Origin of the sequence: Streptomyces tardus (genome assembly GCF_018101125.2) — a bacterium.
In the GTDB taxonomy this organism is placed as follows: Bacteria; Actinomycetota; Actinomycetes; order Streptomycetales; family Streptomycetaceae; genus Streptomyces; species Streptomyces tardus.
In genome coordinates this window covers 4009629-4066084 of record NZ_JAELVF020000001.1, presented here as the reverse complement: position 1 = coordinate 4066084, position 56456 = coordinate 4009629, and the positions used below count along the sequence as shown (strand labels likewise).

At 73.0% G+C, this 56456-nt stretch carries 52 protein-coding genes and 1 other RNA gene (1 of these 53 only partly in view); 25 read left to right on the top strand and 28 right to left on the bottom strand.

Translation table 11 applies throughout. From position 1 onward, the window contains the following. A protein-coding gene (locus JGS22_RS17420; protein ID WP_211038271.1) for an SCO2278 family lipoprotein crosses the window boundary here: on the top strand, positions 1 to 479 show its final stretch. It extends 511 nt beyond the left edge of the window; 479 of the gene's 990 nt are visible here — the last part of the coding sequence; its start codon lies off the left edge, out of view; its stop codon occupies positions 477 to 479. A 276-nt stretch (positions 480 to 755) separates the two neighbouring features. Here the strand turns inward: JGS22_RS17420 and JGS22_RS17415 are convergent, their stop codons facing one another. Beyond that, positions 756 to 1487, bottom strand: coding sequence for a bifunctional DNA primase/polymerase (locus tag JGS22_RS17415; RefSeq protein ID WP_211038273.1), 732 nt, complete (start codon positions 1485 to 1487; stop codon positions 756 to 758). Positions 1488 to 2007: 520 nt separating this feature from the next. On the opposite strand from JGS22_RS17415, the gene ddaH reads away from it, so the two are divergent. Next, positions 2008 to 2817, top strand: coding sequence for a dimethylargininase (ddaH, locus tag JGS22_RS17410; protein ID WP_372454273.1), 810 nt, complete (start codon positions 2008 to 2010; stop codon positions 2815 to 2817). Positions 2818 to 3081: 264 nt separating this feature from the next. On the opposite strand, the gene JGS22_RS17405 is transcribed toward ddaH, so the two are convergent. From JGS22_RS17405 to JGS22_RS17390, 4 genes are all read right to left on the bottom strand, one after another. Next, a complete protein-coding gene (locus JGS22_RS17405) occupies positions 3082 to 4194 on the bottom strand; it encodes a small ribosomal subunit Rsm22 family protein (RefSeq protein WP_211038275.1) in 1113 nt (370 codons plus the stop codon). A 4-nt stretch (positions 4195 to 4198) separates the two neighbouring features. Next, entirely contained in the window at positions 4199 to 5311 is a 1113-nt protein-coding gene (locus tag JGS22_RS17400) for a serine hydrolase domain-containing protein (protein WP_308405724.1), read from the bottom strand. Next, on the bottom strand, positions 5293 to 6630 hold the full coding sequence (locus JGS22_RS17395) for a multidrug effflux MFS transporter (RefSeq protein ID WP_211038277.1): 1338 nt from the start codon (positions 6628 to 6630) through the stop codon (positions 5293 to 5295). The genes JGS22_RS17400 and JGS22_RS17395 overlap by 19 nt, the downstream gene beginning before the upstream one ends. Before the next feature lie 198 nt (positions 6631 to 6828). Further along, on the bottom strand, positions 6829 to 8511 hold the full coding sequence (locus JGS22_RS17390) for an alkaline phosphatase D family protein (protein ID WP_211038279.1): 1683 nt from the start codon (positions 8509 to 8511) through the stop codon (positions 6829 to 6831). Between the two features lie 139 nt (positions 8512 to 8650). Here JGS22_RS17390 and JGS22_RS17385 point away from each other — a divergent pair, with 139 nt between their 5' ends. Together JGS22_RS17385 and JGS22_RS17380 are read left to right on the top strand one after the other, a co-directional pair. Further along, entirely contained in the window at positions 8651 to 9451 is an 801-nt protein-coding gene (locus tag JGS22_RS17385) for an SDR family oxidoreductase (RefSeq protein ID WP_211038281.1), read from the top strand. 332 nt (positions 9452 to 9783) lie between these two features. Further along, complete coding sequence (locus tag JGS22_RS17380; protein WP_211038283.1) at positions 9784 to 10662, top strand: PhzF family phenazine biosynthesis protein; 879 nt, start codon at positions 9784 to 9786, stop codon at positions 10660 to 10662. Between the two features lie 23 nt (positions 10663 to 10685). Here the strand turns inward: JGS22_RS17380 and JGS22_RS17375 are convergent, their stop codons facing one another. The 3 genes from JGS22_RS17375 to JGS22_RS17365 all read right to left on the bottom strand — a co-directional run bounded on the left by JGS22_RS17375 (position 10686) and on the right by JGS22_RS17365 (position 12631). Next, entirely contained in the window at positions 10686 to 11588 is a 903-nt protein-coding gene (locus JGS22_RS17375; RefSeq protein WP_211038285.1) for a bile acid:sodium symporter family protein, read from the bottom strand. 127 nt (positions 11589 to 11715) lie between these two features. Beyond that, a complete protein-coding gene (locus JGS22_RS17370) occupies positions 11716 to 11952 on the bottom strand; it encodes a hypothetical protein (protein ID WP_211038287.1) in 237 nt (78 codons plus the stop codon). Between the two features lie 301 nt (positions 11953 to 12253). Further along, entirely contained in the window at positions 12254 to 12631 is a 378-nt protein-coding gene (locus tag JGS22_RS17365) for an RNA-binding S4 domain-containing protein (protein ID WP_211038289.1), read from the bottom strand. A 146-nt stretch (positions 12632 to 12777) separates the two neighbouring features. Between JGS22_RS17365 and JGS22_RS17360 the strand changes: the two genes are divergently transcribed. Both JGS22_RS17360 and JGS22_RS17355 read left to right on the top strand, forming a co-directional pair. Further along, positions 12778 to 13770: a MerR family DNA-binding transcriptional regulator gene (locus tag JGS22_RS17360; RefSeq protein ID WP_211038290.1), complete on the top strand. Its 993-nt coding sequence runs from the start codon at positions 12778 to 12780 to the stop codon at positions 13768 to 13770. A 195-nt stretch (positions 13771 to 13965) separates the two neighbouring features. After that, entirely contained in the window at positions 13966 to 14754 is a 789-nt protein-coding gene (locus JGS22_RS17355) for a S1 family peptidase (protein ID WP_211038291.1), read from the top strand. 173 nt (positions 14755 to 14927) lie between these two features. Here JGS22_RS17355 and JGS22_RS17350 read toward each other — a convergent pair whose 3' ends face one another. Together JGS22_RS17350 and rnpB are read right to left on the bottom strand one after the other, a co-directional pair. Then, positions 14928 to 15395 (bottom strand): peptidoglycan-binding domain-containing protein, encoded by a 468-nt coding sequence (locus JGS22_RS17350; RefSeq protein ID WP_236073190.1) that lies wholly within the window; start codon positions 15393 to 15395, stop codon positions 14928 to 14930. A 401-nt stretch (positions 15396 to 15796) separates the two neighbouring features. Next, positions 15797 to 16216: RNase P RNA component class A (gene rnpB, locus JGS22_RS17345), an RNA gene on the bottom strand. Positions 16217 to 16356: 140 nt separating this feature from the next. Between rnpB and yaaA the strand changes: the two genes are divergently transcribed. Beyond that, entirely contained in the window at positions 16357 to 17163 is an 807-nt protein-coding gene (gene yaaA, locus JGS22_RS17340) for a peroxide stress protein YaaA (RefSeq protein WP_211038292.1), read from the top strand. A gap of 123 nt (positions 17164 to 17286) precedes the next feature. Here the strand turns inward: yaaA and JGS22_RS17335 are convergent, their stop codons facing one another. The 3 genes from JGS22_RS17335 to JGS22_RS17325 form a co-directional block, all read right to left on the bottom strand. Beyond that, complete coding sequence (locus JGS22_RS17335; RefSeq protein WP_211038293.1) at positions 17287 to 17721, bottom strand: SRPBCC domain-containing protein; 435 nt, start codon at positions 17719 to 17721, stop codon at positions 17287 to 17289. Between the two features lie 74 nt (positions 17722 to 17795). Next, positions 17796 to 18185, bottom strand: a complete 390-nt coding sequence (locus JGS22_RS17330) for an ArsR/SmtB family transcription factor (RefSeq protein ID WP_211038294.1) — start codon at positions 18183 to 18185, stop codon at positions 17796 to 17798. Positions 18186 to 18288: 103 nt separating this feature from the next. Next, positions 18289 to 19296, bottom strand: a complete 1008-nt coding sequence (locus JGS22_RS17325) for an EamA family transporter (protein WP_308405723.1) — start codon at positions 19294 to 19296, stop codon at positions 18289 to 18291. Positions 19297 to 19451: 155 nt separating this feature from the next. Here JGS22_RS17325 and JGS22_RS17320 point away from each other — a divergent pair, with 155 nt between their 5' ends. Then, positions 19452 to 20480: a LysR substrate-binding domain-containing protein gene (locus tag JGS22_RS17320; protein ID WP_211038295.1), complete on the top strand. Its 1029-nt coding sequence runs from the start codon at positions 19452 to 19454 to the stop codon at positions 20478 to 20480. A gap of 165 nt (positions 20481 to 20645) precedes the next feature. Here JGS22_RS17320 and JGS22_RS17315 read toward each other — a convergent pair whose 3' ends face one another. The 3 genes from JGS22_RS17315 to JGS22_RS17305 form a co-directional block, all read right to left on the bottom strand. After that, positions 20646 to 21890: an epoxide hydrolase family protein gene (locus tag JGS22_RS17315; RefSeq protein WP_211038296.1), complete on the bottom strand. Its 1245-nt coding sequence runs from the start codon at positions 21888 to 21890 to the stop codon at positions 20646 to 20648. A gap of 424 nt (positions 21891 to 22314) precedes the next feature. Beyond that, positions 22315 to 22527, bottom strand: a complete 213-nt coding sequence (locus JGS22_RS17310; protein WP_211038297.1) for a DUF397 domain-containing protein — start codon at positions 22525 to 22527, stop codon at positions 22315 to 22317. After that, positions 22524 to 23357: a helix-turn-helix domain-containing protein gene (locus JGS22_RS17305; RefSeq protein ID WP_211038299.1), complete on the bottom strand. Its 834-nt coding sequence runs from the start codon at positions 23355 to 23357 to the stop codon at positions 22524 to 22526. Before JGS22_RS17305 ends, JGS22_RS17310 begins: the two co-directional genes overlap by 4 nt. Positions 23358 to 23530: 173 nt before the next feature. Between JGS22_RS17305 and JGS22_RS17300 the strand changes: the two genes are divergently transcribed. The 3 genes from JGS22_RS17300 (at position 23531) to JGS22_RS17290 (ending at position 25285) form a co-directional block, all read left to right on the top strand. Then, the gene (locus JGS22_RS17300) at positions 23531 to 23755 is read left to right on the top strand and encodes a hypothetical protein (RefSeq protein WP_211038301.1); all 225 of its coding nucleotides are present in this window, start codon (positions 23531 to 23533) and stop codon (positions 23753 to 23755) included. Next, positions 23752 to 24165, top strand: coding sequence for a hypothetical protein (locus tag JGS22_RS17295; protein ID WP_211038303.1), 414 nt, complete (start codon positions 23752 to 23754; stop codon positions 24163 to 24165). The genes JGS22_RS17300 and JGS22_RS17295 overlap by 4 nt, the downstream gene beginning before the upstream one ends. A gap of 571 nt (positions 24166 to 24736) precedes the next feature. Further along, positions 24737 to 25285, top strand: a complete 549-nt coding sequence (locus tag JGS22_RS17290) for a hypothetical protein (protein WP_211038305.1) — start codon at positions 24737 to 24739, stop codon at positions 25283 to 25285. 51 nt (positions 25286 to 25336) lie between these two features. On the opposite strand, the gene JGS22_RS17285 is transcribed toward JGS22_RS17290, so the two are convergent. The 3 genes from JGS22_RS17285 to JGS22_RS17275 form a co-directional block, all read right to left on the bottom strand. Beyond that, positions 25337 to 26536, bottom strand: a complete 1200-nt coding sequence (locus JGS22_RS17285) for a bifunctional RNase H/acid phosphatase (RefSeq protein ID WP_211038307.1) — start codon at positions 26534 to 26536, stop codon at positions 25337 to 25339. Between the two features lie 94 nt (positions 26537 to 26630). Then, positions 26631 to 27374: a zinc ribbon domain-containing protein gene (locus JGS22_RS17280; protein ID WP_211038355.1), complete on the bottom strand. Its 744-nt coding sequence runs from the start codon at positions 27372 to 27374 to the stop codon at positions 26631 to 26633. Further along, the gene (locus JGS22_RS17275; protein ID WP_211038309.1) at positions 27371 to 28234 is read right to left on the bottom strand and encodes a Nif3-like dinuclear metal center hexameric protein; all 864 of its coding nucleotides are present in this window, start codon (positions 28232 to 28234) and stop codon (positions 27371 to 27373) included. Before JGS22_RS17275 ends, JGS22_RS17280 begins: the two co-directional genes overlap by 4 nt. Before the next feature lie 172 nt (positions 28235 to 28406). Between JGS22_RS17275 and JGS22_RS17270 the strand changes: the two genes are divergently transcribed. Next, a complete protein-coding gene (locus JGS22_RS17270) occupies positions 28407 to 30041 on the top strand; it encodes a hypothetical protein (protein WP_216815025.1) in 1635 nt (544 codons plus the stop codon). Between the two features lie 188 nt (positions 30042 to 30229). On the opposite strand, the gene JGS22_RS17265 is transcribed toward JGS22_RS17270, so the two are convergent. Further along, positions 30230 to 31699 (bottom strand): MFS transporter, encoded by a 1470-nt coding sequence (locus JGS22_RS17265; protein ID WP_211038356.1) that lies wholly within the window; start codon positions 31697 to 31699, stop codon positions 30230 to 30232. A gap of 177 nt (positions 31700 to 31876) precedes the next feature. Between JGS22_RS17265 and JGS22_RS17260 the strand changes: the two genes are divergently transcribed. The 3 genes from JGS22_RS17260 to JGS22_RS17250 all read left to right on the top strand — a co-directional run bounded on the left by JGS22_RS17260 (position 31877) and on the right by JGS22_RS17250 (position 34677). Then, positions 31877 to 32518 carry a class I SAM-dependent methyltransferase gene (locus JGS22_RS17260; protein WP_211038312.1) on the top strand — a complete coding sequence of 214 codons (642 nt, stop codon included), beginning with the start codon at positions 31877 to 31879 and terminating at the stop codon, positions 32516 to 32518. Then, on the top strand, positions 32515 to 33606 hold the full coding sequence (locus tag JGS22_RS17255; RefSeq protein WP_211038314.1) for an N-acetylmuramoyl-L-alanine amidase: 1092 nt from the start codon (positions 32515 to 32517) through the stop codon (positions 33604 to 33606). Before JGS22_RS17260 ends, JGS22_RS17255 begins: the two co-directional genes overlap by 4 nt. Positions 33607 to 33792: 186 nt before the next feature. Further along, on the top strand, positions 33793 to 34677 hold the full coding sequence (locus JGS22_RS17250) for a DUF5336 domain-containing protein (protein ID WP_211038316.1): 885 nt from the start codon (positions 33793 to 33795) through the stop codon (positions 34675 to 34677). A 238-nt stretch (positions 34678 to 34915) separates the two neighbouring features. On the opposite strand, the gene JGS22_RS17245 is transcribed toward JGS22_RS17250, so the two are convergent. The 3 genes from JGS22_RS17245 to JGS22_RS17235 form a co-directional block, all read right to left on the bottom strand. Beyond that, a complete protein-coding gene (locus JGS22_RS17245; protein ID WP_211038318.1) occupies positions 34916 to 35986 on the bottom strand; it encodes a prenyltransferase in 1071 nt (356 codons plus the stop codon). Continuing rightward, positions 35983 to 36723, bottom strand: coding sequence for a class I SAM-dependent methyltransferase (locus JGS22_RS17240; protein WP_211038320.1), 741 nt, complete (start codon positions 36721 to 36723; stop codon positions 35983 to 35985). Before JGS22_RS17240 ends, JGS22_RS17245 begins: the two co-directional genes overlap by 4 nt. A 115-nt stretch (positions 36724 to 36838) precedes the next feature. Beyond that, on the bottom strand, positions 36839 to 38167 hold the full coding sequence (locus JGS22_RS17235; RefSeq protein ID WP_211038322.1) for a glycosyltransferase family 4 protein: 1329 nt from the start codon (positions 38165 to 38167) through the stop codon (positions 36839 to 36841). 292 nt (positions 38168 to 38459) lie between these two features. Between JGS22_RS17235 and JGS22_RS17230 the strand changes: the two genes are divergently transcribed. The 6 genes from JGS22_RS17230 (at position 38460) to JGS22_RS17205 (ending at position 45325) form a co-directional block, all read left to right on the top strand. Then, complete coding sequence (locus tag JGS22_RS17230) at positions 38460 to 39089, top strand: TetR family transcriptional regulator (protein WP_211038323.1); 630 nt, start codon at positions 38460 to 38462, stop codon at positions 39087 to 39089. A 411-nt stretch (positions 39090 to 39500) separates the two neighbouring features. Continuing rightward, the gene (locus JGS22_RS17225; protein WP_211038324.1) at positions 39501 to 40790 is read left to right on the top strand and encodes an SCO2321 family membrane protein; all 1290 of its coding nucleotides are present in this window, start codon (positions 39501 to 39503) and stop codon (positions 40788 to 40790) included. Positions 40791 to 40933: 143 nt separating this feature from the next. Continuing rightward, complete coding sequence (locus tag JGS22_RS17220; protein ID WP_308405721.1) at positions 40934 to 41656, top strand: SCO2322 family protein; 723 nt, start codon at positions 40934 to 40936, stop codon at positions 41654 to 41656. Beyond that, the gene (locus tag JGS22_RS17215; RefSeq protein WP_211038326.1) at positions 41653 to 42810 is read left to right on the top strand and encodes an energy-coupling factor transporter transmembrane component T; all 1158 of its coding nucleotides are present in this window, start codon (positions 41653 to 41655) and stop codon (positions 42808 to 42810) included. The genes JGS22_RS17220 and JGS22_RS17215 overlap by 4 nt, the downstream gene beginning before the upstream one ends. Next, positions 42807 to 44417: an ABC transporter ATP-binding protein gene (locus tag JGS22_RS17210; RefSeq protein ID WP_211038327.1), complete on the top strand. Its 1611-nt coding sequence runs from the start codon at positions 42807 to 42809 to the stop codon at positions 44415 to 44417. Before JGS22_RS17215 ends, JGS22_RS17210 begins: the two co-directional genes overlap by 4 nt. Continuing rightward, the gene (locus JGS22_RS17205; protein WP_211038328.1) at positions 44414 to 45325 is read left to right on the top strand and encodes an ECF transporter S component; all 912 of its coding nucleotides are present in this window, start codon (positions 44414 to 44416) and stop codon (positions 45323 to 45325) included. The genes JGS22_RS17210 and JGS22_RS17205 overlap by 4 nt, the downstream gene beginning before the upstream one ends. A gap of 103 nt (positions 45326 to 45428) precedes the next feature. On the opposite strand, the gene JGS22_RS17200 is transcribed toward JGS22_RS17205, so the two are convergent. Continuing rightward, positions 45429 to 47624 (bottom strand): bifunctional glycosyltransferase 87/phosphatase PAP2 family protein, encoded by a 2196-nt coding sequence (locus JGS22_RS17200; protein ID WP_211038329.1) that lies wholly within the window; start codon positions 47622 to 47624, stop codon positions 45429 to 45431. Between the two features lie 382 nt (positions 47625 to 48006). On the opposite strand from JGS22_RS17200, the gene JGS22_RS17195 reads away from it, so the two are divergent. Next, on the top strand, positions 48007 to 48360 hold the full coding sequence (locus tag JGS22_RS17195; protein ID WP_211038331.1) for an antibiotic biosynthesis monooxygenase family protein: 354 nt from the start codon (positions 48007 to 48009) through the stop codon (positions 48358 to 48360). An 86-nt stretch (positions 48361 to 48446) separates the two neighbouring features. On the opposite strand, the gene JGS22_RS17190 is transcribed toward JGS22_RS17195, so the two are convergent. After that, positions 48447 to 50390: an MFS transporter gene (locus JGS22_RS17190; RefSeq protein WP_216815094.1), complete on the bottom strand. Its 1944-nt coding sequence runs from the start codon at positions 50388 to 50390 to the stop codon at positions 48447 to 48449. A gap of 422 nt (positions 50391 to 50812) precedes the next feature. On the opposite strand from JGS22_RS17190, the gene JGS22_RS17185 reads away from it, so the two are divergent. Further along, positions 50813 to 51484, top strand: a complete 672-nt coding sequence (locus JGS22_RS17185) for an HAD-IA family hydrolase (protein WP_211043357.1) — start codon at positions 50813 to 50815, stop codon at positions 51482 to 51484. Positions 51485 to 51604: 120 nt separating this feature from the next. On the opposite strand, the gene JGS22_RS17180 is transcribed toward JGS22_RS17185, so the two are convergent. Next, positions 51605 to 52186: a TMEM165/GDT1 family protein gene (locus tag JGS22_RS17180; protein WP_211043359.1), complete on the bottom strand. Its 582-nt coding sequence runs from the start codon at positions 52184 to 52186 to the stop codon at positions 51605 to 51607. Positions 52187 to 53012: 826 nt separating this feature from the next. Between JGS22_RS17180 and JGS22_RS17175 the strand changes: the two genes are divergently transcribed. Next, positions 53013 to 53690 carry an HNH endonuclease family protein gene (locus JGS22_RS17175; RefSeq protein ID WP_211043362.1) on the top strand — a complete coding sequence of 226 codons (678 nt, stop codon included), beginning with the start codon at positions 53013 to 53015 and terminating at the stop codon, positions 53688 to 53690. A gap of 464 nt (positions 53691 to 54154) precedes the next feature. Here JGS22_RS17175 and JGS22_RS17170 read toward each other — a convergent pair whose 3' ends face one another. Next, complete coding sequence (locus tag JGS22_RS17170; RefSeq protein ID WP_236073187.1) at positions 54155 to 54838, bottom strand: superoxide dismutase family protein; 684 nt, start codon at positions 54836 to 54838, stop codon at positions 54155 to 54157. Between the two features lie 205 nt (positions 54839 to 55043). On the opposite strand from JGS22_RS17170, the gene JGS22_RS17165 reads away from it, so the two are divergent. Then, positions 55044 to 55688 (top strand): DedA family protein, encoded by a 645-nt coding sequence (locus tag JGS22_RS17165; protein WP_216815024.1) that lies wholly within the window; start codon positions 55044 to 55046, stop codon positions 55686 to 55688. Positions 55689 to 55870: 182 nt separating this feature from the next. Here the strand turns inward: JGS22_RS17165 and JGS22_RS17160 are convergent. Continuing rightward, on the bottom strand, positions 55871 to 56456 hold a 586-nt coding region (locus JGS22_RS17160), incomplete at its 5' end, for a flavoprotein (protein WP_308405719.1).

Here is a 56456-nt window from a genome sequence, read left to right as displayed (position 1 = left end):
CCGACGACGTCCCGATGAACGAGGACGGCGGGCTGATCACCGCGCCCGGCGATCTGAGCAAGGCGTACACGTCGTATCTCGGCAGCGGCGAGGGCGACTTCGCGGACGGGCCGCAGACCACCGGCAAGCGCGAGAAGCGGGCGAAGGTCAAGCCGCGCAAGGGAGCCCGGACCGAGTTCGCGGACCTCGCGGCGAACAACAAGATCTACGCGCCGTTCGCGCTGCGCACCAGGAGCGGGGACGCGCTGGCGTTCTTCACGATGCACCAGCACACCAAGCAGACCGTGGCCCCGAACATCGGCATCAGGCCGCCGGTGCGCCCCGGCGCGAAGGCACTGCTGGAGGGCGAGGCCAAGCTCTCGCTGACGGAGGTCTTCGTGCTGCAACAGCTGGTCCGGGTGCCGACGGTGGAGAACAGGTCGAACGGCATCGTCTTCCTGTCCCAGACCGCCCAACGCACCGCTGCCAAGGGCGAGTAGCCGGCCCGGCCCCGCGCACGCGACGCGGCACCCGTCGGTGGTGCCGCACCCTCGGCGCGCCACCGCCGGGACCACCGCACCCGCGTCCGTCGGGCGACGCAGCAGCAAGTCCCGGGCAACGAGGCCCGGGGCAGCAAGTCCCGGACGGCGCCGGACGGAGTGCCCGCGCCGAAGCCGCGAGCCCGGGAGCCGCAAGCCCGGGAGCCGCAAGCTCCGGAGCAGCAAGTCCCGGGTCTGCGGACGGAGTTCGGTCCCGGATGCCCGGCGGCGGACGGCTCAGCGCACCGGCCAGGAGGCGCGCCCGTACTCGGGGAACTCGTCGGGCTGGGCGGCTACGTACACCGCGCAGGCGTCGGTCAGCGCCTCCAGCAGCGTCAGCGGGTCGGGCAGCTCGCGCTCCGGGGCGCGCACCCAGCTCAGGCCGGCGCCGCTGTCGGCCTCCAGCCGCGAGGGCGGCAGGAGTACGTAGCTCCCGCGGCAGTGCCAGCGCATCCCGGGATGCTCGTCCATCGTCTCGGGGTGGCAGTCCAGCTCGCACGGCCACCACTCGTCCTCGTCGTCCGGGGTGCCGCGGGTGGTGGTGTAGAAGTGCATCCGGCCGTCGGAGGTGGCGGCCACCGGGCCGACCTCCACCTCTTCGCGCTCCAGGCGTTCCAGCGCCGACTCACCGGCACTGAGGGGCACGTCCAGTACGTCGTGGGCGAGGCCGGTGGCGGTGATGAAGTTCGCCAGCGGGCGACTGCGGGCCCAGCGCAGGATCTGCTCCGGGTCCGAGGATGCCTGGGTCTGCCAGGCGAACGAGACGGGGTGGCGTCCGGGAGTGGGGCAGCCGATGCGCTCGCAGGAGCAGCCGTAGCCCTCCGGACAGGCAGCGGGAGCGAGCGGGAACCCCGCCGCCGCGGAGGCGAGCAGCAGATCCTCCCGGGCCCGTGCGGCCTCGGCCGCCGTGTCGTCCGCGCTCTTGGAACGGCGGCGCAGCCACTGGGAAAACCTGCCTTCGCGTTCCATCTACCGCCTCACTCCAGACCGGGCCGTGGACCTGCCTCGAGGGTACGGAACACGGGTGCCGTATCCGGCCGGAATCCACGGAACACTGTCCATCACTGACCCCATCCTGCGCCCTGCCGGGCCGAAACGGGAAACCGGGGTGGTCACCGTGCGTTCCGGGACCCTCGGAAAAGCATCCTGTTATGGAGTTTTCCGCGGATACTCCCGATAGATCCGCTCTCCCGGAGTGAGGAAGTGCCGAGCGGGCGTTCCCAACGCCGCCGCGGGCGCGGGAAGTTGGACCCGGACGGTGAATCCCGTCACACTCGGGGCGGTCGCCCGAGGTCCCGGACGCGCACCGGCGGCCCGGCACACTCCGCGTTACCACACCAAAACAACCGGATCCCGCTGTGCGCGGGCCTTCCGGCCCGCAGGACGGTTGGCGGCTGCAGCCGGAACCAGCCGCAAGAACTACTGCGTTTTCCCGGCGATCGGTGGACCATGTCCGCAGCAGACACGGCGATCCCGTGAGGAGCTTTCGTTGTTCGCAGTACGTCGCTTCCTGATGTGCCCACCGGAGCACTTCCGCGTCACCTATTCCATCAACCCCTGGATGGATCCGAGCAAACCCGTCGACCTGCCGCTGGCCGTTGCCCAGTGGGAGGCCCTGCGCGACCGCTACCGGTCGCTCGGCCACACAGTCGAGGAGCTGGAACCGGACCCCGACCTGCCGGACATGGTGTACGCGGCCAACGGTGCCGTCGTCGTCGACGGGAAGGTCCTCGGCGCGCGGTTCGCGCATCCGCAGCGCGAGGCCGAGGCGCTCGCGCACCGTGCGTGGTACGCGGCGCGGGGCTACACCGCCTTCCACGAACCCGAGCACGTGAACGAGGGAGAGGGCGACTTCGCCGTCACCGCCTCCTGGCTGCTCGCCGGCCGCGGCTTCCGCAGCAGCCCGCTCTCCCATCCGGAGGCACAGGAGTTCCTGGGACGGCCGGTGATCGGACTCGACCTGGTCGACCCGCGCTTCTACCACCTGGACACCGCGCTGTGCGTGCTGGACGACTCCGGCGACAGCGAGGTCATGTACTACCCGCCGGCCTTCTCGCCGGGCAGCCGGGCAGTGCTCGCCAAGCTCTTCCCCGACGCGATCATCGCCGAGGAGCAGGACGCGCTGGTGCTGGGTCTGAACTCGGTCAGCGACGGCCACCACGTACTGCTTCCGCAGGCCGCGATCGGCCTCTTCGAGCCGCTGCGCGAACGCGGCTACGAGCCCATCCCGATCGACCTCTCCGAGCTGCTGAAGGGCGGCGGCAGCGTGAAGTGCTGCACCGCCGAGCTGCGCGGCTGACTCGGCCGCGCACCGGACGCGTCGCGGCCGGTCGCACTCTCGGCGATCCCGGGAGGCGATCGGCCGCCGTCACGTCCGGCCCGCGTCACGTCCGGCCCGCGTCACCTCCGGCCGCCGTCACCTCCGGCCGGCGCGACGCCGTACCCCCGTACTTGTACGCCCGGCCCCGCACGCCCGTGCTGCACCTTCGTGCCCGGGCCGGACCCGTACGCCGTACGCCCGTGCGCGACTGCACCGCCGTACGCGGCGAACCCGGATCGGTGGTCAGTCCGCCCGCGGAGGTGTCCCGGTCGGCGGCCAGGGGTCGCCCCATTCGACGCTGCGGGCCGCGCGGTAACGGGGCTTGTCGCGCTTGGTGACGGTCAGGCGGCTCAGCCCGCCGCCTTCCTCGCACAGGTCGAGCAGCACCTGCCCCTTGCGCAGTTGGGGATGGCGCACGACGCGCGCGGGCGCGGGCCGGCCGTCCGGCGCCGACCCGCCGTCCCCCTCGGGCTCGTCCACCGGCACAGGCCCGCCCACCGGCACAGGCCCGGCGGAGGACCCGCGCTCGCCGGCCGCCGCGGGCGCTCCCCCGGCGGGCGGTGCGAGGTCTTCCCTGCGCACCGCGGCGACATAGGAGAACTTCTCGTCCTCGTGTCCCAGGGAGCCGCCCTTGATCTGCCGGTGCAACGAGGAACGGGCGACCCGTACGGAGAAGTGGCACCAGTCCTGGCCGGGAACGATCGGGCAGCGACCGCTGTGCGGGCAGGGCGCGAGGACCGTTCGGCCCGCGTCGACCAGCGCTTGGCGGGCGGCGAGGACCCGGGCGTACCCCTCCGGGGTCCCCGGCTCGACCACGACCACGACGGACGCGGCCTCGGCGGCGGCCCGGACGGCCGCGGCGCGGTCGTCCTCCGTCAGCTCGCCGAGCACGTACGAGAGCGTCACCAGGTCGCTCGCCGCCAGATCGAGGTCCTGGCCGATACGGGCGCGCTGCCAGCCGGTGGCCGGCAGGGTGCGGCCGGCGAGCTCGCGGCCCAGGGCGAGCGCGGGCTCGGCCCAGTCGAGCACGGTGCTCCGTGCGCTCCCCCGCCAGGTGTCGGCAACGGCCCACACCGCGGCGCCGGTGCCGCCGCCGAGGTCGGTGTGGGTGGCCGGCGACCAGTGCGGCACCCGGTCCGCCAGCTCGGCGAGCGCGGCGCCGACGGCGGCGAAGGTGGCCGGCATCCGGTACGCGGCGTACGCCGTCGCATCGGCACGGTCGCGCAGCACCGGGGCGCCGGTGGGGGTGCGGCCCCGGTAGTTGGTGATCAGCCGGTCGACCGCGACGGTCGCCTGTCGCGGTGGCAGACCGGCCAGTTGGGCGGCGAGCGCCGCACGGAGTTCTTCGTCGTACACCGGTTCAGTCTAGGGAGGCGCGGGCGGGCGCCGGACCGCGCACGGCGCGGGCGAGGCGGGTGGCGGCGCGGGCGCGCGGCCCGCTCTCCGGCGGGGTGGGACGCACCGGGTGCACGGTGGTGGCGAGCAGGACCAGAAAGGTGTCGGTGGCCCGGTCCAGGACCAGGCTGGTGCCGGTGAATCCGGTGTGCCCGGCGGCTCCCCGTCCGGCCAACTCCCCCATGAACCACGGCTGGTCGACGGCGAAGCCCAGGCCGGGCGGGTCGAGCAGCAGCGCCGCGCTCTCCTCCCGGAGCACCCGGGCCGCGCCGTGCCGGCCGCCGTTCAGCAGGGTGCGGCAGAACACGGCGAGGTCGGCGGCGGTGCTGAAGAGCCCGGCGTGGCCGGCCACCCCGCCGAGCGCGTGGGCGTTCTCGTCGTGGACGACTCCGCGCAGCATTCCGCGGTCGGCCTTGGCCCAGGGGCGGCGCTGGTCCTCGGTGGCCGCGGCGCCGGGTGCGGGCCCGTAGCCGGTGGCGGTCATACCCAGCGGCCCGGTCAGCTCGGTGTGCAGCCAGGCGTCCAGCGCGGTGCCGGTGACCCGCTCGACCACCTGTTGCAGCGCGATCAGGTTGAGGTCGGAGTAGCGGTGGCCGCGGTCGGGCAACGGCGCCTGGGACCACAGCAGTTCCAGCCCGTGGCCGTCGTGGAAGGGCAGCTCGGGCCGGAGCCCGGAGGTGTGGGTGAGCAGCTGCCGCACGGTGACGGCCGCCTTGCCGGCAGCGCCGAACTCTGGCACGTACCGGCTCGCCGGGGCGTCCAGTTCGAGCAGCCCGCACTCCCGGGCCCGCAGCGCCGCCACGGCGGTGAAGAGCTTGGTCAGCGAGGCGAGGTCGAACCGGGTGCCGGTGCGCATCGGCTCGGGCCGGGCCAGCGGAGTGCGGGCGTCCGCCCAGCGCTGTGCCCAGCCGGTGGCACGGTGCACCACGAGGTACGGGCCGCGACCGGCCGCGAGGACCGCGCCGCCGCACCAGTGCACGGCGGGCAGCGTGTCCAACTCCGCGGCCATCGCGGCCAGTTCGCCGGCGTCCAGCCCTGCCTCCTCGGCGCTGCCCGGTCTCAGCTCCCGCTGCGCCACGGGCGGCACATCCCCAGGTAGCAGAGCGCGGCCAGGCCGACCGTGCAGACCTGGACCACGGCCATCGGTACCGCTGTGTGCTCCCCCGCAACGCCGACCAGCGGCGAGGCGATGGCGCCGATCAGGAACTGCGAGGTGCCCAGCAGCGCCGAGGCCGAGCCGGCGGCGTGGCCGGCCCGCATCAGGCCGAGCGAGTTGGAGTTGGGCAGCACCAGCGCCATGCCGGACATGAGCACGAACAGGCCGGCGCTGGTGGGCAGCAAACCCACCTCGCCGAAGACTCCGGAGGTCATCAGCAGCAGGGCGACGGCGGCGCTGCCGATGACCGCGAGACCGACCATCAGCACCCGGTCCAGCGAGACCCGGCCGACCAGCACCTTTCCGTTGAGCTGGCCGACAGCGACCATGCCGATCGAGTTCGCCATGAAGAGCAGGCTGAAGGTCTGCGCGGAGGCTCCGTGAATCTCCTGGATGACGAACGGCGAGGCGGCGACGTAGGCGAAAAGGGCCGCGAACCCCAGCGAGCCGACCAGCAGATAGCCGCTGAACGCACGGTCCCGCAGCAGGGCGCGCATGGTGCGCAGCGCGGAGGGAACCCCGCCGCTGTGCCGCCGCTCCGGGGGCAGGGTCTCGGGCAGCCTGCGCCAGGCGACGATCGCCAGCAGTACCCCGATGACGGCGAGGATGACGAAGATGCCGCGCCAGTTGGTGACCCGCAGCACCTGGCCGCCGAGCACCGGCGCGAGGATCGGGGCGATGCCGGAGATCAGCAGCAGGGTGGAGAAGAAGCGGGCCATCGCCAGACCGTCGAACAGGTCGCGGACGACGGCGCGGGCTATGACGATGCCGGCGGCGCCCGCGAGGCCCTGGAGGAGCCGTACCGCGGTGAAGGTCTCGATGGTCGGGGCGAGGGCGCAGCCGACGCTGGCGACGACGTAGCAGACCATGCCGACCATCAGCGGACGCCGGCGGCCGAACTGGTCGCTCATCGGACCGACGATGATCTGGCCGACGGCCAGGCCGAGCAGGCAGGTGGTGAGGGTCAGCTGCACCTGTGCGGCCGGGCTGCTGAGCTCGCCGGAGACCTCCGGGAGCGCCGGGAGGTACATGTCCATGGACAGCGCGGGCAGCGCGGTGAGGCTGCCGAGTATCAGGGTGATCAGCAGACCCGCGCGCTGAGGAGCGGTCAGCCGGGCCAGGGGCGCGGCTTCGACGGGGGCACCGGACTCGGCGGCGATGCGGGAGTCGGTGCGACCGGCTGCGTCGAAGGAGCCTTCGGGGGAGGTCGTGGCCAGGGGTGTGGGACCGGAGTCGGTCATGTACCTCTCTCCAGGGAAAAGTAAGCGGTATGGACCATTCTCCCAGCCAGGACGCCCGGCGACCCAACGAGTATTCCCCGCCGGTCCGTTGACCAGCGACGACACAAGACCCTGTGGCAACTGTCACAGCGCGCGGCCCTGCCGGCCGCGCGGCGGCGACGGGTGTTCCCGGGGCGGCGGCCCCGGGAACACCCGGTCTCACAGCGCCTTGAGGCCCGGGGCGCCCGCCGCCGATTCGAAGGACGCGGCGGTGCTGATCGCCCCGCCGGGGGCGGTGATCCGCTCCAGCGTCCGGTAGTCGGCGCGCAGTCGGTCCGCGGTGAGGGTCAGCAGCAGATAGCCGCGCCGCCCGTCGAAGTAGTGCAGGTGCGGATTGGCCGCCATCAGCGCCTCCCAGTTGTCCGGTCGACGTACGCCGTCGCCGCCGCTGGAGATGGACGTGGTGACGAGTTCCACACCGACGGGAGGGGCCGCGGTGTCGTCGAAGTCGCGGTGGATGTCGAAGGCGTAGTGGACGTGGACGTCGCCGGTGAGGACGACCAGGTTGTCCACGCCCGCCGCCTCCGCGCCGGCGAGCACCCGCTCCCGCGAGGCCGGGTAGCCGTCCCAGGCGTCCATGGAGAGCGGGAACGGGCCCTGCACCCGGTCGCGGCGCCGGGAGAAGACGGTCTGTTGCGGCACCAGGTTCCACACCGCGCCCGAGCCCCGCCAGCCGTCCAGCAGCCAGCGCTCCTGGCCGGCGCCGGTGATCGTGCGGCCGGGGTCCTCGGACTGCTCGTTCGGGACCTTCCAGCCGTCGCCGTTGGCCTGGTCGTCGCGGTACTGGCGGGTGTCGAGCACATCGAGCTGGGCGAGCCTGCCGTAGCGCAGTCTGCGGTAGAGCAACAGCTCGGCGCCCTCGGGGCGTTGGGGCCGGCGCAGCGGCATGTTCTCCCAGTACGCGCGGTACGCCGCCGCACGCCGTACCAGGAACTCCTCCGGGGGAACGTTGTTCTCGGGCTTCTCCGGGACCCCGCCGGCGTAGTTGTTGTCCGTCTCGTGGTCGTCCCAGGTGACGATCCAGGCGTGGGCGGCGTGCGCGGCCTGCAGGTCGGGGTCGGTGCGGTAGAGGGAGTAGCGCAGCCGGTAGTCCTCCAGCGTGACGGTCTCGCGGTTGTAGACCGGCGGGATCCGGCGGTCGGTGTAGTTGCGGGCGCCGCCCTTCGCGTCGACCGGGTACTCGTAGAGGTAGTCGCCGAGGTGCAGCACCGCGTCGAGGTCCTCCTCGGCGAGGTGGCGGAAGGCGGTCCAGTACCCCTGGTCGTAGCGCTGGCAGGAGACCACGCCGAACCGCAGGCTGCCGGGGTCGGCGTCCGGCCCGGGCGCGGTACGGGTGTGGCCGACGGGGCTGGTCCAACTCCCGGTGCTGAAGCGGTAGTAGTAGTCCGTCGCCGGTTCCAGCCCGTCCGGCTCGACGTGGACGGCCCAGTGGTACTCGGGGTGCGCGGTGGCCTCGCCGCTGCGGACGGTGCGGCGGAAGCCGCGGTCGCGGGCGAGTTCCCAGGCGACGTTCACCGGCTTGCCGCTCAGACCGCTGCCGGCCTCGTACGGTTCGGGTGCCAGCCGGGTCCAGAGCACGACGGAGTCCGGCAGCGGATCGCCGGAGGCGACGCCGAGGGTGAACGGCTCGGCGGCCAGCCGGGTTTCACGGGCCGGGGCCGCGGTGGCGGTGGGCGCGGGCAGGTTGGTGGAGAACGCCAGCGCCGCGGCGGCGCCGGTCACGGTGAGGAACCGGCGGCGGTTCAGGTGGCGGGCGTGGGAGAGGAGTTCGGCGTCCGCCGCCGCGTGCGCGGACCGGCCGGCGGGCAGGCCTGTGGAGGTGCTCGCTGGATGCGTCGTCATGGTGGTGAGTGCAGCGGCCGTGGATGGCGTCGCGTTGGCACGTACGCGTCATGCTCCTTGCGGATCGGTGGCCTGCCGGTTGCGTCCCGGCAGTTGGGCCCTCGACGGCGAGGGAGCCGATGTCTCGTACCCTGCCGCCATGACGACGGAAATCAACGGGCCGCTGAACGAGCGGGGCGAGACCGCCGCGAACGCCACCCGGACGGCCGTGGTGACAGGCGCCGGGTCGGGCATCGGCCGCGCCGTCGCGGTCGCCCTCGCCCGTGCCGGCTGGTCGGTCGCACTCGCCGGACGCCGGCCCGAGGCGCTGCGGGCCACCGCCCAACTCGTCACCGCCGACGACCGGTTGGCCGTGCTGCCGACCGACGTCACCGACGAGTCGGCCGTCACCGCGCTCTTCGAGGACACCGCCGCCCGCTTCGGCCGGGTCGATCTGCTCTTCAACAACGCCGGCTCCTTCGGCCCCGCCGCCCCTCCCGACGAACTGGACTACGCCGACTGGCGCTCGGTCGTCGAGGTCAATCTGAACGGCGCCTTTCTCTGCGCACGCGCCGCCTTCGCCGCGATGCGCGCCCAGGACCCCCGCGGCGGCCGGATCATCAACAACGGCTCGCTCTCCGCCCACACGCCCCGGCCCCACTCGATCGCGTACACCACCACCAAGCACGCCGTCACCGGACTGACCAAGTCCCTGTCCCTGGACGGCCGCCCGTACGGCATCGCCTGCGGCCAGATCGACATCGGCAACGCCGCGACCGAGATGACCGCGCGGATGCGCACCGGCATCCGGCAGGCCGACGGCAGCACGGCGGTCGAGCCGGTGATGAACGCCGACGACGTGGCCCGCACGGTGCTGCACATGGCGGACCTGCCACTGGAGGCGAACGTCCAGTTCGCGACCGTGATGGCGACGACCATGCCGTACGTGGGCCGCGGCTGAGACACGCGGGACGCGGACGGGACGCGGACGGGACGCGGACGGGACGCGGGCGGGCGCGGATGGCAGGACGCAACCGAACCCGGGCGCGAGGACCGGGCGGCAGGGCGTACGCCGAACCCGGGTCCGGGTCCGGGTCCGACGCGCGCAGGCGGGCGGGCGCGGGACGCGAGTGGGCCGCAGGCGGGGCGCAAAAGGCCGGACGCGCGCGGGCCGGCGTGCGCGGGGCGCGGTGACACGCCTTCCGGCCGGCGAGTGCGCGGGCCGGGAACCAACCGGAGGCCGGCGGTTGTTGGAGGTGACAAGAGCGTCCCGAACAGCTGTGAGGAGCCCCCGTGTCCAGTCCGGAAGTCCTGCGCTACACCGCCTTCTCCGAGCACCCCGAGGGTGGCAACCCCGCCGGCGTGGTGCTGGACGCGGAAGGGCTGGGCGACGCCCGGCTCCAGGAGATCGCCGCCGCGGTGGGGTACTCCGAGACGGCTTTCCTCACCCCGGCCCCGCCCCGCCCCGCCGGCGGCGGGGAAGACGGCTCGGTCGCGGCCGGACGCGGCTTCACCGTGCGGTACTTCAGCCCGCTGGCGGAAGTGGCCTTCTGTGGCCACGCCACCGTCGCGGCGGCGGTCGCGCTGGCCGAGCGCCACGGGCCCGGCGGTCTGGTCTTCACCACAGCGGCGGGCACCGTCCCGGTCGAGGTGGACGAGGAGTTGCGCGCCACGCTGACCAGCGTGGAGACCCGCGTCGCTCCGATCGGCGAAGGGGATCTGTCGGAGGCGTTGGGGGCGCTCGGCTGGGAGCCGTCGGAGCTGGACCCGGCGCTGCCCGCCCGGATCGCCTTCGCGGGCAACGACCACCTGGTGCTCGCCGCCGCCTCCCGCGCCCGACTCGCCGATCTGCGCTACGACTTCGAGCGGCTGCGCGCACTGATGACCCGGCTGGAGCTGACGACGCTCCAGCTGGTGTGGCGGGAGTCGGGCACGGTCTTCCACGTCCGCGACCCGTTCCCGGTCGGCGGCGTCGTCGAGGACCCGGCGACCGGTGCGGCAGCCGCCGCGTTCGGCGGCTATCTCCGGGAGCTGAATCTCGCCGAGCCCGGCGCGGTGCTCACTCTCCACCAGGGCGAGGACATGGGCAGACCCGGCACCCTGACGGTCACGCTGCCGGCCGCAGGCAATTCCCGGGTGCGCGTCGCGGGCCGCGCCGTGCGGATCGACTGAGCACGGCCCGTGGCCCGGCTCGGCTACCGCGCCGTGGTTCCGGCGTCCTCGACCGACGCCGTGCGGGGTGCCAGCGCGCGGAGGGCGAAGCCCGCGCCTGCGGCGGTGAAGAACATCAGCACGCTGTATACGGCCGCCGGAATGGCCATCTCCGAGTTGCCGAGCAGGCTCGGGCTGAGCGCGATGGTCATGGCGAGAGTGGTGTTGTGGATACCGATCTCCATGCAGGATGCGACCGACTGCCCGTGGCCGACGCGGGCGAGCCGCGCGACGCCGTACCCGATCCCCAGCGAGATCACGCTGAACAGCAGGGTGATCAGGCCGACATCGGCGACGTACTCCCCGATCCGTTCGCGCTCCTGGAGGAGTGCGCCGACGATCGCGCCCAGCAGGATCAGCACCGAGGCGATCTTTACCGGCCGCTCGGCACGTTCGGCGAACGCCAGCGCGCGTGCCCGCACGAACATGCCCAGCACCACCGGGATCAGCACGATGGCGAAGACCTGGAGGGTCTTGTCGAAGCGCAGGCCCACCCCGTCGGCGCCGTCGAGGAAGTGCGCCACCGACAGGTTGACCACGACAGGCAGTGTGAAGACGGCGAGCACCGAGTTGATGGCGGTGAGCGAGATGTTCAGCGCCACATCGCCGCCGAAGAGGTGCGAGTAGAGGTTGGCGGTGGTGCCGCCGGGCGAAGCGGCGAGCAGCATCATGCCGACCGCGAGCGCGGGCGGCAGGTCGAAGCCGACGACCAGTCCGAAGCAGATCGCGGGCAGCAGGAGCAACTGGCAGAAGAGGGCGACGAGCACAGCACGCGGAAAGCGCGCCACCCGGCGGAAGTCGGCGACCGTGAGGCCGAGACCGAGGCCGAACATGATGATGCCCAGCGCGGCCGGCAGCAGTACGGAGAATATCGAGGAGTCTTCCACGGGCACAGAGTGCGGTCGGGACGACGTCCAGTCCACTGCCCGGAGTGCGGCCTTTGCCTCCGACCGGGCGTCGCGTTTGTCATCCGGGTGCTAGCCGGGGGCGAAGGCGGCCCTGCGCGCGTTCCTCTCAGGGGTCCTCGGGTCGCCCGGCCGGCCACTCCTCGGCCTCGTCGATCCAGTGGACCTGCTCGGGGTCCTCGAAGTCGATGTCCGGGAAGACCTCCCGCACCCGGCTCTCGACCTCCTCCTGCGCCAACGGCTCCCAGCCCACTCCTCGCAACCACACCAGCCGGTAGCGGTTGTTGTCGCCGAACGACCCCACCACCACGGGATACTCGGGCTCCGCCGGACGCTTCTTCTCCATACCCAAGCGTGGGCACGTGCGGCGCGCTCGCGCGAGCGGAGCGCCGCCACCCGTGCGACACCGCCGACGCCCCACGCCCACCGGTTTCCCGACCGGCGCAACGAACGACCCCGGCGGACACGCCTGCACCGGCGGCGATGTCCCGTCCGCGGGCGCGCAGGTCCGGGGCGCAGCGGTGCGACGGTACCGCTGCGGGAGGTGCACGGCGCCGGGGTGGGTAGGCGCGCGTGCTGCGCTCGGGCACCCGGCGCGGGTGCGCCGACTCCGTGCTGCCGGTCCGGCGTCCGGCGTCCGGGGGAGCTCAGGGCTGGAGGCGCTGGAGGCGGTCGGTCTCGCGCCGGTCCCGCTTGGTCGGCCGACCCGCGCCGCGGTCCCGGCGGCCGGCGGGAGCGACCGCCTCGCGCGGTGGCGGCGGCGGGCTGTGGTCGACGTACGCAGTGGCCGCGACCGGTGCGCCGACCCGTTTGCGCAGCGGGGTCACCACCTTCACGACCCACTCGCGGCCGGCCTGCTTCAGCCGGACCTCGTCGCCCGCCTTCACCGGCTGGGCGGGCTTGGCCCGATCGCCGTTCACCCGTACGTGCCCGGCCTTGCAGGCAGCTGCGGCCAGCGACCGCGTCTTCACCAGCCGCACCGACCAGACCCATACGTCCACGCGGACACTGCCTTCTCCAGCCATGCCCCGAGCCTAAGGGAGGAACGGCCGCGGCTTCCGGCCTCCCGAGGATCTTCCCCGCCGACCGGGCTGGACCCTGCCCGAGGGGCAGCGCCCATGCTGGTGGCGCACCGCGCGTTCCCGCGGTCGACCGGCAGCCCAGGAGAACGATGAGCAACGATCTGACCACCGGCGAGTTCGCGACGCTGACCGGGCTGTCGCACAAGGCGCTGCGGCTCTACGCCGAGCGCGGCATCCTGGCGCCCGCGGCCGTCGACGCGGAGTCCGGATACCGCCGTTACGCCCGCTCACAGCTGCGCCACGGGCTCGGCGTGGACCTGCTGCGCAGAGCGCAGGTGCCGCTCTCCGGACTTCTCGGAGCAGAGAGCTTCGATTTCGCGAACTGGCGCCAAGCAGTGAATCTCAGAAGGCAGTTCGAGGACTTCTACCTGGCGGTCGCCGAGCACGTGGCCGACTTCGACCCGGCCGACTTCACCGCGCACAGTGAACCGGCGGACGCACTGGACTGGGTCGGCGTGGTCGTCGACCTGAGCATTCCGGAGGATGCCGAGGGCCGGATCGAGATGTTCTCCGCACTGGCCGTCGACACCCCCGCCGTCGAGAAGGCGTTCCACGACGCGCTGGCGGAGCTGGGTCGCGCGCCCGCCGAGGTGTCCTGGACCGCGGTTCCGGAGACCGCGACCCGCAGCGGCGCCGGACCGATGGTGCTGGCCCGCCCCGGGCCCCCGCTGGACCGCGCAGAGCGCGCACTCGTGGAGGAGCGGGTGCGCGCCCGTGCCGGCCGGACGGTCGGCGCGGTGAACGGCACGCTGCCGCAGCGCGTGGAGATCACCTTCACCACGACCGCCGCCGCCGAGCCGACCGGCGTGCAGGAGGCCGCGGACGGCTACCTCCAACTGCTCGTCTTCGAGGACCACATCCGCCGCAACGGGCTCGACCCGGTGGCCCTCCTGGGCCGTCAGGTCGTTCGGGGCCCGTCGGTCTTCGACGGAATGCGCCCGTCGGAGGCGGAGCCCGGCGGACGCGGGGCGGGCGGCGGCGAAGAGGTGGGCAGCAGCACTGGACCGAGCGGCGAAGAGGCGAGCGGCGGCCCGATCACCGTCTTCGACGTACGTGTCGCCCCGCCGTCGAACCGCCACTGAGCCGGCCCAGGTGGGCACAGCCGGGCGCGCGGTGCACAGCGGCCCGGTCGCCGGTCGCCGGTCGCCGGTCGCCGGTCGCCGCGGGTGATGATTGCACTGCGCAGGGTTCCCGAGGTCTTGTGGACGGGATGCGGTGGTCCGACACTGGCGACGCCCGTACGGGCTCCCGTCCCCGCACCCCTCCTGGAGGGTGAAATGACCCCGGTCACCACGCAGTTGAGGCACAGACCCGACCGCCGCGGCATCCGCGCACGAGTGGCGGCGCTCGTCGGGGCGCTGTGCGCGGCGCTCGCGCTCACGCTCGCGGCCCCGCACCCGGCCGCCGCCGCTCCGGGCCCCGACACCGCGGCAGCTCCCCCGCCGCAGATCGCGGACCGGGCGCAGAGCGCGCGTACGCCGGCCGCGGTGGACGCCGTACGCGGCGGGCAGACGCTGTTCACCAGCGGCGGTCGCTGCGTCGTCGCCTACAACGCCACCGACGGCAGCGACTACTTCGGCCTGATGGCCGGTCACTGCGGCACCGCGGGCACCCAGTGGTACGCGGACGCGGGGCTCAGCGTGCCGGTCGGCACGACGCACGCGGCGCAGTTCCCCGGCGCGTCCTGGTCGGTGGTGCGCTACACCAACCCGAACCTCGACTACCCGAGCGAGGTGGTCGGCGGCACCACCCCGGTTCGCGTGACCGGCGCGGGCAACCCGTCGGTCGGCCAGTCGGTCTGCCGGTTCGGGTCGACCACCGGGCACCACTGCGGCACCGTGCTCGCGCTCAACCAGACGATCAACTACCCCGAGGGCACCGTCACCGGCCTCTTCCGCACCAACCTCTGCGCCGAGCCCGGCGACACCGGCGGTCCCGTGCTCGCGGGAGGCACCGCACTCGGCATCCTCGTCGGCGGCAGCGGCAACTGCGCCGTGGGCGGGCAGACCTACTACCAGCCGGTGATACCGGTCCTCTCCGCGCTCGGACTGACCATCGGCTACTGAGCCGAACGCCCGGCGGGCCCACCGGAGGTGAACGCCGCACCGGTCGGGCCGGTGCCCGCGACGAACGGCCGGCGCCCACGGGCGAGAGCGGCGCGCCCGGCTGGGGCACGCCGCTCTCCGGTGGCCTGCGCGCGGTCGCCGCTCAGCGACGCCGGGCCGGGCTCACCGGGGGGTCAGACGGCGTTGGCCATCCGCTTGAAGGCGGCCTTGGTGCCGGGCCCCGCGATCCCGTCGATCGCGCCGGTGTATCCCCGGTGCGCCTTCAGGTAGCGCTGGAGCGCCTTGATGGTGTTCGGCCCGACGATCCCGTCGATCTTGTCGTTGTAGTTCCAGTACTTCTTCAGAAAGCGCTGCATGGCCTTCCAGCTGTTGGTCCCCAACTGGCCGTCGATGGCACCCGTGTAGCCGTGGAACTTCTTCAGCCAGCGCTGGAGCTTCTTCGCCTCCGCGACGGTCAGGCCCAGGTTGTTCACCGCCAGCGTGGTGACGTCGCCGTCGAAGACGCTCGCCGTCGCCGGCTGGGTCTGCTGGGCCGGCGCGGCCTGTGCGGCGGCGACACCTGCGCCCGCCAGGGTTCCCGCCGCGATTCCGGCGACAGCGGTGAGGCTGACGACGGTCCTGGCCATGAATCGATTGCGCATCTGTCTTCTCCCGTGGGTGGTTGTGAGCGGCACCGGGCGCGGTCAACGCACCGATGGTGAACTGCCCCTGCCGACGAGCCCCGGGCCCCTGCGGGAGGGGCCGATCGTCCGTACGGCGGCGGCAGTTGAAGAGTGGCGGACCGGCGGGGATGCGCACCAGCATGAACGGATCAATGACACCAAAACGGGACGTGTACCTCATTGAGCTGCTGGGACGGATCCGTCCCTGAGCGCACGCCGGGACGCCGACCGCGCGAGGCAGCGTCACATCGACCGGAGGGCAGGGAAATTGAGGGATTTCAAGCCGAACAGGCCGTCCGCGGGGCTGCGGGAGAAGTCGCGCCGCCGAAGCACCGGCAGGCGGGCGCCGGAGCCGTCAGTCGGGCAGGGCGCGGCAAGGGCAGACGAGCCGTGCTGTACGCCGGATTCTGTCTCCGGCGGGCCTCGCGGCCCGCCGGGAGGCGGTCATCCATCTGGGACCGATGTCGCCATCGGCCTCGTGCGGTCCACCCGCGAACTCGGGCGAGCAGCCCTCGAACATCCGCGCAGGCCGGCCTCTCGCGAGGACGGCCGTTCTTGACCTTGCTCCGGGTGGGGTTTACCGAGCCGCCCAGGTCACCCTGGGCGCTGGTGGTCTCTTACACCACCGTTTCACCCTTACCGGGTGCCGTACGGATACGGCCCCGGCGGTCTGCTTTCTGTGGCACTTTCCCGTGGGTCGCCCCAGGTAGGCGTTACCTACCACCCTGCTCTTCGGAGTCCGGACGTTCCTCGGCGGGCCCGGCTCTCACCGGTCCCGACGCGACCGCCCGCACGACTCGTCTGCCGACCGCCATCCTACGCGGCAGCCGGGGGTGCGATTCCCGCCACCGGGATCGAGCGCCACCCGGGAACGCGTAACCTGACAGGCTGCCGTGCCCGCCCCGCACGGACCCGTTGAACGCACCGAGGAGAGTGACCCGTGCTCGTACTGCTGCCGCCGTCCGAGGGCAAGGCCAAGGTCGAGAGCGGTCCCGCACTCGACCTGGAGGCGCTGCGGCTGCCCGCGCTGACGGCGGCGCGACGGGCAGTCCTGGACGAGTTGGTGGGGCTGTGCTCGGACGACGAGGAGAAGGCCCGCGAGGTGCTGGGCCTCAGCCACGGCCTGCGCGCCGAGGTCGCGGTGAACGCGGCGCTCCGCACGGCTGCCACCCGCCCGGCCGGCGAGATCTACACCGGTGTCCTCTACGACTCGCTCGATCTGGCGACGCTGGACGCGGATGCACGGGCACGCGCGCGGGAGTCACTGCTGATCTTCTCCGGACTCTGGGGCGCGGTCGCCATCGACGACCCGATCCCCGCCTACCGCTGCTCCGGCAACGTCAAGCTGCCGGGCGTCGGCGGCCTCGGCCCCTACTGGCGCGAGCCGCTGGAGGAGGTGCTGCCGGACGCGGCGGGCGAGGGCCTGGTGCTCGACCTGCGGTCGGCCGCGTACGGGGCGATGTGGAAGCCCGGCGGTGCGCTCGCCGAACGCACCGCGACCGTACGGGTGTTGCACTCCCGTCTCGTGTCGGGCGTGGAGAAGCGCACGGTGGTCAGCCACTTCAACAAGGCCACCAAGGGCCGGCTGGTGCGCGCACTGCTCCACACCGACGCGTCCCGAGCGCCGCGCACGCCCGAGGAGTTGGCGACGCAGCTCGGAGAGCTCGGCTTCAGGGTGGAGACCGCTCCCCCGACACGTGCGGGCCGCACCTGGCAGCTGGACGTCGTCGTCACGGACGTGCACTGATCCCGTCGTCGCCCACGTGCACTGAGTTGACGCACGACCGACCCGCACGACCGACCGCCCGCTCCGACCGCCCGCTCCGACCCGGACTCCCGGGCGCGTACTCCCGGCGCGAAGGCGCCGCCGTCACGCGTCGAGCGCCGCAGGCAGTGCGTCCAGGCAGGCTCGCCAGCCGGTGGTGACGCCGTCGGCGATCGAGGGGTCGGCCATGACGTGGGTGAAGACCAGCAGGCAGCCGGCCGGGTCCTCGTGCAGCTCGACCCTCAGGTGGTCGTCGTACTCGCGCTCCGAGTCCGCCGGGTCGTGCTCGTCGAAGGCGAAGAGCAGCGGCGGTTCGAAATCGGTGACGGTGGCCGGGTAGATCGTCCCTTCGCCGTCGTCGAAGGAGATGCGTCCGCCGACGCGGGGCTCCAGCCCCACCACGCGCAACGGGTACCACCTGCTCAGCTCGGCGGGTTCGGTGACCGCCTGCCACACCTTCTCCCGGGCGTGGGCGAGCCGGCGCTCGAAGCGCAGGGCCGGCCTGCCGTCGTACGTGGCGAGGACACCGTTCTCGCTCATCGTGCTCACTGCTCCTTCGCCACACAGAGCGGCTTCCGTGCGGACAGGTTCGCCCGCTGCTCCTGCTCCCCGGCTCATTCGCCCCGCTCCGAACCACCGCCGCCGCCCGGGCACTTCGGGCCCCAGGAGCCGTCCGCGCGGCCCGGCTCCCCCGGCTGCTCGGGCCGGGCGTCCAGGTGGCGCTCCAGCGCGTCGAGGCTTTCGCACCACAGCCGACGGTAGGGCTCCAGCCAGGCGTCCAGCTCGGCCAGCGGCTGCGGTCGCAGCTCGTACCACCGGCGCTGGGCATCGACGCGCACGGTGACGAGCCCGGCCTCGCGCAGCACCCGCAGATGCTTGGACACCCGGGGCTGGCTCATCTCCAGCTCGTCGACCAACTCCCCCACCGGCCGGGGACGCTCGCGCAACAGCTCAAGGAGTCGCCGCCGGGTGGGGTCGGCCAGTACGTCGAAAGGCAGGCTCACCCCGCGAACATAACCGAGACGGCATATAACGTCAATGACATACAGGGACGACGAGGCAGGGCCAGCGGAAACCCGACCTCTTCAGAAGCGACGACCGTCCGACTCAGAGCGGTCGACCGCAGCCCTCGCCCTCGGCGTCCCGGGGCTCCGGCCCGTGCACGGCCGACTCGGGCTGGACCGCCGCCGGACTGTGCGCGGCGACCAACCCGCGCTCCCCTCCGCGCGCCCGCGCGTCCGCACGCGCCGCGCCGACACCGGCGAGCACCACCAGCAACGTCCCCAACGCCTGTACCGGCGTGGGGCTCTGGGAGATCAGCACCAGCGCCGCGACGGTGCTGACCGCGGGCTCCAGCGCCGCCAGCGTCCCGTAGGCGGTCTTGCCCATGCGCTGCAACGCCTGCATCTCCAGCACAAAGGGAATCAGCGGCATCAGCACCGCGATCCCGGCGATGGCCGCGGTGTACTCCCAGGTCAGTCCGGCCAGCGCCGCCGGAGCCCCGACCGGGGCCGCCACCAGGGCGGCGACGGAGAGGGAGACCGCGAGTCCGTGCCGAGCAGGCAGCCTGCTCCCGACGTGCGCGGTGCCGATGACGTACAGCGCCCAGCACAGGGCCGAACCGAGCCCGAAGAGCACCCCCGTCAGACTCGTCGAGCCCGACCACGGCTCGGTCAGGAGCAGCACCCCGCCCGCCGCGAGCGCCAGCCAGCCCAGCTCCAGCACCCGCCGCGAGGAGGCGACCGCCACCGCGAGCGGGCCGAGCAGTTCGATCGCCACCGCCGTACCCAGCGGCAGCCGGGCGGCGGCCTCGGAGAAGAGCAGCATCATCCCGGCGCTCACCGTGCCCAGCAGCGCCATGTTCAGCAGATCCGCACGGGTCGTACGGGCCTCGCGCAGTACGCGCAGCAGTGAACGCCCGGTGAGCAGAAGCAGGAAGAGCGCGGCGAAGCTCAGCCGCAGCCACGTCGTGCCGCCCGGTGTCAGGGCGGGGAACAGCTTGGTCGCGAGCGCGCTGCCGGTGTGCAGCAGCGCGATGGCGACCAGCACGAGCACGGCGCCCGACATCTGCGGCAGCTGCGGGCGGGCGGAGGAGGAGGTCCGGGCATCGATCACCGGAACATTGGAGCCGACCTGCGTTCTTTCTGTCCACGGGCCAGTTGTGGACGCGCTGTCCACCATCGGTGGACGGTTGCCCAAGGTGCCACCCATCCCTTTCCCCGGCGGAACCGGCCGTGGCAGATCGTCCACCACAGGAGGACGATGGAGTGATGGATCACCACCCCCTCCCCTCCGACGCGAGGCCGCCCTTCGACCCGGAGTCCCCTGAGGTCCCGGGAGGCGAGCGGGCCGCACTGTACGGCGCCTTCCCTCACGGGCGCCGGGGGCTTCCCGACCTGGGGCGGCTGCGGCTGCTGGTGGAGCTGAGGCGGCTGGGCACCATGGCGGAGGTGGCGGCGGCCACCGGCTACGGCACCTCGGCGGTCTCGAAGCATCTGGCCGTGCTGGAGCAGGAGGTCGGCGCGAAGCTGCTCGCCCCTGTGGGCAGGCGGGTGCGGTTGACGCCCGCCGGGGAGCGGCTGGTGGAGCATGCGGTGACGATCCTGGCGGCCGTCGAGGAGGCCCGTGCGGAGCTGCGCGGCGAGAGCGAACCGGTGGGGCGGGTACGGGTCGCCGGTTTCGTCACGGCGGTGGAGCCCCTGCTGCTCCCCGCGATCCGGCGGCTGCGCGAACGTCATCCGGGCGTCCGGGTGGAGGTGCACGAGCACGAGCCTGAGCAGTCGGTGGCACTGCTGCGCGCGGGCGAGGTGGAGCTGGCGCTGATCTACGACTACAGCCTCGTACCGCGCACCGTGCCGGCCGATCTGAGCGTACGGCGGCTGGAGGAGCAGCCGCTGTATCTGGTGGTGCCGGCCGGCGACAGCGCCGCGCCGGCTCCCTTCGAGGAGCTGAACGCGTACGCCGAGGCCGGCTGGATCACCAACTCGCGCGGTTCGGACGACGACGAACTGGTGCGCAGAGCCTGCGCGTTGGCCGGTTTCGAACCGCACATCGCCCACCGGGTGGACAGCCTCCGGCTGGTCAACCGCCTGGCCGGCGCCGGTCTGGGCGTCGCCGTTCTGGCCGAGGCCGGCCGTCTCCCCGACCAGGAGGACGTCCGCTACCGTCGGCTGGACCCGTTGGCCGGCAGCCGCCGCAGCTTCCTCGTCGTGCGCACCGGACAGTGGAGCTGGCCGCCGATCGCCGCACTCGCCACCGCGCTTCAGGACGTGCTCGCCGCAGCGGCCGAAAGCGCCTGACCCGGCGTCAACCACCCTTGTATTGCAGGGACTTCAGGTGGGCGCCGGCCGGTGTCCACCGGGCTGCCCGGAGGGCCGCTCGTTCGGCGGGCTCCGGCGGGCGGACCCGTCGGACGGCTCGGCGGCGGGCTCCGGCAGCCGGCCCCGACGGCGGCGCGGGAGCGCTCAGGGGCGTCGGCCTCGGAAGGTGCGGCGCAGGTCGTCCACCCAGGCGTCCGGGTTCTCCCAGGGGATGAAGTGGCCGCCGTGGTCATGGGCGTTGACGTTGACGTGGTGGAACCAGGCGCCCTGCGGGCCGTTCTCGAACGCACGGACGCGTTCCGCCGCGCTGTGGACGCCGGGCGGATTCTCGTAGCCGACGAACGTCAGGCCGACCGGCGCCTGCACCACGGGGGTGCGGTCGTGGGAGGGGGCCCAGGGGAACCGGTTGGCGTTGGCGTAGTAACGCATGGACGTGGCAATGGAGTTGTTCACCCAGTAGATGGTGGCGTGAGTGAGGAGGTCGTCCTTGCTGAAGACGTTCTCGACGTCTCCGCCGTTGTCGCTCCAGGCGTTCCAGCGCTCCAGCAGCCAGGCGAGGAGCCCGGCGGGCGAGTCGCTGAGGCCGTGGGCGAGCGAGGCGCCGTCGAGCATGTGCACCGCGAGATGGGAGGCGGAGCGGCGATCCATCTCGACGATGCGGGCACGCACCTCGGCGGGCTGGTCGTCGGTGAGAGGACGGTTGCGTGCGAAGTCCCAGGCGCGCGGCCCGTTGAAGAAGTCGAGCGGCAGACCGGAACCGATGTGGACGCCGTACAGCTCGTCGGCGTACTTGTGGCCGAGCTGACTGGTGACGATCCCGCCGATGTCGCAGCCCCCGGCCGCGTACCTCGTGTACCCCAGGGTCTCGGTCATCAGGGTGTGCCAGAGATCGGCGACCTTCCAGAAGTTGACGTCCGGAAAGCCGGTGAGCGGGCCGGGGAAGCCGAAGCCCGGCAGGGAGGGCACGATCACGTCGAAGGCGTCGGCCGGATCGCCCCCGTACGCGGCCGGGTCGGCGAGCGGATCGACCACCTTCGACCAGTGCCAGAACGTCCACGGCCAGCCGTGCGTGAGGATCAGCGGGATCGGACGCGGGCCGCGTCCCGCCCTGCGCATGAAGTGCAGCGGGACTCCGTCGACCCCCACCCGGTAGTGCGCGTACGCGTTGATGGCCGCCTCGGCCGCGCGCCAGTCGTAGCCGTCGCGCCAGTGGGCGACCAACTCGCCCAGGTACGAGGCCGGTACGCCGTACGACCAGTCCTCGTTGCCCTCGTCCAGCGGCGGCCGGGTCAGCGCGAGACGGGCGCGCAGATCCTCGAGAGCCTCGTCGGGCACGTGAATCGGAGTGGGCTCCAGCGGAAACGGGTGCAGTGCGGCCGGGACGGTCATGGCGTGATCCCTTTACCGGAGTGGGTGAACCGGCGGACGCGACCACAGCGGGTCGGCGGCGCCGGCAGCTCGGACGGCCGGCGCCCTTGCCGGTCAGCACGCCCCAAATACTGCGCCTGCGCACGCCGGTTGCCACCGCGACGCACACGAATCCGGCCACTCGCCGCCGTGGGCGTGCCGTCCCGTCCCGGGCGGGTGCGCGCCGGGGCAACGGGCCGGCCCAGCCAGCAGGTCAAGAGCGGAAGGTCACTCACGGACGCCAGGTCCGGGGCACACGTGGCACAAGCGGCACACCTCGCGGGCCCGACGGGTCACGAGACGGAACGCGACGCTGCCCGATCCGGTGACGCGCCCGCCTCGTCGAGCAGTTGGCAACGCCCCACCACTCAAAAGGAGTTGGTGGTGCCGGGCAACAATGACGGTGTCAGAGCGCGTCGTTCTTCAACGCGGAGACGAACCCGACCCATTCGCGCTGCGGAATCCTCAACACCGGACCATCGACATGCTTGCTGTCACGGACAGCAACAGGCCAGGCCCCACAAGCACGCGCCGGAGCCCACTCGAGGCACTGCCCGCCGGCCGAAGTGCTGTGGGAGGACTTCCGCCACTCGGAAACCGGGCCTCGATTGGCACTCATAGGTACTCCTTCAGGATCGCGCCCACAAAACTGCGAGAACGTTCGGTCGACAAGGCGTTCGCCCGCAATCGATCGTAGCCGCGCTGAGCATTGCTGACACCTGCCGGGTGGTCGAACAGCCGCCCCCCGCGCGGGTCTTCGGAGTACAGGACAGCGGGAAGATCAGCGAACCTCAGGAGCGTGAACGCCATACTGTGAGCACCGTCTGCCCCGGCCTCGAAGGGCATGACTTGGATATCGACGCCCGGTCGGTCCGCGAGAGACAACAGATGCTGGAGCTGGGCCGTCATCACGGATCGCCCACCCACGAGCGTGCGCAGACACGCCTCATGCAGCACCACCCAGAGGTGCGGCGGCCGAGCGCCATCGAGGATCCTGCGCCGATCCATTCGAGAGACGGTCTTGCCCTGGATCACTTCCTCAGGCTCACTCGGATGACCGGCTCGAAAGATCGCGTTCGCGTACGCCTCGGTCTGACACAGCCCCATGAGTACGGTGGTGGACCAGTCCAGAATCTCGCTCGCTCTGGGTTCGAGTGCGAGGTAGGGCGTGAAGTTGAGCGGGTGATCGCTCTCCGTCAGACGGTCAAGCAGCCCGCCGAACAGGCCGTTCGTACCGAAGACCCGGTCGCATCCGACCGCGAACTTCGTGCTGGGCGGCAGCTTTCCGCTTTCGACCTGACTGACGTAGGACTCCGAGTAGCCGATGGCGGCGCCGAGTTGCTTCTGCTTGAGCTTCCGACCCAGCCGCACCCGCCTGACGTCGGCTCCGAACCGTTGAAGCGGGGTGAGACGAGGACTGAAGTCCTCGGTTGCGGAGTCGTCCTCCATCGACTTGACCTCCCACTCTGTCTCCACAGGTCGATTTCGACCACATGTCACTCTTGAGCAAAACAACTGAAGTGTCGCCATTCTAGAGGCAGTTGCGTTCTCTTGGTAGCGGTTCGAGCACAGAGGGTGCCGAACCCGGCTCCGGTGCGAGCCGAGAACGAGAGGACGGCGCCATGGGCGAACCGGACGCGGCAGAGATCGGCGGCGCGCGGGAGCGGCCCGGCCCGGGCGGGCACGGAGGCGAGGACCCGGGGGCGAGCGAACGTGCGGAGGACCGGGCGCGGTGGCAGATCGGGGAGGTCGGCGGGGTGGAGCCGTTGAGCCTGGAGGAGCTGCGTCACCGCTGCGCACTGCTGTCTGCCGAGATCCGGGCCCATCTGCGCGGACGGTCGCGATGACTCCCGCGCACCGACGCGACCGGCGCCACCCCCGTACGTACGGCTACCACTGCGAACTCGCAGCCTGCGCAGCCGAGTTGGGTCACTCCTGGCTGCTCGCCCGTACGATCCGACCGACGCCGAGACTCGCCGTGCGCTGGCTGCGCGATCAGGCCGCGCATGTGTCCCGCTCGCTCGGTCGGCCCGACGGGGCGTTCACACCGGCGCTCGCCGCCGTCGCGCGGGAATCGCGCACCGCCCTGCCGCACGGGGTCGAACTCCACGTCGATCAGGGGCTGTTGACGACGCTGACCGCCGGTGCGTCGATCGCTCTCTGTGCGACGGCCGGCGACTCGCTCTCCCATCCACTGGGCGGCCGGCGCGAGGTGCGGGTGGGGTACGTGCTGTCGGTGCTGCCGGTTTCGATCTAGTCCGTCCTTCGGGGTCTGCCGGGTCGGCGGTGCGCGGTGCGTACGGCCGCAGGGCGGAGGGCGGTGAACCCCGCGGAGCTGCGGGGCAGCGAAACTTCGGGGCCGTACGCCCGGGTGTGGGGTCGCCCCCGGGCGGCCCGAATCCGTAGGCTCCGGTGGTCACTTGTGTGTCGGGGAAGGGCGTCCGATGACCGTGTACGAATCCGCGCCGGTGCGCCGGGCCCGCGGCCACCTCGTGGCTCCCGCGGCGCGCTCAGCCGCGGGAGTGCTGCTGAGCGTCCTCGCTCTCGGCGCGAGCGCGTCTCCCGCGGACGCGTCTCCCGCGGACGCGTCTCCCGCGGACGCGTCTCCCGCGAGCGCGTCTCCCGCGGACGCGTCTCCCGCCGGAGCGGTGTCGCTCGGAACGGGGTCGGCAGGTGTGGTGCCCGCGACTGCGATGCCCGCGGGCCCGGCGTCCGCGACCACCGCGGCGCGGCTGAACTCCGCAGCGGCGCCGGCCCGGACGGGGCGGACGGCGGACGCCGGGGACGGGCCCACGGCGGCGGAGCTCACCAAGCGGCAGCGGGAGGCCATGAGTGAAGTGGCGGAGCCGCGCGCCGAGTTCTTCGCGCTGAAGCTAATCGTCGAGGGCCGCGACGACGCCGCGCTGACCTCCGAGGTGCTGGGCGGCGTACGGAACAAGGGCGAGCGTCCCGTCCTCGTCGACGCGAGGGGGGAGGTCTACCGGGACGGCATCGACGACTTCCGGCGCAACAACGAAATCTTCGCCACCGACGACAAGTTCGTCTACAACCGCAACTGGGAGGACGAGTCGGCGAAGCTCGATCTCGTCACGGTGTCGGCCCGGATCGAGCCGGACCGCACCCCCTGGTACCTGGCCGGCGGAGCGGTCGTGGTGCTGACCGTCGGCGGGCTGCTGCTGTGGCGGCTGCGCGCACGGCGTCGGTTGGAGGCCCATTTCGACGCCCAGCGCCGTCAGAACCCGGGCACCGACCCCATGGACCGGACCCCGACGGACCGGGAACCCGCCGACCGGAACCTCACGGACCAAGACGGCGCGGAGGGCGGACCGCGGCAGGACGGGACGGACGACGACGGCCGTGGGACCGGGGCTCGTTGAGCCCGCCGCTCCCCTGCGGCAAGCGGCTTCAGCAGGTCGGCTGCCGACCTGTCAGCGCAGGTGGGCGGTGTCGTTGAGCAGACGCAGCGAGGCGTTGCCGTCGGAGTAGTAGGCGACGGCGGACAGGGAGGCCGCCGACAGCTCCATCCGGAACAGGGCCTCGGGCGGTGCACCGAGAGCGAGCCGGGCCAGGGTCTTGATCGGGGTGACGTGCGTGACCAGCAGCACCGTTCGGCCCGCGTATCTGGCGAGCACCTTGTCGCGGGCGACGGCCGTACGGGCGGCGACCTCGGCGAAGGACTCACCGCCCCCGGTGGGTGCGGCCTTCGGGTCGGCGAGCCAGGCATCGAGATCGTCCGGGTAACGGTCCTTCACCTCGGCGAAGGTGAGGCCCTCCCAGGCGCCGAAGTCCGTTTCCCGCAGGTCGTGTTCGGTGCGCACCGAGAGTCCCAGGCGCTCCGCCACGGCCTCGGCGGTCTGCGCGCAACGGCGCAGCGGCGAGCTGACGATCGCCTGGACGGTGCCGCGGGCGGCGAGCGAGGCGGCGACGGAACGGGCCTGGCGCAGTCCCGCCTCCGACAGCTCGGGGTCGCTGCCGCCGCTGCCGGAGAAGCGCTTCTGCGGCGTCAGGGCGGTCTCGCCGTGCCGGAGCAGGACAAAGGTGGTCGGGGTTCCGAGGTCGGCGCCCCAACCGGCCGACGGCTGCGCGAGGACGGCGGACGCGCCGTTCGCGTCCTCGGCTGCCCCGGCTGCTTCGGCTGCCTCCACCGAGGCGCGCGCCGCCTTCGCGTCGGCGGCCTTCAACTCGGCGGTGGAGCTGGAGGGTTGCCACTGCTCGCCGCGCTTGCCGGCGTCCATGGCCTCGTTGGCGAGCTGGTCCGCGTGCTTGTTCTCCGCGCGCGGGATCCACTGGTACGTCACCGTGCCGGACGGGTGGATCCGCTGGGCCTCGGCGGCGAGCGGTCGCATGTCGGGGTGCTTGATCTTCCAGCGCCCCGACATCTGCTCGACGACCAGCTTGGAGTCCATGCGGACTCGTACGTCCGCCTCCGGGTCGAGCTCGTGGGCGGCGCCGAGACCGGCGATCAGGCCGCGGTACTCCGCCACGTTGTTCGTGGCACGGCCGATGAACTCCGCCCGCTCGGCGAGGACTTGGCCCGTCTCTGCGTCCATGACGACCGCGCCGTAACCGGCCGGTCCCGGGTTGCCCCGGGAGCCGCCGTCCGCCTCCACGATGAACTGCTGTGCCATGGCTGTGTGTTCTCCCCGCCCGTCACCGTCGTGTGCATCCCCGGCTCTTCAACTCCTCTTCCTCGGAGATGTGTTGAAGAGCCGGCTCCCGCGTCTAGAGCCCCGAGTCGGAGGTGCGGACCAGGATGCGGCGGCAGTTCTCGCAGCGCAGCACCTCGTCGCGCGCGGCGGCACGGATCTCGTTCAGCTCGGTGATGTTCAGCTCCAGCCGGCAGCCCTCGCAGCGGCGCTGGAAGAGCTTCGCGGCACCGACTCCGCCCTGCTGGGCGCGGAGCTTGTCGTAGAGCTTCAGCAGGTCGTCGGGGACCGAACCCGCCACGACCTCCCGCTCCTTGGTGACACGGGTGGTCTCGGCATCCAGCTCACCGGTGGCCGAGGTGCGGCGTGCGGAGGCGTCGTCCGCCTTCGTCCGCACCGAGGCGACGCGGTCCTGGAGCTCGGAGACCCGGGCGGTGGCCGCCTCGTTGCGCTCCATGATCTCCAACACCACGTCCTCCAGGTCCTGTTGGCGCTTGGCGAGCGAGGCGATCTCGCGCTGAAGGCTCTCCAGGTCCTTGGGGCTGGTGACGGCGCCGGAGTCCAGGCGCTGCTGGTCGCGGACCGAGCGCTGGCGCACCTGGTCGACGTCCTTCTCGGCCTTGCTCTGCTCGCGGGCGGTGTCGCCCTCCTCGGTCTGAGCGGCGACCAGGAGGTCGCGCAGCTGGGTGAGGTCCGCTTCGAGCGCGTCGATCTCCGCGTGTTCGGGAAGGTTCTCGCGCTTGTGGGCGAGCTGCGACAGCTTGGTGTCCAGGTCCTGCAGATCGAGGAGGCGGATCTGGTCAGCGGGCTCGGAGTTCAGTTGGGGGCTCCTGGGTACTCGTAGTCGTGGTGAAGTCCGGAGGCCGCGTGGGCGGTCCAGGGATCGGTGACAAGCCGGGAGACGTGCGTGCGCAGTCCCCAGCCGTGGCGCTCGGAGAGCGCGTCGAGCTGCGCGGCGGCCTGCTCGCACCACGGCCATTCGGTGGCCCAGTGCGCCGCGTCCACCAGGGCGAGCGGTGAGCGCTCCTGCGCCTCGGAAGCGGGGTGGTGGCGCAGGTCGGCGGTGAGGTAGGCGTCCACGTCGGCGGCGCGCACCTGCTCGAAGAGACTGTCGCCGGAGCCGCCGCAGACCGCGACCCGGCGGATCATCGCGTCCGGGTCGCCCGCGGCGCGTACGCCCTGTGCGGTGGCGGGCAGATGGGCGGCGGCGTGCTGGGCGAACGCGGCGAGCGAGAGCGGGGTGTCGAGCTCGCAGATGCGTCCGAGCCCCCGGCGGCCCTGCGGGTCGTCCGGGTCGGGCACCAGCGGCGCCAGCACCCGCAGGTCGAGTGCGCCGGCGAGTGCGTCGGAGACACCGGGATCGGCGCGGTCGGCGTTGGTGTGGGCGACGTGCAGCGCGGTGTCGGCCTTGATCAGGGTGTGGACGACCCGGCCCTTGAAGGTGTGCGCCCCCACCGTCGTCGTACCGCGCAGATAGAGCGGGTGGTGGGTCAGCAGCAGATCCGCGCCCAGCCGGACGGCCTCGTCGGCGACGGCCTGCACCGGATCGACCGCGACCAGCACGGTGCCCACCTCGGCGTCCGGGTCCCCGCAGACGGTGCCGACGGCGTCCCACGACTCGGCCCGCCCGGCGGGCCAGAGCGCGTCCAGAGCGGTGGTGAGTTCGGAGAGTGTCGGCACGGGGGAAAGGCTACCTGCCGCGGCGGGAGCCGTCCGACCGGTGGTTCACGCACATATCCGGGTGGTCGCACAGCGGTTTGACGCAGCCACCACGCGTAAGGATGAAGTCGCGTCGCGCCTTCCTGCACAGCGGTGCGCCGGCCCTAGCGTCGTCGCCGGAGGTGTTCGCCCGATGACAGCGTGTGCAAGCGAGATCACGGTACTTGGCGGCGGCAACGACAGTTCGACTCGTGTTTCGCCCGGCCGGTCCGAGGTCGGGAAGGGCCGGGAGGACGGCCGAGGCAGCCCGGAGGACGGCCGCAGGGGCTGGGAGTTGGCCGCCGACGGCTCGTACGCGGCCCGGCTGGCCGGCACGGCGGAGCGCGGACTGTACGTGGAACGCTGGGCGTTGGGCGACAGCGACGCCTACACCGTGGAACTCCCCGTCGACCGCCCGGAGACGCCCGGCAGTGCGCTGCTGGCGCTGGCCGACGGCCGGGTGCTCGTCGCCCGGCCCGGCGACGGCTCGCACGAGTTCTCGCTGCTCTACCCGACCGGCCCCGGCACCGGCCAGCTCCCGCTGGGCGCGGTGGAATCGGACCGTCTGACGCTGCTGCCGCCGTGCCCGGACGGAAACACCGCCCATGCGCTGGTGCCCGGTTTCGAGACCACGGCGATCTGGCTGGTGACCGGTGCCGACGCGCCGCGTCCGGTGGCGGACGTTCCCGGTCACTGCCTGGACGGGCAGTGGCTGGACCCCGCCGGCCGTCTGCTGGCGCTGAACCGGCGCGACACCGCCGGCCGTACGAGCACGGTCGTGGTCGACCTGGCGCGCGGCGGCGAGGTCAGCCCGCTGCTGGAGCTGGGCGAGCGCAGCAACGACCGTCTGCTGCTGGCCGATCCGCACAGCGGGCTGCTCCTGGTCTGCTCCGACGCTCCCGGCCGGATGCGGATGGGCTGGGGCGTACTGGGCAGCCACCGACCCGTGCGGTTCCCGCAGGCGCTGCACCAGGAGGAGCTGCGACTGGCGCCCTTCACCGTGCAGCACGGCCAGCAACTCATGCCGGAACGCTCGGCGGTGGCGCTGCGCGCCCAGGGCCCGAACGGGACCTGGGTCGCCCTGTGGCGTCCCGGTCAGCGCGGACTGCAGCACCTCACGGCGCCTCCCGGCTGGCTGCCCGGCGCGGGCTCGTTCGGCTCCGACGGCGAGCTGCGCCTGCCGTACGCACAGGGCGGCGTGCGCGGGGTGGCGCGCATCGGGCGCAAACCGGCCGCACGCGCCACCGAAGGCAGCTGGCCGGGGACCGGGCACGGGCACGGCGGCGGAAGCGGCCTCCGAGTCGGGGTCGGCCGCGGCCACGAGGGCGCCCACGGGTACGGCCAGGGATACGGGCCCGGCGCTTCCGGTGACGCCCGCCCGTCCGGCGACGCCCGCCCGTCCGGCGACGCCCGCCCGTCCGGCGACGCCCGCCCGTCCGGCACGAGCGGCACGCGCGGTGGCAGAGCCGGGGGCGGTGAACCGGGGGCGGCGGAACGGCCGTTCGTACCCCAGCCGGTGAGCGGGCCGGTGAGCGCCCCGACGGCGCTCCCGGCACGGGCGGCGCGCGGCGGGCCACCGGCAGGACCGGGCGCGCCGACGGCCGGGGCGGCGGCAGAAGCAGACGGTACGGGGCACGGATCGACGGAGCCGTTCCCCGTGCCGTCACCAACCGGGGGCGCCGGTACGACGGTTCGCGGCAGTGGCTGCGCGCGCCTGTTCACGCCGATGCCGCTCCAGCAGGCACCGCTCGCCGCCTCGACGTCCGGGAGTGCCGGCGCCGGGGGCTGAACCCACCGCGGGAGAACGGTCGTTCCGACCGCGGACCGGCACACGCGACGTACACCCATGGCGGCCGGCGCACCTCGGCAGTCGGCGCCACCGTGGCGGCCGGTACGCCCGCGATGCCCCTGCGCCCGAGACGGTCGGTGCGCCCGTGACGCCCTGCCCCTGAGGCGGCCGAGCAGCGGCAGGGCGTCTCAACGGTGGACGCGGCGGAGTCGGTGTGCCAGTCCTCGCCTGCCGCAGCGCCCCGGCAGGAAGCCGAGCATCACCAGTACCGCCACGCCCAGCAGCCCCGCGCTGGCGGCGAAGGCGTACGCGAAACCGGCGGCCAGCTCGCCGGGGTCCTCGCTGCCCGCCGTCCGCGAGGCGGCGATGGTGGAGAGCACCGCGAGGCCGAGTGCGCCGCCCATCGTGCGGGAGGTGTTGATCAGCCCCGACATCAGCCCCGCGTTCTCCGGCGGAGCCCCGGTCGTCGCGAGGGTCGCCAGCGGCGTACCGGCGAGGCCCGCGCCGAGTGCGATCAGCATGCTGGGGACGAGCACGGTGAACGGATAGCTGCCGCCCTCGTGCATCCGGGTCTGCCACAGACAGCCGACGAGCGAGACGAACGAACCGGCCATCGCGAGATTCCGGGCGCCCGCGATCGCCATCAGCCGCGGGGCGACCTTGGAGCCGACGACGATGGCGAAGGAGGCGGGCACCAGACCGAGACCGGCCTGAACGGGGCTGTAGTGGAGCACGTTCTGCATATAGAGGGTCAGAAAGAACCACATGCTGAACATCGCGGCGCCGTTCACCAGCATCGCGACGTTCGAGGCCGACACCGAGCCGCTGCGGAAGACTCCGAGCGGGACCAGCGGCGCCCGCACCTTCGACTCCACCAGCACGAAGAGACCGAGCAGCAACAGGCCGAGCGCCAGCGGACCGAGCGCCTGCGGGGCGCCCCAGCCGACCGTCTCGGTCTCCACCACGCCGTAGGCGGTCGCGCCCAGCCCGACGGTCACCAGCAGCGCGCCGGGGAAGTCGAGGCGGCGCCCGGTGCGCACCCTGCGCTCGGAGAGCCACAGCGCCGCGGCCAGCAGTACGACCGCACCGACGGGGACGTTGATCAGCAGCACCCAGCGCCAGGAGAGCGTCTCGGTCAGCACCCCGCCGACAAGTCCGCCCGCGGCTCCGCCGCCCGCGCCCACCGCCGTCCAGGTGCCGATCGCCCGCGCTCTGGCGGGCCCGTCGGGGAAGGAGGAGGTGAGGATGGTCAGCGTGGCGGGCGAGAGGATCGCCGCACCCACGCCCTGGGCGCCCCTGGCGGCGATCAGCTGCCATCCCTCCTGGGCGAGCCCGCCCGCCAGACTGGCGAGGGTGAACAGGCCGAGCCCGGCGAGGAAGGTGCCCTTGCGCCCGAAGAGGTCGGCCGCTCTGCCGCCGAGCAGCATCAGCCCGGCGAAGGTGATGGTGTAGGCGTTCAGCACCCACTGGAGTCCGGCCGCGGAGAGACCGAGATCGGCACGCATCGACGGCAGCGCCACATTGACCACGGACACGTCGAGCACCACCAGGAACTGCCCCGCGCAGGCTGCCAGCAGCACCGCCCAGCGCCGGGGTGTGGAGGGCTGCGCGATCTTGGTCAGCGAGATGTCAGCGGTCGACTGCGGCATGCTGCACATCGTCCCACCTGTCATGCACCCTGCACCCCTGCGAGGTGTTCCTGCAAGTGGTGCGCCGGGGCGGACGGCCGACCGGCGCACTCCCGCCGAGCCCTCCCGGCGCCCGCCGTCCGGGGCGCGCGGCGGCCCGTACCCCGGGCTGGGCCGATGCGCCGGGATGCGGCAGCATGGGCGCCCATGACCACTCCCCCGGCAGAGATCCTGACGGCCTTCGAAGCGGCGAAGGGCTTCATGCCCCGCGACGAGGGCCTCGCCCTGTACGAAGCGGCGGCGCAGGCCGCCGGGTTGGGGCTGCCGCTGCTCGAAGTCGGCACCTACTGCGGGCGTTCGACGATCCTGATCGCCGAGGCCGCCCGCGCGGCCGGCGTACCGGCGATCACCGTCGACCACCACCGGGGCAGCGAGGAGCAGCAGCCGGGCTGGGAGTACCACGATCCGGAGGTCGTGGACCCGCAGGTGGGGCGGATGGACACGCTGCCGACCTTCCGACGGACGCTGCACGCGGCCGGCCTGGAGGAGCACGTCGTCGCACTCGTCGGGCGTTCGCCGCAGATCGCCGCCTTCTGGACGACGCCGCTGGGCCTGGTCTTCATCGACGGAGGGCACACCGAGGAGCACGCGAACGCCGACTACGAGGGGTGGGCGCCCCAGGTGGCCGCGGGCGGGCTGCTGGTGATCCACGACGTGTTCCCGGACCCCGCCGACGGAGGCAGGGCCCCGTACCTGATCTGGCGCAGAGCACTCGACTCCGGGGCGTTCACCGAGGTTTCGGCCACCGCCTCCCTGCGGGTGCTGCGGCGGGTGGCGGCAGGCGCATGAGGTGGCGCAGGGGCTCGGGGCCCGACGACGGGAGCGGCGAGCCCGCCGACACCTTCGGCTCCGGACCCGGGAGCAGGACCGGCTCCGGGGGCGGGAACGCCAGTGGTTCCGGGCCCGGGCGTTCGTCCACGGCACGCCGGGTGTTCACCGCCCTCGCCGTGCTGCTGCCGCTGGGGCTGATTGCCGGGCTGCTGTGGCTCGGCGGCGAGCGCGCCGACGACGGGAACGACCGGGCCGGCGGCGAGAGCGGAACGAGCGCCGAGTCGCCGGAGGCGGCCGGTGGTTCGGCCTCGGAGGGCAAGGGCGGTTCGCCCGGCCCGAAGGAGTCGGACGGCTCGGACGCCGATGCCTCCGAGCAGCCGTCCCGAGGGGCGAGCGGCTCCCCCGAGGGGCGAAAGCCCCTGCGCGGCACCACTGTTGTGCTCGACCCCGGCCACAACCCCGGTAACCGCAACCACGCCTCGGAGATCAACCGGACGGTCGACATCGGCACCACCCGCAAGGAGTGCGACACCACCGGTACGGCGAGCAACGACGGCTATCCGGAGGCCACGTTCACGCTCCAGGTGGCGCGCAAGACCCGCGCCCTGCTCGAACAGCGGGGCGCCACCGTGGAGTTGACCCAGGACGACGACCGACCGTACGGGCCCTGCATCGACGAGCGGGCCCGCATCGGCAACGAGGCGAAGGCCGACGCCGTGGTCTCCGTGCACGCCGACGGCTCGACAGCGCCGGACAACCGCGGCTTCCACGTGATCGCACCGCACCGGGTGCGCGGCGGGGAGGCCGACACCTCGCGAATCACGGGTCCTTCGGCCAGGCTCGCGGGCCGGCTCGCGGACAGCTTCCGCAGGACGACCGGGATGCCGGCCTCGAACTACCTCGGCAGCGACGTCGCGGCCACCGGTGTGACCGTCCGCGACGACCTCGGCGGACTGAATCTGTCCAAGGTGCCCAAGGTGTTCCTGGAATGCGGCAATATGCGACACAGCAAGGACGTTGCCTTGCTCACAGACAACCATTGGCAGGGGAAAGCAGCCCGGGGAATTGCTGACGGCATCACTTCCTACCTGGTAGGAAAACGTTAGCGAGCGGTGGAACGCAGCGGTGTGTGCGAGATCCCCAGGTGCCACCGGTTCGCTCGACCTCCACCGGTCGGTGCCCACAGGCAGCCGTCTCCGGGGGGAGGCAGTCGCCCGCTCCGCGCTTCCGTACGATGGTGGCCGCCCCCGTACTGACCAGACCATGACGAGACGATCAATGAAGGATCTGACGTGAACAACCGCTCGCTCACACGAGGCGACCTCATCGTAATCGGAGCAGCGGTACTGCTCTTGGTCGCCTCGTTCCTGGACTTCTACGAATTCAAGGGTGTCGTGGGGGGAGAGTCCGACAGCCGCAACGCCTGGTCGAACTTCTGGTTCCCCGCGCTCTTCTCGATCTACCTGGCCGGTGTCATCGCGGCGGGCCTGACGGCCGGTTCGCGTTTCGTACCCGCGCATCTGAAGGTGCTCGGTCTGACGCTCGACCAGTGGGGCCTCACGCTGGCGATCTTCACCGCGTGGACCGCGATCTGGACTCTGTTCGCCAACCCGCTGGGCGCCGAGGAGGCGCTCGACATGGGGGTCGGTCAGATCCTCGGAGCGATCTTCGCCGTGGGTCTTGCCGTGGCCGCGGTGCTGAACCAGCTGCTGGCCCCGCTCAAGCTGCCGATCAGCGGCGGTCCGTCCGCTCCCGCCAGCCCGTACGGCCAGCAGCCGCAGGCCGGTTACGGCTACCCGGGCGCCCAGCAGCAGCCGGGTATGCAGCAGCCCGGCGCGCAGCAGCCGCAGGGCGGCTACGGCTACCCCGGCGCCCAGCAGCAGCCCGCCGCGCAGCAGCCCTACGGTCAGCAGCCGCAGCAGCAGGCCCCCCAGCCGGCCGCGCAGCAGCAGCCGCCTCAGGCCGCGGCGCCGGACCCGAACTTCCAGCCCTTCTGGTTCGCGGTGCCGGTCGCCCGTCCGCTGTTCGCCGAGGACGGTTCGCAGACTCCGGTCGCCGAACTCGCCCCGGGCACCTGGTACCTGGCGGTGGAACAGCGCGGTCAGGCGCTCGTCGCGCAGACCCAGGACAACCGCCGCGGCATCCTTCAGGACACATCCGGCATCCAGCGCGGCTGAGTTCCGCCCCGTACGACGAGACGGCCCCGCCACTCCTTGGGTGCGGCGGGGCCGTCGCGCTGTCGCGGCAGCCGGTACGGGCGAGCGGGGCGCGCCGGGCCCAACGGACGCCCGCACCGGGGGTGTTCGGGCCGGTCCCGTAGGAGCCGGTCTGTACGGGCCGGGCCTGTAGGAGCCGGTCTGTACGGGCCGGGTCGGGCGTACAGCGGCCCGCCGGGCGCTCAGCTCCGGCAGACGGTCAGCAGCAGTCGGGCGGGGCGAGGCCGCACGGCAGGCGCTCGGCGCCGAAGACCTGCACGGTGGCCTCGTCGCCGCCGAGCGCGGCGACCGCCAGCAGCAGCGACGCCGCCGTCCAGGCGGTCTGCTCGCGGGGCCACACCGCTTCGTCGTCGAAGACGTAGCCGGTCCAGTAGAGGCCGTTGTCGGCGCGCAGGTGCTGAATCCAGCGCAACACGTCCAGCGCCCGGTCGGATTCGCCCATCACCCAGAGGGCCAGGGCGAGTTCGGCGCTCTCCCCGCCCGTCACCCAGGGGTTGGGGACGACGCAGCGCACCCCGAGGCCGGGGACCACGAAGCTCTCCCAGTCGGCCTCGATGCGCCGCTGGGCGGCGGAGCCGGTGAGGGCCCCGCCGAGCACCGGGTAGTACCAGTCCATGGAGTAGCGGGACTTGTCCAGGAAGCGCTCGGGGTGCGCGGCGATGGCGTGGCCCAGCCGGCCGACCGCCAACTCCCAGTCGGGCTGGGGCTCCTCGCGGTGCTCGGCGAGGGCCAGCGCGCAGCGCAGCGCCTGGTAGATCGAGGAGCTCCCGGTGAGCAGCGCGTCGGTCACGGGGGTGCCGTCGTTCTCCCGCTTCCAGCCGATCTCGCCGCCGGGCTGCTGGAGTTCGAGCACGAAGTCCACCGCTCGGTGCACCACGGGCCACATGCGTTCGAGATAGGCGTCGTCGCCGGTGGACAGGTAGTGGTGCCAGGCGCCGACGGCCACGTACGCGCAGAAGTTGCTCTCCCGGCCGCGGTCGGTCGGGTGGTCGGCGTCGCCGTCGTGGTAGGCGGCGTACCAGGCTCCGTCGGGGAGTTGGTGCTCGGCGAGCCAGTTGTACGCGGCGCGGGCCGCGGTGTGCTCGCCCGCGGTGTCCAGCGCCATGGCGGCCTCGATGTGGTCCCACGGGTCGAGGTGGTGGCCGCGGAACCACGGGATCGCGCCGTCCTCGCGCTGGATCGCCAGGATCCCGGCCACGGTGCGGCCGGCCTGCTCGGCGGTCAGTACGCCCGGCAGCACGAGCCGTTCGGTGCGCTCGGGGCTCGTCACGCGGAGACCTTCGACTGGTGCGGCTTGGTCGCGTAGACCACGAAGCTCTTGCCCATAAGCGGGTTGAGCGCCTGCTCGGCGACCCGGGTGAGCAGTGGCTTCTTCATGATGTCCCAGACCAGCAGCCGGTGGTACGCGCGCACCGGCAGCGCCGCGTCCTCGCCGTCGCGGTCGACGCCGAAGGCGCACTTGAGCCACCAGTAGGGCGAGTGCAGCGCGTGCGCGTGGTGGCTGCCGTACGGACGCAGCCCGGCGCCCTTCATCCGCTCGACCAGCTGCTCGCCCTTGTAGATGCGGATGTGGCCGCCCTCGACCTCGTGGTACGCGTCGGACAGCGTCCAGCAGACCTTCTCGGGGCCGTAGCGCGGGACCGTGACGGCGATCCGGCCGCCGGGGCGCAGTACCCGGACCATCTCGGCCAGTACGCCCTTGTCGTCGTGGATGTGCTCCATGACCTCGGAGATGATCACGACGTCGAAGCTGTCGTCGGGGAAGGGCAGCGCGAGCGCGTCGCCCTCCATGGCGGTGGCGGTGGCGCCGGCGGGCGCCTCGCCGGCCTCCTCCATCGCCGCGAACCACTTGGCGACCTCGCGGATCTCCTCCCTGTTCTGGTCCAGAGCGACGACCTGGGCGCCGCGCCGGTAGCACTCGAAGGCGTGGCGGCCCGCGCCGCAGCCCAGATCGAGCACTCGGTCACCTGGCGCGAGGGGGAACCGGGAGAAGTCGACGGTCAGCACGGTGCACTCTGCTTTCGTCCGGGGGCGGGATGGATGAACCGGGGGGGGCGTTGAGTCGGGTGGAGCGGATCGTCGCGCGGCCGTGCGCGGTACCGGCGACGGAGCCGACGGCGGGTCAGCGGGCGCGGACGGCGGCGCCGCGCGCGACGGCCTCCCGATAGCGGTCGGCGGTGCGCAGGGCTGCCTGCTCCCAGGTGAAGCGAGCGAGAACACGTTCCCGTCCGGCGGCACCGAGGCGGGCCCGCAGTTCCTGGTCGCCGAGCAGCCGGCCGAGCGCCGTCGCCAGCGCTCCTGCCTCGCCGGGCGGTACCGCGAGGCAGGTCTCGCCGTCGGGACCGGCGACCTCGGGGATGGCACCGCCGGTGGTGGCGACCAGCGGCGTGCCGGTGGCCATCGCCTCGGCGGCCGGCAGCGAGAAGCCCTCGTACAGCGAGGGGACGCAGGCGACCTGGGCGCTGCGCAGCAGGTCGGCCAGCTCCCGGTCGGAGATGCCCTTGACGAACTCGACGGCCCCGCCCAGCCCGTACCGCTCGATGGCGGCAGCGACCGGCCCGTCGTCGGCGCGCTTGCCGACCACGACCAGATGCGCGTCGGGGTGCTCTGCACGGGTCTTGGCCAGCGCCTCGACGAGGTGGATCAGGCCCTTGAGGGGCACGTCGGCGCTGGAGGTGGTGACGATGCGGCCCGGCACCGCGGGGACGGCCGGATCCGGCGAGAACAGCCTGCTGTCCGCGCCGATGTGCACCACCTCGACGCGCTCGGGCCGGACGCCGAGGTGCTCGACGATCTCGCGGCGCGAGGTCCCCGAGACGGTCAGCACCGAGGGCAGTCGGCGCGCGACCCGGCGCTGCATGCGGGTGAAGCCGTACCAGCGGCGCACCGAGGCGCGGCGGACCGGCCCCTGCGCGGCAGCGAGATCCAACTGCCGGTCCACGGTGATGGGGTGGTGGATGGTGGTCACCAGCGGCGCGCCGAGATCGCCCAACAGCCCGTAGCCGAGCGTCTGGTTGTCGTGCACGACGTCGAACTCCCCGCGCCTGGCGGCCAGATGGCGGCGGGCGCGCAGCGAGAAGGTCAGCGGCTCGGGGAACCCGCCGGTCCACATGGTGGCGACCTCCACGGCGTCGACCCAGTCGCGGTACTCGCCGGGTCGGGGCGTGCGGAACGGGTCGGGCTGGCGGTAGAGGTCCAGGGAGGGCAGCTCGGTGAGGGTGACGCCCTCGTCGAGCACCGGGTAGGGCTGGGCACCGATCACCTCGACGCGATGGCCGAGCCGGGCCAGCTCCCGCGAGAGGTGACGGACGTAGACGCCCTGTCCGCCGCAGTACGGGTTGCCCTTGTAGGTCAGCAGGGCGATGCGCAGACCGCCGTCGCCCACCGGACCGTCGGCGAGGTCTGCGGCTGCCTGTCGCGGAGACGGGTCCCGTACGGCCTCAGCGTTCACACGCGGCCCTTTCTCACTGGCCAGCCGGGATTCCACGACTGGTTACTCGCCGGAAGCTTCCGTGTGAGCGTAGTCGCTCGCGATAAGCTAGAACAAGTTACAGAAGTGCGTTCCGGTGAGGCGCCCTCACTGAGTGCGCGTCTTCGGTGCTCACCGCACGAATCTACCGGCCGGCCACCTCGTCCGCCGGGGCGGAACCGGTGATTCCCACCACCACGGACCGCTCGGGCGGCCCGTCCGGAGTGGGTCTCGTGCTCGCTCACCTCGTCAGATCCGGAGCTGTTCCCCCGTCATGACCACACCCTCGAACCCGTCCGCTGCCACTCCCCTGACCGAGCGCCAGGAGGAGCGCCGCCGGCGCATCCTCAAGGCCGGCGTCCGGCTGGCCAGGCGCGGCGGGTTCGACGCCGTGCAGATGCGCGAAGTGGCCGACTCCTCCCAGGTGGCGCTCGGCACCCTCTACCGGTACTTCCCCTCCAAGGTCCATCTGCTGGTCGCCACCATGCAGGACCAGCTGAGGCAGCTGCACGACGGGCTGCACCGCAGGCCGCCGACCGACGCCGAGCCCGCCGCCCGGGTGGCGAACACCCTGATGCGCGCCTTCCGCGGGCTCCAGCGCGACCCACAGCTGGCCGACGCGATGGTGCGGGCCTGCCTGTTCGCCGACCGCTCGGTCAGCCAGGAGGTCGATGTCGTCTCCCAGCTGACCAGGCGGATCATCCTGGACGCGATGCGTCTGGACGGTCCACCGAGCCCGCAGCAGATGGCCGCCGCCCGGGTGATAGAGCACACCTGGCACTCGACGCTGATCACCTGGCTCTCCGGCCGGGCCTCCATCGGCGAGGTCACGGCCGACATCGAGACGGTCTGCCGACTGGTCGACCTTCCCGCCGCGGTCCCGCCCCCCGACGACCGGGGCTGACCCACCCGCACCGCGGCGGAGCCCACGCAGTCGGCGCTGGGCGGGCCTGCGGTCGACGGACAGGCGTCCGGCAGGCGCCGTTCGGGCCGGCGCTACAGTGGCCGGTGCACAACGCACGTCCACGCACGGGGGAAGCCGGTGGGAATCCGGCGCTGACCCGCAACCGTCAGCGGACCGTACGCCCCGGGCGCCCGACGCCCGGACCCGGCGGCGTACGCACCCGCGAGCCGGAGCACCCGTACGTGGACGCCAGGCGGGCGCGTCGACAGCGGTCGAGGCGCCCGCGGCTCCCGGCACGACGGTGCCGGCACCGTCGCGGAACGCGGATGCTGAGCCCGGCAGAGCGCCACACGCGATGTGGCCCTCTTCCGGTGCGCGGTGGTCGCGACCGCTCACCGAAAGGCATCGAGAATGTTCCTGCGTCGCAGCGCGGCGGTCCTCGCCGGCGCGGCCCTGCTGGGCTCGGCCGGTGTCCTCGGGGCGCCCGCCGCTCTGGCCGAGGAGTCGCCCTCGCCGAAGCCGAAGCTCCCCTCGGGCCTGTACGGGAGCGCCGACCCGCAGTACGACGGGGTCTACCGCCAGTCCCTCGCGCTGCTCGCACAGGACGCGGTCGGCGTCGTACCGGCGAAGAAGGCGGTGAACTGGCTGGCCCAACAGCAGTGCGACGGCGGGTCGTTCACCGCCTACCGCCCGGACCCCGGCGAGCCCTGCGGCAGCGGCTCGGGCGAGGACGCGGCGGACACCAACGCGACAGGCGCCGCCGTGCAGGCGCTGGCGCGGCTCGGCGGCCACGGCAAGACCGTCGCCGCCTCGGTGACCTGGCTGAAGTCCGTACAGAACAAGGACGGCGGCTGGGGCTACAACCCGGGCGGCGACTCGGACGCCAACTCCACCGCACTGGTGGTCGGCGCGCTGGCCGCGGCGGGCGAGAAGCCCGGCGAGGTCGCCTCCAGGACCGGTGACCGCACGCCCTACGACGCCCTGCGCGCACTCCAGTTGGGCTGCGACGCGGACGCGGGCGAGCGCGGCGCCTTCGCGTACATGCCGGAGAAGGACGAGCTCGCGGCCAACGACGCCGCGACGGTCGCCGCCGCACTGGCCGCAGACGGTTCCGGTTTCGCCTCCGTCGCCGCGGACCGGCCCGCGGCGGCCGAGGACGGCGACGCCACCGAGGTCGCGGCGCCCTCCTGCGGCGAGGACGACACCTACGCGCAGAAGGACTCCGCGAAGGCCGCCGCCGCGTACCTCAGCGGCGCGCTGAAGGAGAACAAGGGATTCCTGCCGTCGGTCACACCCGGCGCGCAGGACCAGCCCGACCACGGCAGCACCGCGCTCGCCGCCCTGGCGCTCTCCGGCATCGGCGAGCCGGGCGCGGCGGCACGGCCGCTGGGCTGGCTGGAGAAGAACATCAAGGGCTGGGACGGCGTCACCACCAACCCGGCCGCGCTCGCCCAGCTCGTGCTGGCGGTGCACGCCTCGGGCGGCGACGCGACCGATTTCGCCGACACCGACCTGGTGAAACGGCTGAACGCCACCGGCCCCGAGCCCGAGAGGTCCGAGCCCGAGAACGCCGGCGCGGACGAGGCCGAGGAAGACGACGGAGGATCGAATCTCGTGCTGTGGATCGTCGCAGCGGCGCTGGTCGCCGGTATCGGCATGGGGCTGCTGATGAGCATGCGCAAGGGTGGCAAGAACAGCTGATGCGCATCGGGTGCGTCCGTGCGCCCGGTCGGGGGACCGGGCGCACGGCGGTGGCGGAACGCGGTCGCGCGGACGATGCTGCGTCGCTCGCGGGCGGCGGGTCGGCTGCGCGCGGGAAGGCGCCCGCGCGGTCCGGCTTGCTCGTGGCCGTCGCCGCCGTTCTCGCGCTGGTGGCGCCGTTGGCCGGCGCCCGGTCGGCGGAAGCCGCGGACGGCGGGTACCGGTACTGGTCGTTCTGGACCGCGAGCGAGCACGGCGAGTGGCGGTACGCCCAACAGGGGCCCGCCGGGCTGCGGCCCGACGACGGCGAGGTGGTCGGCTTCCGCTTCACCGCGAGCCGCGACGCCGGCGAGAGTGACGGTGAGAGCGAGGGCCCCGCCGACGGCGAAGGACCGGGCGGCGGCCGGGGCGACGGTGCGACTCCGCGGCCGACCGCGGACTTCCGGGAGATCTGCGCGGACAACGGCCCCGCGGCCGGCAGGAAACGCGTCGCGCTGGTCGTCGACCCCGGGACCGGAGCCGACGCACCCTCCGGCGAGAAGCCCCCCGAACCCCGTACCGCCTGCGCCCTGCTGGAGCCGGGCGGCAGCGCGGCGGACGCACTGGCGGCCGAGGCCCCGCCGCTGCGCTACGACTCCTCGGCACTGCTGTGCGCGATCGAGGGCTACCCGAAGTCCGGTTGCGGCGAACGCATTTCGGGCGGCGGCGAGGACGGCCCGGACAGCTCCGACCCCGGCGACGACCGCGCCGACGGATCGGACGGGCTCGACGACAGCGGGCCGACCGCGCCGCTCTACCTCGGTGTCGGCGTCCTGATCCTCCTCGCCGCGGGAGCCGCCCGGCAGGTACGGCGTCGCCGCCCGTGAGCCCGGCACCCGCCGCTCGACTGCTCGGCAGTCTGCGTGCACCCGAGGACAGCCGTGCCGCCGCACTGCACGCGGGCGCATGGTGGCTGTGGGCCCTCGGGCTCGCCACGGCGGCCTCCCGCACCACCAACCCGCTGCTGCTCGCCCTGCTCGTCGCGGTCTCCGGCTACGTCGTCGCCGCCCGCCGCACCGACGCCCCCTGGGCACGGGCGTACGGCACCTTCGTGAAGCTGGCGCTGCTGGTGCTGGCGATCCGGCTGGTCTTCGCGGTGCTGCTCGGCTCTCCGATCCCGGGCACCCACACCCTCTTCGTACTGCCCGAAGTCCCGCTGCCCGACTGGGCCCAGGGCGTACGGCTCGGCGGCCAAGTCACCGCCGAGGGGCTGCTGTTCGCGCTCCAGGACGGTATGCGGCTGGCCACCCTGCTGATCTGCGTGGGCGCGGCGAACGCGCTCGCCAACCCCGCCCGGCTGCTGAAGTCCCTGCCGGGGGCGCTGTACGAGGTCGGGGTCGCCGTGGTCGTGGCCATGACGTTCGCCCCGCATCTGGTCGCCGACGTGCAGCGGTTGCGGGCCGCGCGGCGACTGCGCGGGCGCAGCGACAAGGGCGTGCGGGCGATCCTCCAGGTGGCGCTGCCGGTGCTGGAGGGGGCGCTGGAGCGTTCGGTCGCGCTGGCCGCGGCGATGGACGCGCGGGGGTACGGGCGCAGCGCCCGAGTGCCGCGCCCGGTGCGGCTGTTCACCAACGTCCTCACCCTCGGCGGTCTGCTGGGGGTGTGCGCGGGCACCTACGGGCTGCTCGCCGCCGAGGGAGCGGTCTTCGGTCTGCCGCTGCTGCTCCTGGGGCTCGCCGCCGCGCTCGCCGGACTGCGACTCGGCGGCAGACGCGCGGTGCGCACCCGCTACCGACCGGACCGCTGGGGTCCGCGCGCCTGGCTGGTCGCGGCCTCCGGCGGGGCTGTCGCAGCGGCGATGCTGTGGGGCGCGGCGACCGATCCGCAGATGCTCAATCCGCCCGCGGTACCCCTGACCGCACCCGAACTCCCGCTGTGGCCCGCCGCGTTGACGCTGCTGGGGCTGCTGCCCGCCGTGGTGGCGCCGCTGCCGCCCGGCGCGGGCGGGGACCGCGCACCCGCGAAGGAGGACAGCCGATGATCCGCTTCGAGGAGGTGTCGGTGCACTACGAGGGCGCCCGCGCGCCCGCGCTCACCGGCGTCGACCTGACCGTCCCCGAGGGCGAACTCGCGCTGCTCGTCGGCCCGTCCGGGGTCGGCAAGTCGACACTGCTCGGCACCGTCTCCGGGCTCGTGCCGCACTTCACCGGGGGCACGCTGCGCGGACGCGTCACCGTCGACGGCCGCGACACCCGTACCCACCGGCCGCGCGAACTGGCGGACGTCGTCGGCACGGTGGGCCAGGACCCGCTCGCACACTTCGTCACCGACGTCGTGGAGGACGAGCTCGCCTACGGAATGGAATCGCTCGGGCTGCCGCCGGAGACGATGCGCCGACGCGTCGAGGAGACCCTGGACCTGCTCGGCCTCGCCGAACTGCGCGACCGGCCGATCGCCTCTCTCTCCGGCGGCCAGATGCAGCGTGTCGCCATCGGATCCGTCCTCACTCCCCACCCGCGAGTGCTGGTCCTCGACGAGCCGACCTCCGCGCTCGACCCGGCCGCCGCCGAGGAGGTGCTGGCCGTGCTCCAGCGCCTGGTCCACGACCTCGGGACCACGGTGCTGATGGCCGAGCACCGGCTGGAACGGGTGGTGCACTACGCCGACCAGCTCGTCCTGCTGCCCGGCCCCGGCGAGCGCGCCCGGTCCGGCGACCCGGCGGAGCTGATGGCCGTCTCCCCGGTCCGGCCGCCGGTCGTGGCGCTCGGCGGGCTCGCGGGCTGGACGCCGCTGCCGCTGTCGGTGCGCGACGCCCGCCGCCGGGCCTCCGGCCTGCGCGAACAGCTGGCCGACCGGCAGCCGGAGACCGAACACCCGGCGCTGGGCAAGGAGTTGGCGCGCACCGACCGGCTGCGAGTACGGCGCGGTCGCCGTACGGTGCTGCACGAGCTGTCGCTGACCGTACGGGCCGGGGAGACGGTCGCACTGATGGGCCGCAACGGCGCGGGGAAATCCACCCTGCTCCGCACCCTGGTCGGCGGCCACGAACCGGCCGGCGGCACCGTACGGGTCGGCGGCGTGGAACCGCACCGCACGCCGCCGGGCGAACTGCTGCGGCACGCGGGACTCGTGCCCCAGGAGCCCCGCGACCTGCTGTACGCCGACACCGTCGCCGCCGAGTGCCGCGCCGCCGACCGCGACGCCGGCGCCGAGCCGGGCAGCTGCCGGGCCCTGACCGCCGAACTGCTCCCGGACATCGCCGACGACACCCACCCGCGCGACCTCTCCGAGGGGCAGCGGCTGGCACTCGCACTGGCCATCATCCTCACCGCCGCTCCCCCGCTGATCCTGCTGGACGAGCCGACCCGGGGCCTGGACTACGCCGCGAAGTCGCGGCTGGTGACGGTCCTGCGCGGGCTCGCCGCCCGCGGCCACGCGGTCGTTCTGGCCACCCACGACGTGGAGTTGGCCGCGGAGTCCGCCGGACGGGTGCTGATCATGGCGCAGGGCGAACTCGTCGCGGACGGGCCCACCGCCGAAGTCGTCGTCTCCTCACCGGCGTTCGCCCCGCAGATCGCCAAGATCCTCGCCCCGCAGCGCTGGTTGACGATGCCGCAGGTCCGGGCTGCGCTGGCGGACGACCGATGAGCGAGCACCACGAGGCGGACGCGGGGAGTCCTGCCGGCGGGCCCGGCGGCGCATCGGGCGGCGCCGGCGCGGCGGCGCGGGACCGGCAGGCCCCGGACCGGCAGGCGCGGGCCGTCCGGCTCGGCGGACGTTCGGCGTTCGCGCTCGGGCTGGTGTCCGCGGTGGGGGTGGTCGCCTTCGGCTGGCCGCTGCTGGCCGACTCCGCCTCCGGACTCGCCCACTCCCGGGACGCCCCCTGGCTGTTCGCCGTACTGCTGCCGCTGCTGATCGCCGTGGTCGTCGCGACCATCGCCGACACCGGGCTGAACGCCAAGGCGGTCGCCATGCTCGGGGTGCTGGCCGCAGCCGGGGCCGCACTGCGGCCACTGGGCGCGGGCACGGCCGGACTCGAGCCGATGTTCTTCCTGATGGTGCTCGCCGGGCGGGTGCTCGGCCCGGGGTTCGGCTTCGTCCTGGGCGCCGTCTGCATGTTCGCCTCGGCGCTGCTGACCGGCGGCGTCGGCCCGTGGATGCCCTTCCAGATGCTCTCGATGGGCTGGGTCGCGATGGGCGCCGGACTGCTGCCGGGCTCCGACAACCTGCGCGGACGCGGGGAGTTGGCGCTCCTCGCGGTCTACGGCGCGGTGGCCTCGGCGGCATACGGGCTGGTGATGAACCTCCAGGGCTGGACCTACATCGCCGGGCTGAGCAGCGGGATCTCCTTCGTGCCCGGCGATCCGGTGGCGGAGAACCTGGCCCGTTTCACGGCGTACTGGCTGGCGACCTCGCTCGGCTGGGACCTGCCCCGAGCGCTGCTCACCGTCGTGTTGACGCTGACGCTCGGCGCGACCGTACTGCGGGCGCTGCGGCGGGCGACCCGGCGGGCAGCCTTCGACGTGCCCGACCGCCCGGCTCCGACCGCGGACTGAACCGCCGACGGCCCGTGGCGGCGGGCACGGGCCGGCGGACGGGGCGGGCCGACAGGCACGGACAGGGCGGGCCGGTACCGGTTGAACAGCCCTGTGGGTCGGCTCAGTTGAGTACGGGCTCGGCGCCGTCGCCGTCCTGGTCCCTGTCCGCGCCTGCGACGCCGGATCCTCCGGTCCTGCGGGCCGGGACGGTCGCCCGTTCACCGGCCTCGCGCTGACGCGGGGCGACCGGCCGCGCGGAACCGGCCGTCAGCGGCTCCCGCCCGTCGAGCGGGCCGTCGGACTCCCCGTCGAGAGCAGCGTCCCGCCCGCCGCCGGAGCTCGCCCGGTCGGCGACTTCCGGATCGGGAGGCGCCCCGATGTCCGCGTCGGCGCCGGGCTCTGCTGCCGAACGGCCGGGGCCGCAGCGCCGCCAGAGGCCCGCCAGCACGAACCCGGCGACCACCACGACCGCGCCGCCCGCGGCGTCCAGCAGGTAGTGGTTCGCGGTGCCCATCACCACCACCGTGGTGAGCAGCGGATACATCCAGCCCAGCAGCCGCGCCCAGAGCCAGGGGCTGGCCCGGACGAGCACGATGCCCGCCCACAGCGACCAGCCCACGTGCAGCGAGGGCATCGCCGCGTACTGGTTGGAGACGCCGGTCAGTACGCCGAAGCTCGGATCGTCGAAGTCCTGCGGGCCGTTGATGGTGTCGACGTAGTTGTGGTCCGGCATCAGCCGCGGCGGTGCCAGCGGGTAGAGCAGGAAGCCGACGAGGCCCAGCAGCGTGGCGTAGCACAGTGCGTTGCGCGCCCAGCGGTAGGTCGGCGGGCGGCGCAGATAGAGCCAGGCGAGCACGGAGACGGGGACCAGGAAGTGGAACGCCCCGTAGTAGAAGTTCATGCTGCTCTCGAGCCATGCCGTACGGGCCACGACCTCGTTGATCCACAGCTCCCAGTCCAGGTGGAGCGCCTGCTCCAGGTCGAGGATCTGCTGACCGTGCCCCTCGGCGATCTCCCGGCTGTCCGGCGCCAGCGAACGCACCCAGGAGTACGCGAAGTAGCCGACCCTGATGAGCAGCAGCTCCAGCATCAGATGCGGTCGGCTGAACGGGCCGGACGGCTCGGGGTTGTCCCAGGCCGGCGAGGTGCGGGTGACGAAAGGCAGCGCGAGAGCGGCGGCGAGCGCCACCAGCAGCGGCGCGTTCTCACCGAGCGGCGCCAGCCAGGCGATCTTGGGCACCAGCGCCTCGGAGCTGAGGCCGAGCACCATGACGACCAGCACCGGCCACACCAGCCGGTCGCCCTTGCGGCGGCCGATCCGGCCCACCAGCGCGAGCAGGATCCACAGCTGCTGGTGCTGCCAGGCCACCGGTGAGACGGCGACGACGACACAGCCCACCAGCGCCGCCGCCAGCAGCAGTTGGCCGTCCTGCGCGTAGCGGACGGCGCGCCGCAGGCCGAGCACGACCACGGCGGCGGCGAGCAGGAGAAAGAGCACGATTTCCAGCGGTCCCGACAGCCCGAGCCGCAGCAGCAGCCCGTGCAGGGACTGGTTGCCGACCTCGTCGGGCGCACCGCCGAGACCCACTCCGGCGAAGTGGCCGAGCCAGTAGTCGGCGGAGGCCGCCGGCATCGCCGCCCAGGCGACCAGCGAGGCCAGCAGGAACGTCGCCGCGCCGGTCACCGCCTCGCGCCGCCTGCCCAGCAGCCACAGCAGACCCGCGAACAACAGCAGTACGGGCTGGAACGCCGCCGCCAGGCCCACCAGCAGACCGGCCGTCGGCACCACCGGCGAGAGGTCGCGCCAGGCCGGTCTGGCGCCGTGGACCACGGCGAGGAGCGCCAGCAGCGTCGGTACGATGCCGGCCTCGCCGGTGGAGAACATCGACCGCACCGGCTCGGAGACCAGCAGCGCGGCGAGCCCCAGCGGCAGCGCGTACCGCAGCGTCACACCCGCGGGGCCGCCCGGCATCCGCCGCAGCGCCAGCACGGCGAAGGCGGCGACCAGGCCGAGCAGTCCGAGTGCCCACAGCACCTCGAAGAGGTCGCGGTGCAGCGCGCCGAACGGCCGCAGCAGCGCAGCCGCGAACGGCGGGCCGGTGAAGGCGTCACCGTCGTAGACGGCCTCCGGGCCGGCGGGTGCGCTGTTGCGCGCGAGCCAGGCGGTGACCTCGGTCAGCCGCGGCTCGTGGGAACCGCTCCAGGTCACCACCAACTGCCGCACTGCCAGCGCCCCGGTCACGAGCCACAGCAGTGCCACCATCGCGATGCTCCGCGAACGCAGCCGCGCGGCCCGCTCGTCTGTCTCTTTGCTCAACTCACGTCCCCGTGCCCAGCCTCGTCCGTCCCCCACCCGGGGAACTGTCGTCCCGGATGTCAGACGCAGGACATCACTCTGTCACCTGACCGGGACCCAGTATGAGTCGACCCGAGTCCGGCCGCACAAGCCCGCCAGCTTTCCACGCCGCTCCCCCGCGGTCGAATCCGTCCGCTGTTCCACGCCGCCCGGATCGCCACCGGGCCGGCCTCCGGAAGGCGCCCCCACGCTGCCCGGCCGGCCTCCGGAAGTGGCCGCCGGGACGCGGTCGCCGGGCCCGCGGAACGGCGTGCGATCGTGGTTCTTCCAGGTCGGCGCCTGCTCGCGGGGTGTACCGGGCGGGCCGCGAGACCAGTCGTTGACGAGGACAGGAGTGGTGGTCGTGAGCGTCGTCAAGATCAATCTGCTGGAAGTTCCCGAGGAGCAGCGCGAGGTGCTGGAGAAGCGGTTCGCCTCCCGTGCGGGGACCGTCGACAGCGCGGACGGCTTCGAGTGGTTCGAGCTGCTGCGGCCCGTCGAGGGCACCGACACGTACCTGGTGTACACCCGGTGGCGCGACGAGGAGTCGTTCCGGGCGTGGATGGAGGGCCCGATGAAGGCTGCCCACCAGCGCGGCGCCGGGCAGTCCGGCGAGAGCGGAGGCGGCGAGGGCACGGGCGGCGAACGGCCGAAGCCCGCGGCCACCGGCTCGACGGTCTGGTCCTTCGAGGTCGTGCAGCAGGCGGCGCCCAAGTAGTACCGGGGCGGGGGCGGTTCCGGCCCGCCCGTCGGCGGGCGGGCCGGCAGGGCGGCAGGGGCGGCGACCGGCGCGGGCGGGACGGGTCAGACGTCCCGCACATGGTTGCGGGGCGTCTCGTTGCGCCCGCCGCCCAGCTCGTCGGACAGCTCGTGCACCAGGTCGTACAGATCACGCGGGCGGTCCGGCCCCCACCAGTCTCCGAGGAGTTCGCCGAGCGCCTCTTCGCGCGCCTGCGCGACCCTGGCCGCGGCCTCCACTCCGCGGTCGGTGAGCATCAGCGGGATGCCCTCGCGGTAGGCGAGTCCGCGTTCCTCCAACTGCCGCGCGCCGTGCGCCACCACCTCGCGGTCGAGCTCGTGCCGGTCCGCGATGAGAGCGGGTTCGACGGACCCGTGGCGCCGTATCCGCAGCAGCAACCACCCGGCGGCGGGCCGCAGTTCCAGGCCGGCCCGCTCGGTGAGCCGCGCGTACAGGTCACGGCGCCCCTCCCGGCTGCTGAGGACGCTGAGCGCACGGCACAGCTCGTCGTGGGAGGAGCGCTCCACCGGGTTCGCACCGAGCGTCTGGCTGCCCTCCGGCGCCTGCACGCTCTTGCGCAGCGGCGTCTCCTTCAGGAACCAGGCCAGCAGAAAGGCCAGCGCGGTGATGGGCGCGGCCCATACGAAGACGTCGGTGATCGACTCGGCGTACGCGTGCAGCGCCCCGGAACGCGCCTGCGGACCCAGCTCGGCCACGGCCCTCGGGTCCTCCCGGAGGGACTGCGGAGTCACCCCGGGCGGCAGCCGCTGTCCGGCGAGCACGTCCTCCATCCGCGGAGCGAGCTTGGCGGCGAAGATCGCGCCGAACACCGAGACCCCGACCGAAGCGCCGATGGAGCGGAAGAACGTCGCGGCCGAGGTGGCGACTCCGAGGTGCGCGTAGTCGACGGTGTTCTGCACGATCAGGACCAGCACCTGCATGACCAGGCCGAGCCCCAGACCGAAGACCAGGAAGGCGCCGCTCATCTGCCAGTTGGTGCTGTGCTCGTCGAGGTTGTGCAGAAGCAGCAGCCCGACCGTCATCACGGCGGTCCCCAGGATCGGGAACACCTTCCACCGGCCCGTACGGCTCACCAGCTGGCCCGAGAGCGTCGAGCTGGTGAGGATGCCCAGCACCATCGGGAGCATGTGCACACCCGAGAGGGTCGGCGAGACGCCGTGGACGACCTGGAGGAAGGTCGGGAGGTAGATCATCGTGCCGAACATCGCGAAACCGATGACGAAGCCGATGAGCGAGCTGATGGAGAAGGTGGGGTTGCGGAAGAGGTGTGGCGGCAGCACCGGTTCCACGGCGCGCCGCTCGACCCGTACGAAGGCGTACAGCAGGACCAGCGCCGCCGCCGACAGCCCGTACACCGGCGCCGAGGCCCACTCCCACGCGGTCCCGCCGAGCGAGGTGACCAGTACGACACAGGTGGCGACCGAGGCGATGAGCAGCGTCCCCAGGTAGTCGATGTGGTGCCTGCGGTCGGGTACCGGGATGTGGAGCACCGCGGCGATCACCACCAGCGCGACCGCCCCCAGGGGGAGGTTGATGTAGAAGACCCACCGCCAGCTGAGGTGGTCGACGAAGAGCCCGCCCAGCAGCGGGCCGAGCACGCTGGTGACACCGAAGACCGCTCCGAAGAGCCCCTGGTAGCGCCCGCGGTCCCGTGGTGGCACCAGATCGCCGACGATCGCCATGGAGAGCACCATCAGCCCGCCGCCGCCGAGCCCCTGGACCGCGCGGAAGGCGATCAGCTCCACCATGGTCTGGGCGAGTCCGCACAGCGCCGAGCCGATCAGGAAGATGACGATGGCGCCCTGGTAGAGCTTCTTGCGCCCGTACTGGTCGCCGAGTTTCCCCCACAGCGGGGTCGCCGCGGTCGCCGCCAGCAGGTAGGCGGTCACGACCCAGGAGAGATGGTCCATGCCGCCGAGGTCGCTGACGATGGTCGGCAGCGCGGTGGAGACGATCGTCTGGTCCAGCGCCGCGAGCAGCATGCCCATCAGCAGTGCGCCCAGGGCGAGGTACAGGGTGCGCTTGTCCTGGGCGCTTCGCTCCGGCCCGCCCACTCCGCAGAGGCACCCCGCTCGCGAGCGGGGTGCCTCTGCGGAGTGGGCGGGCCGGAGCGAACGCCCCGGCCCCGGGTAAAACAAAGTGGCTCCGTTCGTTCCCGCTCCTGGCAGCGGGTATCCCTGACCGGCGGACGGAGCCACTGATTTACCCGGGGCCGGGGCGTTCGCTCCGGCCCGCCCACTCCGCAGAGGCACCCCGCTCGCGAGCGGGGGCACCTCCGTACGATCGCCGGAGAAGTCCGCCGCCCGCGAGCGGATCCGTCCCGGATCGGTACGCGCCGCGGACCAGTACGCACCGCAGATCCGTACGCACCGTGCAGGTCCGTACACCCAGCGACCCGGAGCACGCCACCATGACCGAAGCCACCCTGCTCACCACCCGCGCCCTGCTGCTCGACATGGACGGCACCCTGGTCAACTCGGACGCCGCCGTGGAGCGGGTCTGGCGCGGCTGGGCCGCCGAGCACGGCGTCGACCCCGAGCGGGCCATCCGGCTCGGCCGCGGACGTCAGGGGTACGCGACCATGGCGACACTGCTGCCGGACCGTCCGCTCGCGGAGAACCTCGCGGACAACCGCCGCCTGCTCGCGCAGGAGGTCGAGGACACCGAGGGCGTCGTACCGATCCCCGGAGCCCCGGAGTTCCTCCACGCCATCGCCGCCGCGCCGCACGCGCTGGTGACCTCCGCCAGCCTGGCGCTCGCCGAGGCGCGAATGGGCGCTGCCGGACTCATGGTGCCCGAGTTGCGGATCACCGCGGAGTCGGTCGGAGCGAGCAAGCCGGACCCGGAGGGCTTCCTGAAGGCCGCGGCCGAACTCGGCTTCGCCCCAGCGGACTGCCTGGTGCTGGAGGACTCGGTGGCCGGCGTGAGCGCCGCCCGGGCCGCCGGAATGCCCGTACTGGGGATCGGCGCCCACCTCGCCGACTCCGCACCCACCGCCCGGGTGCCCGATCTCACCGCGGTGGGCGTCGAGTTGCTGCCGGGCGGGGAGGTACGGCTGCGGCTCGCGCCCCGCCTCGGCTGATTCTCTTCCCGGCCGGGCCCCGGCCGCGAACCCCGAACCTCCCGACCGGCACCGGCACCGGCACCGGACACGCTCCGGGACGGGACGGGGCCGTTCAGTTCGGGGCCCGCGGGGCTGCGGTCAGCCGACGACCGCCTCGTACAGGCTCCACACGCCCAGTACGGCCATGACGCCCGCCGCAATTCTCGTGATGAGACCCAGCGGTACGCGCTTCATCAACGCACGGCCACCCACGATGCCGATGGCGGCCACCGCCCAGAGCGCCAGCACCGCGCCGACCGCCACCGAGAGCGGACTGTCGTAGCGGGCCGCCAGGTTGGCGGTCATGATCTGGGTCAGATCGCCGAACTCGGCGACCAGGATGAGCATGAAGCCGGTGCCCGCCACCTTCCAGAACGACTGGTCGGCGGGGTTCTTCACCTCGTCCTCCTCCTCGTCCTTGTGCCGCAGCAGAAGGAACGCACCGGTGAGGAAGAGCACTCCGACGATCGTCGCCAGGAGCCGCTGCGGCAGCAGTCCGAGCAGACTGCCGGCGGCGATGGCGAGTGCGACGTGCACGGCGAAGGCGGCGGCGACACCGACGAAGACATAGGACGCCCTGAAGCGGGTGCCGAGCACCAGCCCGGCGAGCGCGGTCTTGTCGGGCAGCTCCGCGAGAAAGACGACACCGAACGTCACCGCGGCGACGCTGAAGCTGAACATCTGGGGATCCTCGTCGATAGGGCCGTACCGAGGACCGGCGAAGAGCGCAGACTTCGGCACGGCAGTGTGCAGGACACTGCGGCCGAAGGTCTCGCTGGCGCACCGCAAGCGGCGCGCTCCGGGCGCCGGGGCGGTACGAGCCGCCCAGTGTGTCGACGTTCCGGCGAAGAGCTACTCCCCTTCAGAGCGCCCACCCTACGACAGCCTCCCGCGCACGGACCACCCCCGAAGCCGGGCAGCAACCACGCCGCTGCCACCCGGAACGGATCCGCGCACGGCGTGCAGGGCACGCCCTGAGCCCACGCCCCGCACACCCGCCGGACACTCCGCGAGCAGACTGGGCCGCTCGCGCCCGCCCGCACCGCGGACCCGTACGGCGAACGACGCACACCCGTACCGCGAACGCCGCCGGCCCGTACGGCGAACGACGCCGGCCCGCGCTCGGGAGCGCGCGCCGTCGCCCGTACTCGGGAGCGCGCGCCGTCGCCCGTACTCAGGAGCGCGCGGTGGTGCGCGCCCGGGCCCGGAGCCGGCTCGCTCTCACCTCCGAGCGCCGGCGCGCACTCCGGAACACCTGCGCGAACTACCGTTCCCGCGCGACCGTTCGGCGCCCCGGACGGCGGTTCACCGGGGGCGGAACGCACGATTCACCGGGAACCGACCGCCACAGAACGGGCGTTCGCCCGACACACCCCTTGCCCTGACGTGCTCATGTCGCCACTCTGTTACCTGCGCACTGCCCCGCCGCAACCTGACGGGGCCAGCATGCCTTCGGGCCCCACACCCCGAACGGCATCCGACTTCCCCCCACTCGCAGGGAGTTCCCATGGCAGAGACAGACAAGTCCACCGCTCGGCGCGGCTTCTACGCGCGTAAGCTGCGGATGCCGGCGATCGCAGCCGCAGCGGCGGCCGGACTCCTCGGCGGGCTCGCGTTCAGCACACCGGCGGCCCAGGCGGCGCCGCCCACGCCGCCCACCAAGGCCGAGGCGCTCAGCCTGCTCGACGGGCTCCCCGTCGCCGCCCCGGGCTCGATGGACGGCTACGACCGCGACCTGTTCCCGCACTGGATCAGCCAGGGCGACAACTGCGACACCCGCGAGCTCGTGCTCCAGCGCGACGGCACCGACGTCGAGACCGACGACCAGTGCCGCGCGGTCGGCGGCAGTTGGTACTCGGAGTACGACGACACCACCGTCAACAACTCCTCCGACATCGACATCGACCACATCGTCCCGCTGGCCGAGGCCTGGCGTTCCGGCGCCACCGACTGGTCGGAGTCCAAGCGCCGGTCGTTCGCCAACAACCTGACCGCCGCGCAGCTCATAGCCGTCTCGGCCAGCTCCAACCGCTCCAAGGGCGACAAGGACCCGGCCGACTGGATGCCCCGCGCCGGCTACCAGTGCGTCTACGCGCGCTCCTGGGTCGGCATCAAGAACGACTACGCGATGAACGTCGACGAGGCCGAGAAGGCCGCGCTGACCAGCGCGCTCAACGCCTGCTGACCCCGGCACGCGGCCGTCCTCACGACGGCCCGTGCCACCGGCCGCCCTCCAGCCGGCATCCAACGCCGCGGCCCCGAGCGACGATTCGACGATTCGCTCGGGGCCGCGGGGTTCTCCGGTCTCCGGTCGACGGTCTCCGTTCCGCGTCCCCGGTCGATGTTCCCCGGTCTCCGGTCTCCGGTCTCAGGGATGCGGGTCGTACGGGCCGGTCCTACGTTTCCGGGGCGCAGGCTCCCGAACGCGCTTCCTGGACGTACGAGTCGCCCCGTACTGGCTGCCGCGTGTGAGCCGAGAGGCACGGACTGCGGCGGGCAGGCCGCCGAAAGCGGGCCGGACCCGGCAGCCGGTGCCGGTGCGAGCGCGTCCGCCGTACGGTGTCCCACCGGCCGCCGGCGGTCAGCCCCGCCTCCACCAGCCCACCACCGGTCGGCTCACCACCGGTCCTCCCACCAGCCGGCGGCCCGTCAGCCGGCGGCGGCGAACGGGACGTTCACACAGGCCAGTCGGGCGCCGGCCTGGCCCGCGTGCCCCTCCTCCGTGTGCGTCGAGTGCTCGTGGATCACCACCGAACGCGCCCCGCCTTCGCGGAAGTTCCACTTCTGCTTGGCGGACGCCCGGCCCGAGCCCTCGGCGTCGCTGTCGAAGTCGAGCCAGACCTCGTTGCGCGGGTTGGCGTAAGCAGGGTCCACCGAGGGCTGCACCGGGTCGACCCGGTGCTGGTAGTGCGGGCCCGAGTCGTCCGGTCGGGCGCCGCAGGGCTTGGTGTGCACGTGCGCGCCGAACGAGCGGTCGGACTCCAGCCCGTCCACCCACACCATCACGCCGGTGCCCTTACCGGTCAGCCGCTGCGCCACCGTGATGCCCGAACCGACCGGCACCGCACTGTCGTAGGTGACTGCGGCGGGCACCCGGCCGCCCTCGGCCTTCTCGAAGCTCCCGCCCGCCGCGATCCAGCTGCCGCCCGGCGCACGCTCCGACTCCGGGGACGTGTGGGGCGCGTTTTGGGCCGACTGGTGACGCAGCGGCTCCTCGTGGTCGGTCCTCGCGCCCGCACCGGTCGCCGTCGCCGTGGCGGCGGGTGCCAGCAGCGCCACCGCACCCACGGCCGCCAGCAGCGCCCGGGTCCCGTTCCTCGTCGGCATCGCCATCTCGTACTCCTCCACTGGGGGTTGCGCGCCCGAACGGGTCGCGCGCCGGGCGGTGCGGTGCACCGTGGTCCCGCTGGAGCCACTCTCCTCGCGGTACGCCTCCCGACCGGCGAACTCCTCCCCAAGGGGACCGTGTGAGGGACCCCGGCGTAGTCTTTACGGCGGTAAGCCGCTCCGACGTCGGGGCTGACACGGGGAGTAGCGGGTGCTGGACGCTCTGGGGACTTTGATCTACGAGCCGTGGATCTACGTCCTCATCGTGACGTCCGTGCTCCTCGACGTGTTCGTGCCGTTCCTGCCCAGCGGTTACCTGGTGATCACCGCCGCCACCGCGGCGGCCGGGACCACCGCGGCCGATGTCGCGAGCCTCACCTCGCCGCCGCCCTCCGCCGCCCATCTGCCGGAACTGGTGTTCCTGCTGCTCTGCGCGGCCACCGCGTCCGTACTCGGTGACGTCACCGCCTTCCTGCTCGCCCGTCACGGCGGCGCACGCTTCTCCGCGCACATCGAGCGGTCCCGGCGGCTGAGCCGCGCACACCGCAGGCTCGGAGACGTCGTGTTGAGGGGCGGCGGCTCGCTCCTCGTCCTCGCCCGCTTCGCGCCCGCCGGCCGCACAGTGATGAGCGTGGCCTCCGGAGTCACACAGCGCCCGGCACGGGAGTTCGTACCGTGGTCGGCTGTCGCGGCGTTCGTCTGGGCCGGCTACAGCGTCGGCCTGGGCTACGTGGGCGGCCGGCTGCTCGGCGTCAACTGGGGCACCACCGCCCTCTCCCTCGTGGCGCTCCTCGCGGCAGGCTCGTTGGCCGCCTTCGTCCTCACCCGCCGCCGCCCCTCCTCCGCCGCCGCCTGACCCACGGCGACCGACCGCACGAGGCCGTCCCCGTCCCCGCCCCGGTCACGGACTCGGCCTCCGGCTCCGACTTCGACTTCGACGGCAGACGTACCCCGTACGACCGGCGCAGGCAGCGAGGCACGAGACCCGGCGGACGTACAGAACGCGCTGCTCCGGAACCGGGGAGCGTCCCGAGCGCTCTACTCCGGCCGCCCTGCGGCGAGTTCGCCCGCGGCTTCCAGCGCCAGACTCCAGGGGTACCGGTCCGGCTCGCCCTCCCCGGGCGGACGGGGCACGAACCCGTCGGGCCCGCCCAGCAGCACGCGCACCCCGGCCCCGCGCAGCGCGTCCACGGACCGGTCGAACTGGGGATGACGGGCGTACTCACTGTTCACACACGGCATGACCACCAACGGCCGCCGTCTTCCGATCACTTCGACCGCGTGCCCGGTCGCCCAGTTCGGAGTGAGGCCGAGCGCGATCGCGTTCACGGTGTTCAGAGTCGCCGGGGCGATCACCGAGACGTCCGGGTCCGGCCAGGGGCTGGTCTCGCCCAACATCCGCTGTGCGGAACGGATCGGGCGCCCGGTGAGCTCCACGAGCCCGTCCAGATCGGCGGCGATCCACGCCGCCGCGGTCGGAGTGAGACCGAGGCAGACCTCCCAGCCCTCGCGCTGCGCCAGACGAACCGCCCGGTCGAGGTGCTGCACCGGCTGCGCGGCGCACGAGAGGAGATACAGAACGCGGCTCATGGCGACAGTCCACCACAGGCCCGCACCCGAGCCC

Excerpts from the sequence above, each read along its gene's own strand:
- JGS22_RS17415 (WP_211038273.1), bottom strand. The coding sequence starts at position 1,487 with ATGGAACGCGAAGGCAGGTTTTCCCAGTGGCTGCGCCGCCGTTCCAAG.
- JGS22_RS17395 (WP_211038277.1), bottom strand. The coding sequence starts at position 6,630 with ATGACCGACTCCGGTCCCACACCCCTGGCCACGACCTCCCCCGAAGGC.
- JGS22_RS17390 (WP_211038279.1), bottom strand. The coding sequence starts at position 8,511 with ATGACGACGCATCCAGCGAGCACCTCCACAGGCCTGCCCGCCGGCCGG.
- JGS22_RS17385 (WP_211038281.1), top strand. The coding sequence starts at position 8,651 with ATGACGACGGAAATCAACGGGCCGCTGAACGAGCGGGGCGAGACCGCC.
- JGS22_RS17370 (WP_211038287.1), bottom strand. The coding sequence starts at position 11,952 with ATGGAGAAGAAGCGTCCGGCGGAGCCCGAGTATCCCGTGGTGGTGGGG.
- JGS22_RS17365 (WP_211038289.1), bottom strand. The coding sequence starts at position 12,631 with ATGGCTGGAGAAGGCAGTGTCCGCGTGGACGTATGGGTCTGGTCGGTG.
- JGS22_RS17360 (WP_211038290.1), top strand. The coding sequence starts at position 12,778 with ATGAGCAACGATCTGACCACCGGCGAGTTCGCGACGCTGACCGGGCTG.
- JGS22_RS17355 (WP_211038291.1), top strand. The coding sequence starts at position 13,966 with ATGACCCCGGTCACCACGCAGTTGAGGCACAGACCCGACCGCCGCGGC.
- JGS22_RS17350 (WP_236073190.1), bottom strand. The coding sequence starts at position 15,395 with ATGCGCAATCGATTCATGGCCAGGACCGTCGTCAGCCTCACCGCTGTC.
- JGS22_RS17335 (WP_211038293.1), bottom strand. The coding sequence starts at position 17,721 with ATGAGCGAGAACGGTGTCCTCGCCACGTACGACGGCAGGCCGGCCCTG.
- JGS22_RS17320 (WP_211038295.1), top strand. The coding sequence starts at position 19,452 with ATGGATCACCACCCCCTCCCCTCCGACGCGAGGCCGCCCTTCGACCCG.
- JGS22_RS17315 (WP_211038296.1), bottom strand. The coding sequence starts at position 21,890 with ATGACCGTCCCGGCCGCACTGCACCCGTTTCCGCTGGAGCCCACTCCG.
- JGS22_RS17310 (WP_211038297.1), bottom strand. The coding sequence starts at position 22,527 with ATGAGTGCCAATCGAGGCCCGGTTTCCGAGTGGCGGAAGTCCTCCCAC.
- JGS22_RS17305 (WP_211038299.1), bottom strand. The coding sequence starts at position 23,357 with ATGGAGGACGACTCCGCAACCGAGGACTTCAGTCCTCGTCTCACCCCG.
- JGS22_RS17300 (WP_211038301.1), top strand. The coding sequence starts at position 23,531 with ATGGGCGAACCGGACGCGGCAGAGATCGGCGGCGCGCGGGAGCGGCCC.
- JGS22_RS17295 (WP_211038303.1), top strand. The coding sequence starts at position 23,752 with ATGACTCCCGCGCACCGACGCGACCGGCGCCACCCCCGTACGTACGGC.
- JGS22_RS17290 (WP_211038305.1), top strand. The coding sequence starts at position 24,737 with ATGAGTGAAGTGGCGGAGCCGCGCGCCGAGTTCTTCGCGCTGAAGCTA.
- JGS22_RS17285 (WP_211038307.1), bottom strand. The coding sequence starts at position 26,536 with ATGGCACAGCAGTTCATCGTGGAGGCGGACGGCGGCTCCCGGGGCAAC.
- JGS22_RS17270 (WP_216815025.1), top strand. The coding sequence starts at position 28,407 with ATGACAGCGTGTGCAAGCGAGATCACGGTACTTGGCGGCGGCAACGAC.
- JGS22_RS17265 (WP_211038356.1), bottom strand. The coding sequence starts at position 31,699 with ATGTGCAGCATGCCGCAGTCGACCGCTGACATCTCGCTGACCAAGATC.
- JGS22_RS17260 (WP_211038312.1), top strand. The coding sequence starts at position 31,877 with ATGACCACTCCCCCGGCAGAGATCCTGACGGCCTTCGAAGCGGCGAAG.
- JGS22_RS17255 (WP_211038314.1), top strand. The coding sequence starts at position 32,515 with ATGAGGTGGCGCAGGGGCTCGGGGCCCGACGACGGGAGCGGCGAGCCC.
- JGS22_RS17230 (WP_211038323.1), top strand. The coding sequence starts at position 38,460 with ATGACCACACCCTCGAACCCGTCCGCTGCCACTCCCCTGACCGAGCGC.
- JGS22_RS17225 (WP_211038324.1), top strand. The coding sequence starts at position 39,501 with ATGTTCCTGCGTCGCAGCGCGGCGGTCCTCGCCGGCGCGGCCCTGCTG.
- JGS22_RS17210 (WP_211038327.1), top strand. The coding sequence starts at position 42,807 with ATGATCCGCTTCGAGGAGGTGTCGGTGCACTACGAGGGCGCCCGCGCG.
- JGS22_RS17205 (WP_211038328.1), top strand. The coding sequence starts at position 44,414 with ATGAGCGAGCACCACGAGGCGGACGCGGGGAGTCCTGCCGGCGGGCCC.
- JGS22_RS17190 (WP_216815094.1), bottom strand. The coding sequence starts at position 50,390 with ATGGGCATGCTGCTCGCGGCGCTGGACCAGACGATCGTCTCCACCGCG.
- JGS22_RS17185 (WP_211043357.1), top strand. The coding sequence starts at position 50,813 with ATGACCGAAGCCACCCTGCTCACCACCCGCGCCCTGCTGCTCGACATG.
- JGS22_RS17180 (WP_211043359.1), bottom strand. The coding sequence starts at position 52,186 with ATGTTCAGCTTCAGCGTCGCCGCGGTGACGTTCGGTGTCGTCTTTCTC.
- JGS22_RS17175 (WP_211043362.1), top strand. The coding sequence starts at position 53,013 with ATGGCAGAGACAGACAAGTCCACCGCTCGGCGCGGCTTCTACGCGCGT.
- JGS22_RS17170 (WP_236073187.1), bottom strand. The coding sequence starts at position 54,838 with ATGGCGATGCCGACGAGGAACGGGACCCGGGCGCTGCTGGCGGCCGTG.